The organism is Pseudoalteromonas sp. ND6B, from assembly GCF_000764215.1.
Classification (GTDB): Bacteria; Pseudomonadota; Gammaproteobacteria; order Enterobacterales; family Alteromonadaceae; genus Pseudoalteromonas; species Pseudoalteromonas tetraodonis.
Genome location: NZ_JQFL01000021.1, coordinates 115343 through 173013, shown reverse-complemented (window position 1 = coordinate 173013; position 57671 = coordinate 115343). Strand labels below are relative to the sequence as shown.

45 protein-coding genes and 2 pseudogenes (2 of these 47 running past the window's edge) are annotated in these 57671 nt (G+C 40.5%); 17 read left to right on the top strand and 30 right to left on the bottom strand.

The window, feature by feature from the left end; all coding sequences use genetic code 11:
* On the bottom strand, positions 1-1309 hold the 5' portion of the coding sequence (locus ND6B_RS12990) for a phospholipase effector Tle1 domain-containing protein (protein WP_016899129.1). Its footprint begins 191 nt before the window's first position; 1309 of the gene's 1500 nt are visible here — the first part of the coding sequence; it begins with the start codon at positions 1307-1309; its stop codon lies off the left edge, out of view.
* Positions 1310-1403: 94 nt separating this feature from the next.
* Positions 1404-2708: an NAD(P)/FAD-dependent oxidoreductase gene (locus ND6B_RS12995; RefSeq protein WP_033103021.1), complete on the bottom strand. Its 1305-nt coding sequence runs from the start codon at positions 2706-2708 to the stop codon at positions 1404-1406.
* A gap of 234 nt (positions 2709-2942) precedes the next feature.
* Here ND6B_RS12995 and ND6B_RS13000 point away from each other — a divergent pair, with 234 nt between their 5' ends.
* The 4 genes from ND6B_RS13000 to ND6B_RS13015 all read left to right on the top strand — a co-directional run bounded on the left by ND6B_RS13000 (position 2943) and on the right by ND6B_RS13015 (position 6935).
* Complete coding sequence (locus tag ND6B_RS13000; protein WP_028834291.1) at positions 2943-4883, top strand: RecQ family ATP-dependent DNA helicase; 1941 nt, start codon at positions 2943-2945, stop codon at positions 4881-4883.
* A 107-nt stretch (positions 4884-4990) separates the two neighbouring features.
* Complete coding sequence (locus ND6B_RS13005) at positions 4991-6064, top strand: porin (RefSeq protein ID WP_013462897.1); 1074 nt, start codon at positions 4991-4993, stop codon at positions 6062-6064.
* 11 nt (positions 6065-6075) lie between these two features.
* Positions 6076-6483: a substrate-binding domain-containing protein gene (locus tag ND6B_RS13010; protein ID WP_013462898.1), complete on the top strand. Its 408-nt coding sequence runs from the start codon at positions 6076-6078 to the stop codon at positions 6481-6483.
* A gap of 149 nt (positions 6484-6632) precedes the next feature.
* A complete protein-coding gene (locus ND6B_RS13015; protein ID WP_013462899.1) occupies positions 6633-6935 on the top strand; it encodes a YkgJ family cysteine cluster protein in 303 nt (100 codons plus the stop codon).
* A 32-nt stretch (positions 6936-6967) separates the two neighbouring features.
* Here the strand turns inward: ND6B_RS13015 and ND6B_RS13020 are convergent, their stop codons facing one another.
* Genes ND6B_RS13020 through ND6B_RS13030 form a run of 3 tightly spaced genes read right to left on the bottom strand, consistent with a single transcriptional unit; the run spans position 6968 to position 10454 of the window.
* Complete coding sequence (locus ND6B_RS13020) at positions 6968-8332, bottom strand: TrkH family potassium uptake protein (RefSeq protein ID WP_033103020.1); 1365 nt, start codon at positions 8330-8332, stop codon at positions 6968-6970.
* Between the two features lie 2 nt (positions 8333-8334).
* The gene (locus ND6B_RS13025) at positions 8335-8988 is read right to left on the bottom strand and encodes a potassium channel family protein (protein ID WP_016899132.1); all 654 of its coding nucleotides are present in this window, start codon (positions 8986-8988) and stop codon (positions 8335-8337) included.
* 11 nt (positions 8989-8999) lie between these two features.
* The gene (locus tag ND6B_RS13030; protein WP_033103019.1) at positions 9000-10454 is read right to left on the bottom strand and encodes a TrkH family potassium uptake protein; all 1455 of its coding nucleotides are present in this window, start codon (positions 10452-10454) and stop codon (positions 9000-9002) included.
* Between the two features lie 205 nt (positions 10455-10659).
* On the opposite strand from ND6B_RS13030, the gene ND6B_RS13035 reads away from it, so the two are divergent.
* The 4 genes from ND6B_RS13035 to ND6B_RS13050 all read left to right on the top strand — a co-directional run bounded on the left by ND6B_RS13035 (position 10660) and on the right by ND6B_RS13050 (position 16560).
* Entirely contained in the window at positions 10660-11985 is a 1326-nt protein-coding gene (locus ND6B_RS13035) for a DUF4118 domain-containing protein (protein WP_033103018.1), read from the top strand.
* Positions 11978-12646, top strand: coding sequence for a response regulator (locus ND6B_RS13040; protein WP_024602614.1), 669 nt, complete (start codon positions 11978-11980; stop codon positions 12644-12646). The genes ND6B_RS13035 and ND6B_RS13040 overlap by 8 nt, the downstream gene beginning before the upstream one ends.
* A gap of 244 nt (positions 12647-12890) precedes the next feature.
* Positions 12891-15005 carry an ATP-binding protein gene (locus ND6B_RS13045; protein ID WP_235420451.1) on the top strand — a complete coding sequence of 705 codons (2115 nt, stop codon included), beginning with the start codon at positions 12891-12893 and terminating at the stop codon, positions 15003-15005.
* Between the two features lie 19 nt (positions 15006-15024).
* The gene (locus ND6B_RS13050; protein ID WP_033103016.1) at positions 15025-16560 is read left to right on the top strand and encodes an HD domain-containing phosphohydrolase; all 1536 of its coding nucleotides are present in this window, start codon (positions 15025-15027) and stop codon (positions 16558-16560) included.
* A gap of 51 nt (positions 16561-16611) precedes the next feature.
* On the opposite strand, the gene ND6B_RS13055 is transcribed toward ND6B_RS13050, so the two are convergent.
* The 4 genes and pseudogenes from ND6B_RS13055 to ND6B_RS13065 form a co-directional block, all read right to left on the bottom strand.
* Positions 16612-17229 carry a glutathione S-transferase family protein gene (locus ND6B_RS13055; protein WP_033103015.1) on the bottom strand — a complete coding sequence of 206 codons (618 nt, stop codon included), beginning with the start codon at positions 17227-17229 and terminating at the stop codon, positions 16612-16614.
* 48 nt (positions 17230-17277) lie between these two features.
* Positions 17278-18306 (bottom strand): NADP-dependent oxidoreductase, encoded by a 1029-nt coding sequence (locus ND6B_RS13060; protein WP_033103014.1) that lies wholly within the window; start codon positions 18304-18306, stop codon positions 17278-17280.
* A gap of 172 nt (positions 18307-18478) precedes the next feature.
* The gene (locus ND6B_RS0119085; RefSeq protein ID WP_013462910.1) at positions 18479-18655 is read right to left on the bottom strand and encodes a GNAT family N-acetyltransferase; all 177 of its coding nucleotides are present in this window, start codon (positions 18653-18655) and stop codon (positions 18479-18481) included.
* 275 nt (positions 18656-18930) lie between these two features.
* A pseudogene (locus ND6B_RS13065) lies at positions 18931-19239 on the bottom strand (GNAT family N-acetyltransferase); the annotation flags it as partial.
* A 153-nt stretch (positions 19240-19392) separates the two neighbouring features.
* Between ND6B_RS13065 and ND6B_RS13070 the strand changes: the two are divergent.
* Positions 19393-20598, top strand: a complete 1206-nt coding sequence (locus tag ND6B_RS13070; protein WP_033103013.1) for an anhydro-N-acetylmuramic acid kinase — start codon at positions 19393-19395, stop codon at positions 20596-20598.
* A 36-nt stretch (positions 20599-20634) separates the two neighbouring features.
* Here ND6B_RS13070 and ND6B_RS13075 read toward each other — a convergent pair whose 3' ends face one another.
* A complete protein-coding gene (locus ND6B_RS13075) occupies positions 20635-21120 on the bottom strand; it encodes a hypothetical protein (protein ID WP_033103012.1) in 486 nt (161 codons plus the stop codon).
* A gap of 429 nt (positions 21121-21549) precedes the next feature.
* Between ND6B_RS13075 and ND6B_RS13080 the strand changes: the two genes are divergently transcribed.
* Positions 21550-23805 carry a bifunctional diguanylate cyclase/phosphodiesterase gene (locus ND6B_RS13080; protein WP_033103011.1) on the top strand — a complete coding sequence of 752 codons (2256 nt, stop codon included), beginning with the start codon at positions 21550-21552 and terminating at the stop codon, positions 23803-23805.
* 1 nt (position 23806) lies between these two features.
* Here the strand turns inward: ND6B_RS13080 and ND6B_RS13085 are convergent, their stop codons facing one another.
* From ND6B_RS13085 to ND6B_RS13100, 4 genes are read right to left on the bottom strand one after another with little or no spacing between them, the layout of a single operon-like run.
* Positions 23807-24814, bottom strand: a complete 1008-nt coding sequence (locus ND6B_RS13085; RefSeq protein ID WP_033103010.1) for an L-threonylcarbamoyladenylate synthase — start codon at positions 24812-24814, stop codon at positions 23807-23809.
* 8 nt (positions 24815-24822) lie between these two features.
* On the bottom strand, positions 24823-25620 hold the full coding sequence (locus ND6B_RS13090; RefSeq protein ID WP_033103009.1) for a DUF6671 family protein: 798 nt from the start codon (positions 25618-25620) through the stop codon (positions 24823-24825).
* A gap of 3 nt (positions 25621-25623) precedes the next feature.
* Positions 25624-28050, bottom strand: coding sequence for a DUF2309 domain-containing protein (locus tag ND6B_RS13095; protein WP_033103008.1), 2427 nt, complete (start codon positions 28048-28050; stop codon positions 25624-25626).
* Positions 28047-29615 carry an NADH-quinone oxidoreductase subunit L gene (locus ND6B_RS13100; protein WP_033103007.1) on the bottom strand — a complete coding sequence of 523 codons (1569 nt, stop codon included), beginning with the start codon at positions 29613-29615 and terminating at the stop codon, positions 28047-28049. The genes ND6B_RS13095 and ND6B_RS13100 overlap by 4 nt, the downstream gene beginning before the upstream one ends.
* Positions 29616-29711: 96 nt before the next feature.
* On the opposite strand from ND6B_RS13100, the gene ND6B_RS13105 reads away from it, so the two are divergent.
* From ND6B_RS13105 to ND6B_RS13115, 3 genes are all read left to right on the top strand, one after another.
* Entirely contained in the window at positions 29712-30590 is an 879-nt protein-coding gene (locus ND6B_RS13105) for a LysR family transcriptional regulator (protein ID WP_033103006.1), read from the top strand.
* 121 nt (positions 30591-30711) lie between these two features.
* Entirely contained in the window at positions 30712-32667 is a 1956-nt protein-coding gene (locus tag ND6B_RS13110; protein ID WP_033103005.1) for a hypothetical protein, read from the top strand.
* Between the two features lie 61 nt (positions 32668-32728).
* The gene (locus ND6B_RS13115; protein WP_033103041.1) at positions 32729-33187 is read left to right on the top strand and encodes a TlpA family protein disulfide reductase; all 459 of its coding nucleotides are present in this window, start codon (positions 32729-32731) and stop codon (positions 33185-33187) included.
* Between the two features lie 26 nt (positions 33188-33213).
* Here ND6B_RS13115 and ND6B_RS13120 read toward each other — a convergent pair whose 3' ends face one another.
* A complete protein-coding gene (locus tag ND6B_RS13120; protein ID WP_033103004.1) occupies positions 33214-34524 on the bottom strand; it encodes a DASH family cryptochrome in 1311 nt (436 codons plus the stop codon).
* Positions 34525-34655: 131 nt separating this feature from the next.
* Positions 34656-36383 carry a DUF885 domain-containing protein gene (locus tag ND6B_RS13125; RefSeq protein WP_033103003.1) on the bottom strand — a complete coding sequence of 576 codons (1728 nt, stop codon included), beginning with the start codon at positions 36381-36383 and terminating at the stop codon, positions 34656-34658.
* 518 nt (positions 36384-36901) lie between these two features.
* Between ND6B_RS13125 and ND6B_RS13130 the strand changes: the two genes are divergently transcribed.
* Positions 36902-38542, top strand: coding sequence for a hypothetical protein (locus ND6B_RS13130; RefSeq protein WP_051686688.1), 1641 nt, complete (start codon positions 36902-36904; stop codon positions 38540-38542).
* A 124-nt stretch (positions 38543-38666) separates the two neighbouring features.
* Here ND6B_RS13130 and der read toward each other — a convergent pair whose 3' ends face one another.
* The 9 genes and pseudogenes from der to ndk form a co-directional block, all read right to left on the bottom strand.
* Positions 38667-40136, bottom strand: coding sequence for a ribosome biogenesis GTPase Der (gene der / locus ND6B_RS13135; protein WP_010389444.1), 1470 nt, complete (start codon positions 40134-40136; stop codon positions 38667-38669).
* A gap of 93 nt (positions 40137-40229) precedes the next feature.
* A complete protein-coding gene (bamB, locus tag ND6B_RS13140; RefSeq protein WP_028834271.1) occupies positions 40230-41408 on the bottom strand; it encodes an outer membrane protein assembly factor BamB in 1179 nt (392 codons plus the stop codon).
* 10 nt (positions 41409-41418) lie between these two features.
* Positions 41419-42039 carry a YfgM family protein gene (locus ND6B_RS13145; protein ID WP_028834270.1) on the bottom strand — a complete coding sequence of 207 codons (621 nt, stop codon included), beginning with the start codon at positions 42037-42039 and terminating at the stop codon, positions 41419-41421.
* 45 nt (positions 42040-42084) lie between these two features.
* Positions 42085-43365: a histidine--tRNA ligase gene (hisS, locus tag ND6B_RS13150; RefSeq protein ID WP_033103002.1), complete on the bottom strand. Its 1281-nt coding sequence runs from the start codon at positions 43363-43365 to the stop codon at positions 42085-42087.
* 186 nt (positions 43366-43551) lie between these two features.
* On the bottom strand, positions 43552-44670 hold the full coding sequence (ispG, locus tag ND6B_RS13155; protein WP_013462930.1) for a flavodoxin-dependent (E)-4-hydroxy-3-methylbut-2-enyl-diphosphate synthase: 1119 nt from the start codon (positions 44668-44670) through the stop codon (positions 43552-43554).
* A gap of 5 nt (positions 44671-44675) precedes the next feature.
* On the bottom strand, positions 44676-45545 hold the full coding sequence (locus tag ND6B_RS13160) for a RodZ domain-containing protein (protein WP_013462931.1): 870 nt from the start codon (positions 45543-45545) through the stop codon (positions 44676-44678).
* 386 nt (positions 45546-45931) lie between these two features.
* A pseudogene (gene pilW, locus ND6B_RS13165) lies at positions 45932-46837 on the bottom strand (type IV pilus biogenesis/stability protein PilW); the annotation flags it as partial.
* 110 nt (positions 46838-46947) lie between these two features.
* Complete coding sequence (locus tag ND6B_RS13170; RefSeq protein WP_010389431.1) at positions 46948-48078, bottom strand: bifunctional tRNA (adenosine(37)-C2)-methyltransferase TrmG/ribosomal RNA large subunit methyltransferase RlmN; 1131 nt, start codon at positions 48076-48078, stop codon at positions 46948-46950.
* 183 nt (positions 48079-48261) lie between these two features.
* Positions 48262-48693, bottom strand: coding sequence for a nucleoside-diphosphate kinase (ndk, locus tag ND6B_RS13175; RefSeq protein ID WP_008111339.1), 432 nt, complete (start codon positions 48691-48693; stop codon positions 48262-48264).
* Between the two features lie 270 nt (positions 48694-48963).
* Between ndk and ND6B_RS13180 the strand changes: the two genes are divergently transcribed.
* The 3 genes from ND6B_RS13180 (at position 48964) to ND6B_RS13190 (ending at position 52093) form a co-directional block, all read left to right on the top strand.
* A complete protein-coding gene (locus ND6B_RS13180; RefSeq protein ID WP_033103001.1) occupies positions 48964-50289 on the top strand; it encodes a methyl-accepting chemotaxis protein in 1326 nt (441 codons plus the stop codon).
* A gap of 155 nt (positions 50290-50444) precedes the next feature.
* Positions 50445-51833, top strand: a complete 1389-nt coding sequence (gene trhP / locus ND6B_RS13185; protein WP_028834267.1) for a prephenate-dependent tRNA uridine(34) hydroxylase TrhP — start codon at positions 50445-50447, stop codon at positions 51831-51833.
* Positions 51834-51847: 14 nt separating this feature from the next.
* Positions 51848-52093 carry a YfhL family 4Fe-4S dicluster ferredoxin gene (locus ND6B_RS13190; RefSeq protein WP_028834266.1) on the top strand — a complete coding sequence of 82 codons (246 nt, stop codon included), beginning with the start codon at positions 51848-51850 and terminating at the stop codon, positions 52091-52093.
* A gap of 51 nt (positions 52094-52144) precedes the next feature.
* Here ND6B_RS13190 and nagB read toward each other — a convergent pair whose 3' ends face one another.
* The 5 genes from nagB to ND6B_RS13215 all read right to left on the bottom strand — a co-directional run.
* Positions 52145-52951, bottom strand: a complete 807-nt coding sequence (nagB, locus tag ND6B_RS13195) for a glucosamine-6-phosphate deaminase (protein ID WP_028834265.1) — start codon at positions 52949-52951, stop codon at positions 52145-52147.
* A gap of 1 nt (position 52952) precedes the next feature.
* On the bottom strand, positions 52953-53825 hold the full coding sequence (locus ND6B_RS13200; RefSeq protein WP_033103000.1) for an ROK family protein: 873 nt from the start codon (positions 53823-53825) through the stop codon (positions 52953-52955).
* 2 nt (positions 53826-53827) lie between these two features.
* Positions 53828-54529 carry an N-acetylmannosamine-6-phosphate 2-epimerase gene (locus ND6B_RS13205; protein WP_033103039.1) on the bottom strand — a complete coding sequence of 234 codons (702 nt, stop codon included), beginning with the start codon at positions 54527-54529 and terminating at the stop codon, positions 53828-53830.
* Between the two features lie 21 nt (positions 54530-54550).
* On the bottom strand, positions 54551-56989 hold the full coding sequence (locus ND6B_RS13210) for a sodium:solute symporter (RefSeq protein WP_235420450.1): 2439 nt from the start codon (positions 56987-56989) through the stop codon (positions 54551-54553).
* A 133-nt stretch (positions 56990-57122) separates the two neighbouring features.
* Positions 57123-57671, bottom strand: the 3' portion of a protein-coding gene (locus ND6B_RS13215) for a transcriptional regulator NanR (RefSeq protein WP_008108685.1). The gene runs 156 nt beyond the window's last position; the window shows 549 of its 705 coding nt (coding positions 157-705); its start codon lies beyond the right edge, outside the window — the gene reads right to left on this strand; the stop codon is at positions 57123-57125.

The window sequence follows — 57671 nt, the reverse complement described above, 5'->3', positions numbered from 1 at the left end:
AACGTCTAAATGGCTCAAGTAATGCCATGGGGATTTCTTTAACGCCGAGTTGCACGTTATCGCGATGCCACCCAGAAGGAGAGCACTTTATACCATCGTCATACCAATATTGATTAGGATAAGGTGTAAAACGGTAGGTCGCACCTTGGGCAAGCATTAAGCCGGTGGCGTTGTAGGCTTCACTGGCATATACCATCACATCTTGGCTTTGGTTTATGCTAAGTAAACTCATATTTTGGTTGGCTAGCATTATATGGGCACTGAGTCCCATAAAGTTTAACGTGCTGTCGTCGCTGTAAATCATTTTATAATGTAAGTTTTTTAACGATTCGGGGCGATAGCTGGTTAGTTTATTAATTCGCTGTGCAACACTGTGATGTATTAATGGGGCGACGTGGCTGATTTCATCGTCAATTAATACACAGCACTGCCTATCAACAAGTTTAAAAAATGGGTTTAGCCAAAAGTAATTTTGCTGATGACTTAACGCCAGTGGATCGGGAATAACAGTCACATCGTCTTGGGCAACCAAGTTACTCTCAGGTAAAAGGTTTTCGTAATCGATGTCATGACTGGTTAGCAATGAAACTGACAGCGGCTGAGCAATAAGCCACTCAAGTGCATAACGCAAGCAAATATCGGCAAGTCCATCGCGATAGTAGCCGCCTCCCACATCGGAATGGGCTCCTGCGAACCACAGCTCGGTAATGTTAGCTTGCTGGTTCATTAACGTCGGTTCAAAGGCGCGACGTTTTTCATCAAGCGCTACACAGTGCAGCGCCTCAGAGACATTACTGGCAATGGTGTGATTTTCAAAAATAACATGCTCTGCACCCCAAGTGGCTTTACTCACTTTTGACATGCCAATTGAAGCCACTGTATCAAACACACATAAATACACCTTTTCATGTATGAGTGGCTCTAAGCACTTTGCAAATCGCCGCGCTAATGCAGCGCCTCTGCTAAAGCCGGTGAGTAGTAGGGTATCGCCGCTTTGGTAATGCTGTTTAAAATCATTAATAGCTTGATTTAAAATGCTGGCTACATCGTCTGAACGTGGGGCGAGTGCTTGATTTAAAATTCGTTTTAAACGACTGCCTTTAGTGCCTATGCCTTGGTAATAAAAACTTAACTGTTTGGAAAATGGGGTGGTGGGAGAATCATCAAGTTTACCACCGAGCAATAAGTGTAGTTTTAAAATATTAGAAATACTGGCGTCTTCTTTAAAATGCTCTGTACTAAATTGATCTGCGTCTCGGGGTTCACTGCCGGTACCATCAAAATTAAAAATAAGCGTTTTATCCGACATAGCCTGTTTCCTTAAAATTTTTGTGTACTTTATATAGCTAATATTAAAAATTAAAGACAGTGGTAATTTAAATTACCACTGTCTTTAATTTTGGCTAGTGCAGCTTCATTTTAGGACGCACAACACGCAGCACTTTTTCGCTGATCCACAAAGCAAAGGTTTTGGCACTGCCATGAATAGCGCGCTGATGCATTCTATATAATGAAATATACATAAAGCGGGCAATTTTACCTTCAATAAAAAAGCTATTACTGGTTAGGTTACCCATTAAGCTGCCTACTGTGCTGTAGCGCGATAAATTAACCAGTGAGCCATGGTCGTTATACTCGAATTTTTTAAGGGGCTGCTCACGTAATGTGGCGATTAAGTTTTTTTCAACGCATTGTGCCATTTGATGTGCCGATTGTGCGCGTGGCGGCACTTGCGTACCATCATCTTGCGTAAACGCGCAGCAATCACCGAGCACATATATTTGTGGGTCAAGGTTGCTTTGTAAGTACTCGTTTACTTTTATTTGGTTATTACGAGTCAGCTCAAAAATACCCAGCTCTTTAATAAAGTCAGGTGCTTTTACGCCCGCCGCCCACACCATAATATCCGCATTTATTTGCTCATCATCATTGGTGATAAAGCCATGTTCGGTTGCTTGTTTAACTTGGGTATTTTCCCGAACGGTGACGCCTAATCTTAATAACTCACGCTTGGCCGAACTGGCAATTCGCTCAGACAGCGCCGGAAGAATCCTGGGGCCCGCTTCAATCAGATGAATATGTAAACGCTTAGCCGACATATTGGTTAAACCGTATATTTTTAGTAAATCAGAAACATGATACAGCTCAGCCGAGAGCTCAACCCCAGTTGCTCCACCGCCAACAATGGCGATGTTTAATGCGTGTAATGGGTCATCGTCTTGATGAAGGCGAGTAAAGTTATCCAGCAGCGCGTGTTGAAAGCGCTCTGCTTGTTGATTTGAATCTAGGTAAAAACAATGCTCTTTAATGCCTGGCGTATTAAAGTCGTTACTCACACTGCCAATAGCAATAACTAAATGATCATAGTGAACGGTGCGTTTAGGTAAAATTTGATGCCCTAACTCGTCATATAGAGGGCTTAAGGTAATGGTTTTATTGTTGTTATCGAGGTTGCAAAAGGTACCAAGTTGAAAGTTATAGTGATGTTTGGCAGCATGCGCGGAGTAAACAACCCCATCTAAATCGGCATCAATAGAGCCAGTTGCAACCTCGTGCAATAACGGTTTCCATATATGAGTGCGATTTTTATCGATGAGTAATATATTTGCGTGTTGTCTCTTTCCTAGTTTGTGACCTAACTGAGTTGCTAGCTCCAGCCCACCAGCGCCACCGCCGATGATGACGATTTTTGGTATGGTTATATCCATGACTATGCCCTTAAAAATAATATACCGAAGCAATTTATGTACGTTGATTTTTAAAATGACTTGGGTATCAAAAAATTATTTTGGCAAAGCACGTTTTTATGGGGCTATAGTGTGCGCCTAATTAAAGGATATGTCAGCAATAAATCACGTCATTTGATGTATACTGATATGCAAATATTTCATCTACTGCGCATTTACAGCATTTATGGGCACCGACATAAAAAGGACGCTTTTATGAGTACCTCGCTAGTTCAGTCTCTTGAGCAACATTTTGGTTTTAATCAGTTTAGAGCAGGGCAACAACAAACCATAGAGCAGCTGCTAAATGGCCAATCATCATTGGCAATATTTCCTACAGGATCGGGTAAGTCGTTGTGCTATCAACTCACCGCGTTACATTTACCGCATTTAACGCTGGTGGTATCGCCATTATTGGCCTTGATGAAAGATCAAATTAGCTTTTTAAATAGCAAAGGAATCTATGCCGCCAGCCTCGACTCAAGCCAAGACCAAATGCAAAGTAGCACTGTAATGAACGACGTACGAAGTGGTAAAGTTAAAGTGTTAATGGTGTCGGTTGAGCGCTTTAAAAACGAACGCTTTAGGGAGTTTATAAGCCAAGTGGCGCTTTCTATGCTGGTTGTTGACGAAGCGCATTGTATATCTGAATGGGGGCATAACTTTAGACCCGATTACTTAAAACTACCTCGTTACCGTGAAGAGCTAAATATTCCGTTAGTGCTACTATTAACCGCTACCGCCACTAAAAAAGTAAAACGCGATATGGCCGAGCGCTTTGCTATTGAGCCACAATGTATTGTGCAAACGGGGTTTTATCGCGCTAATTTAGATTTAAATGTGCTGAGTGTTAAAACGGCGGATAAAAACAATGAGCTTACTAAAATTGTCCGTGCGCAAACCGGCCCCGGTATTGTGTATGTCACGCTGCAGCAAAGTGCTGAGCAAGTGGCCAATATGTTAAGCGCGCAGGGCCTGCAAGCAGTGGCGTATCATGCAGGGCTTGAAGACACCCTACGCGGGCAAATTCAAGACGATTTTATGGCAGGCAAAATAAATGTAGTGGTTGCTACCATTGCCTTTGGTATGGGGGTTGATAAATCAGACATACGCTTTGTAATTCACTACGATTTACCTAAATCAATAGAAAACTACAGCCAAGAAATTGGCCGCGCAGGGCGTGACGGCAACCCATCAAATTGTTATACCCTGGCTAATTTAGATGGCTTAAATACAGTAGAAAACTTTATTTACGGCGATACTCCAGAGCTCAGCGGTATTGAATATGTTATTAACGATATTCGCCAAGCTCAACAGCAATGGGAAATGCAAGAATATAGCCTTTCAAGCGAGAGTAATATTCGCCAACTTGCCCTTAAAACCTTGCTGGTACAGCTTGAAATGCAAGGCGCAATAACCCCGCAGTATGCTTATTATGCCGATTTTAAGTATAAATTTTTGGTTGATAAAAATGAGTTACTTAGCCAGTTTGATGAGCAGCGCCAAGCTTTTTTAACACAAATATTTAGTCATACCGACTTTAAAAAAATATGGGGCACACTTAATTTTGACTCCCTAACGCAAGCCGCGCAGGTTGACCGTAAACGTGTGGTAGCCGCGCTTGACTATTTGGCTGAAAAAAACCTTATCACGCTTGAAACCAAACGTATTACTCACGTGTACAAAGTGCATAGCGAGGTGATTAATAATCCTGCACTTGCCCAGCAGTTACACGATTATTTTACCGATAAAGAGCAAGCGGAAATAAAACGGATTGCTGCTTTAGTGCGTTTTTTTGAGCTGCAATCTTGCTTAAGCTATAACTTAGCCCGTTACTTTGATGATGCGAATGCGCCACAGCAGTGTGGACATTGCTCGGTGTGTCGTGGGCATTCAGTTAAGCTTGAATATTCAATTCCCCCTGCAACGATTGATACAGCGCTTATTTATCAAAAGGTCGATGAGTTTTTAGCGCACATGGCAACTAAAGGTGTGCACAATGTGGGTATTGAAACCCAATGCCGGTTTTTAGCGGGAATGAGCGTGCCACTGTTTGCGCGTAATAAAGTACGTCAACTAAGTGGTTTTGCACTGTGCGAGCAACAGCGCTACAGCGAAATTAAAGGGACATTGCTATCAAGGTCGATGGCTAAATAATATTAGAAATCAGTATAAAAATAAAAGAGTGTTAATTTTTTGTTTCTTTTTCTTGCTTTACTATACTCAATTTGGCTATGACAGCCATTATAATAATGAGGTGATCAATGAAACTGCAAAAAATTATACTATTGGGAGCATTTATATCAGCAAGTAGTTATGCTGAAATTAATATTTCGGGTTTTGCAAGTATTAATGCAGGTAAGGTACTGAGCGGTACAGGTGTCCCGCAATATGGCGTTGAACCAACATTTCTTGCGGACTATCCAAATGTTAGTGCATACACTGAAGATTTATCCTTTTCGCCAGAGTCTTTGATTGGATTACAGGTTTCAGGCGATTTGGGTGAAGGTCTTTCTGTAACAGGTCAGCTAGTTGCCAGAGGAGTCAACGACTTTGAGGCAAACTTTGAATGGGCTTATATTTCTTACGATATTAATGATAATTGGACTATTCAAGCAGGTAAGAAGCGTTTACCACTATTTTACTACTCAGACTTTTTCGATGTAGGTTATGCATATGTATGGATGCGAGCCCCTGCAGATAACTATACATGGCAAGTATTTAACTACGAGGGCGTTAATTTACTCTACTCAGGTTCTATAGGTGACTGGGGAGTGTCTGCGAATATTTATACTGGTAAAGAGGACGATGACGATAACAAGCTATTATCAGACTTCTTCTTTCAAGAGCCAACAAGAGAAATTTGGGAAGATATGTTAGGCGGCGTACTGTTACTAAATCGTGACTGGCTCGAACTAAGAGTGACCCACATGCAATACACCAACAAGCGTTTTCGTGCGGGTGAACCGGTTTTGTGGGACGGCAAAGATAGCAGAGATGGTAAATTTTATGGTTTAGCTGCAAATCTTGATTTTGGTGATTTTTTCGTTTTAAGTGAGCTTAACCGCTTAGACTTAGATGGTAATCTCGACACTTATATGATCAGTGCGGGCTATCGTTTTGACTCTATTACACCTTATGTCATGTTTTCAGACTTCGAACAAGAAGGTGAAGGTGATACAGAGCAGCATAATACATTTGCTGTTGGTGTGAGGTGGGACTTTCATCCGTCAGCTGCATTTAAAGTGCAATACGATAGAGTCAAAGATGACTCGTTTGATTTAGCTGTGGCCGGTGATAGTAAAGCTATCACGCTTGGTGTCGATGTTGTATTTTAAGGAGAAGTAAAATGAAAAAATTAATATTAAGTGTAATATTCCTGTTTACGAACTTCGCCTATGCAGATTTTGCTATTATCGTGCATCCTTCAAATGAAAGTAGCTTTGATGAGTCTGTTATCAGCCGAATTTATACAGGAAAAGAAAAGTCATTTAGCAATGGCAATAAGATCATTCCAATATCTCAAGAACCAAGTAGTGCTGCAACCGAGCAATTTAATAGTAAATTACTTAATAAAACGTCTTCTCAGTTAAAAGCATATTGGTCAAAACTAATTTTCACAGGAAAGGGCACACCACCTAAAGAGTTAGAAAATGACAGTGAAGTAATCAAAATGGTCGCAGCTAACCCTGACACCATTGGCTTTGTCTCTTCATCAGCTGTATCGGATAACGTTAAAGTGGTTTTCAATTTTTAATCTTAAATAAGCGTGCTGGTTAATCAGCACGCTTTTTTAGTGATTAGTTAATTACAATATAACGATGTTTAATATCTGACGTTATTTTACTGTCACCCTTGCCTCGCTCGTGTATCCTATAGCTTGTATATCATTTATCAAAAGTCTGTATGCCAAACTCAATCATTGCTGTTGAAAATATCAATACCCAACCAGTCACTTGCGCTAACTGCCAAGCGTGTTGCTGCCAATTAGAAGTGCGTATTGTCACTGATACCGGTGTTCCTTTTCGATATATTGATTACGACAAATGGGGCAGTGAGGTCATGAAGCGCGGCGACGATGGCTGGTGCGAAGCACTTGATAGAAATACCCTCATGTGTACTATTTACGAAAATCGCCCATTAACGTGTCGAGAATTTGAAATGGCATCGGGTGAGTGTATTACTGAGCGGGAGCTAGCGGGTATTTAAAACGCGGGCTGATTAACCCGCGTGAATGTTTGTTAGCCAATAGAGAGTTGCGCGCTTGGGTATCTTAGCTTTTTAGTGCGTGGACTTGCTAAAAAATAGGCGATAGTGAGCGGACCTATTCTGCCCATGAACATTAAAAACATAATAATAAACTCTCCCAGTGGTGATAGCGAGGATGTTAAACCACGTGAAAGCCCTACCGTCCCCAGTGCAGATACCGCTTCAAAAGCAACATCTAAAAAAGGCGCATCTTCGACGACCAGTAAGGTAAAAATAGCTAACCAAGTGACTCCTGCTGAAATAATGGTTAAAGCTAATGCTTTATACACAGATTCTTTGTCTATTTCTCGGCGTAACACAGTGACGCCTTTGTCACGTCTTAGGTAGCTATAGGTTGCTAAAATTAAAACGATAAACGTAACGACTTTAATGCCACTTGCGGTACTTAAAGAGCCGCCACCAATAAACATAAGCATCATAGTTAAAGCGGTGCTGGCATTTTTTAATTCTTCAATAGCAATGGTATTGAATCCCGCAGTACGGGGAGTGACAGCTTGAAACCAAGCAGCTAACCATTTACCTACTTCAGACAGTGGTTGCAGTGTTTTTGGATTATCGTATTCAATCGCGTAAATAAGCAATAATGCAATAACGTTAATAATAACTGTGCTGATCAACATTAATTTACTGTAGGGACTGAGCTTTGCCCAACGCTTTGATTTATATAAATCCATTAATACGGTAAAGCCAAGCCCACCAATAATAAACAAACCGGTAATAGTTAAATTCACAACGGGGTCATCAACATACTGCATTAAGCTGTTAGGACTCAATGCAAACCCTGCATTGTTAAAAGCGCTAATGGTATAAAAAAGAGCATGAAAAAAGCTTTTCTGTAAACCCATTTCAGGTAGCCAATACAGCGTTAAAATAACAACGCCTATGGATTCTACGATTAGTGCAAACAGTAAAACAGACTTAGCGGTATTGACCAACGTAGATGTATCTGTTTGATTAAAAGCAGCTTTGGTGACTGTTTTTTGAATAAAGCCAACTTTATTACCCAGTGCCATTAAAGTTACAACCGCAAAGGTCATTAACCCCAGACCACCCAGTTGAATTAATAACGCAATAACGCCTTGTCCAAAAGGGGTAAACACTGAACCGGTATCCACTACAACCAGTCCAGTTACAGTCACCGCAGAGGTTGCCGTAAACGCACTTTGTATCCATGAAATAGGCTCATAGGTTGCAAAAGACAGTTTTAATGCCAATGCTCCTAGCGTTATTAATATTAAAAAACTGCAACATAAAATAAGAGGCGGAGCCGCATTGATTTTTTTATGCCCACTGACTTTGCGCTCAATAGGCGTTTTGAGAGGGTGCCATAAAACCATGATTATAAGAGCCTTGGAGCTAGATAGTTTAATTCGACTCGGCTACCTGATAGCAGTAAGGTGTCGTGGGTATGTAACTCAAAGTCGTCATCAAGTTTGACAAACGTTTGCTTGGCGCGCTTTACCAATAGAGGGTCTACAGTGCCTTTTATTTCTCTGAGTAGATGCCCTAGTTTTGTTTTATGTAGGTGAGCTTTTATACTTACTTCAACAACGTATAAGCCATTGCCTAATGAAATATAGTCGTTCACTATCGGGTAATTAAGCGCTTGTGCAACGCGCACCCCCATTTCTTCCTCAGGGTGAATAATGCGTGTTACACCTAATTTAGAGATAATAGTGTGATGGGCTTTAGTACTCGCTTTTACCCATATTTGCTCAACAGCTAAGTTTTTTAATGCAAGCGTGCACAGAATGCTCGATTGCATATCTTCCCCAATCGCCACTAAAACAGCCTGACTACTCGCTAAATCAAGCTCTTTAAGTGCGGCTTCATCGGTGGAGTCGCAAACGACGGTTTCAGATAAATGCTCAACATACTTTTCGGCGAGTTTTGGGTTACTATCTACGCCAGTCACTGTGTGTCCTAAATGAATTAACTCAAGACTTGCTGCAATGCCGAAGCGACCTAAACCAATCACTGTAAAATGTGCCATATTATTCCTCGTTATTTTTTCCAAAAGCTATGAGTAAAAAGTGCAAAAACAGTAAAATATTCTAACCGGCCCACGATCATAGCGACCGAGAGTATCCAAATACCGGTATCTGAAACGGGTTGAAAGTTAGCGCCAACTTCACCAAACCCAGGGCCAAGTACATTGACGCAAGCAGCTACCGCAGTAAATGCACTCCAAAAATCAAGACCCGTTGCCATAAGTAACATTGTAAACAGTAAGCTTGTACCAACAGCAAAGGTCATAAATGCCATAATTGCATGGCGTACATCTTCTTTAACGGGCGAACCTTGATATTTAAGTGTAAATATCGCTCTTGGATGAAGTAGCTGTTTAATATTGTTATTAATCATTCTGCTAACAATAATGTTACGAATTATTTTATTTCCGCCAGCGGTTGAACCTGCGCAACCACCAAGATAGCCAGCAATAACCAGCAAAAACCCAGCCTCAGCTGGCCAGTCAGTAAAGCCTGCTGCGCCATAACCGGTGCTGGTAATAAAAGAAATAATATGAAATGTGGAGAAACTAAATGCTTCAAGTACATTTGAGTAGCTGTCTTTAAGCAGCAACATAGTGGTTAAAAGAACTGCTAAAAACACGACGATATAAATAAAATAACGTGTTTCTTCATCGTGATAATAACTAGTAATGGCTCTTTTGTGCGCCACTTTGAAGTGCAAGGCAAAGTTAATCGCACCTGCAAGCATAAAGACATTAGCTATCCACAGCAGTAAATGGCTGCGGTAATACCACATACTGGCATCATGCGTTGAAAACCCCCCAGTTGAAACTGTGGTAAAGGCATGTGCAATCGCATCGTATAAACTCATTCCACCAGCGTAATAGGCTAAAATACAAAGTACCGTGATTGCAAAATAAACACCCCATAAATAATGCGCGGTACTGGCAACGCGCGGAGTTAATTTTTCGTCTTTAATGGGGCCTGGGGTTTCTGCTTTTAGTAATTTCATGCCACCAATATTCAACATAGGTAAAATAGCCACTACAAAAATTACTATGCCTAAACCGCCCATCCATTGTAAAAATTGTCGATACAATAAAAAGCTAGCAGGCATGTTATCGAGCCCTGATAGCACGGTTGCACCAGTGGTAGTTAAGGCGCTAATTGACTCAAATACTGCATCGCTAAAGTTAACGCCAGTGACAACCAAAATGGGAATAGCGCCTAACACACCGGCTATAATCCACGTTACTGTGGCGTAAATGAGTGCATCTCTGAATGTTGCGCCGGTATAATCTGTTTTACGTAAATTGATAAGTAGCACTAAAGCGACTGAGATCATCGTTGCGCCAGAAATAAGAAACGCACTAATAACGCGATCTTTAAAAATAAATAATGAAAGCGCTGCGAATACTAGTTGCACCACTCCCATCCAAATAATAGGAAAGGCGAGTAGTCTTAAGGTGATTTTCCAATTTATCATCAATACGCCTTATCAAATACCTATTGCAGGTAACACGCAATCACTAAAGTTGAGTTGAATATACGGGATCAAATACTAAAGTCAGCGCTGCACTGCAAAGCTTTATAAAGATTTAACGAACGAGATAAAAAACTTTATAAAAACTTTATAGAGGCAATATCGAAAAGGCAGTAACCTAAGTGCTCAAATGTTAGAGGAATAATTAATGAATCAGGTCGAGGCCAAACCAAGGTGGTATAAAGCATTTTTTTTGGCGGTAATAATGCCATTAATTGTGGTTATGGCCATTTTCCCTGTTCGTAACTGGTTTACTACTACCGATATTGTAATGCTTCAGTTATTGTGGGTGACTTGGGTTGCTGTACGGAGTAACCGTCGCCTTGCGATACTGACCACCTTAGTAAGTGTCGCATGTACAGATTGGTTTTTTGTTGCCCCTAATTTTACTTTTCATATTGAAAACATAGAATATTTAGTAACTTTTATTGTTATGCTAATTGTTGGTTTTGTGATCAGTCAATTGGCGGGAGAGCTCAGTACTAAAGTCAGAGATGTGCAATTACACGCAAGTAATAGCCGCACCTTGTATGAACTGGCAAAAGACCTAAATAGCCTAGATACGCTGGACGAACAAAAAAAGTACTTTGTACAGCGGATCGGTAAGCATTTAAATGCATCTTGCACATTTATGCCTGCAGCACCGCGAGGCAACAGTGAATTTATATTACTTAGTGAGGCTAACCCGAGCTGGGGCGGGTTTAATTTTACTAAACGGTTAACGCAAGGGCAAAAAGCCTTTGCTGATACCGCTATTTCGCTGCTTTATCAAGTACATGAAAAAACGTTATTACGCCAGCAGTCGGCTGCTATTTCGGTGCAAGCGGAATTAGAACGCGCTAAAAATGCACTTTTACGTAGTTTGTCACATGATTTACGCACACCATTGGCAACTATTATGGGCGCATCCAGCATGCTTGCAGATGATGAAATTACCCTCAGCGACAGCGTGATAAAAGAGCAAGCGAGTAATATTTATGAGCAAAGTAAAATACTTAATCAGCACTTTGATAAAGTCATGGAGTTAAGCCGAGTTAATAAAATGGGTGAAAACCTATGTTGGCAAACAATAAACTTACAAGCATTACTCAGTGAAGCCAAAGCTCGCAGACAGCAGCAACTCACTCATTTTGTTATAGATACCAATATAGACGCTCAGTCAAAATGCATAGGGGATGTGACTTTATTAGAAATTGCGCTAGCTAATATGCTCGAAAATGCATGGCGTTATGGTGATGGGAAGGTGAGCGTTGAATTTACTCAAAGTAGCAATCAGCAAAAGGTATGTTATCAGTTACTTCTCACTAATAACGTGATCACTAAAGCGCAAACAAGTAGCGATGAAGGCGTTGGGCTGGGCAGTATTATTTGTGATGTAGTGGCTAAATTTCACCAAGGTACATTTACATTAACAATTAACAACGAGACACAGATGGCGTACGCAAAATTGATCTGGGAAAAAGACAATGACTAAAATCTTAATATTGGAAGACTCTCCCCCTTTACAAAGCTTTTTAAAAACCTTGTTGCAAGCCAGTGGTTACGAGCTAAGTATTTGTGATAAAGGCTTAGATGGTTTTGCACGTTTAAGTGAGCAAAGTTATGATCTTGTGTTATTAGACTTAGGCTTGTTAGATATGGATGGTCAAGACTGGCTGATTGAGTTTCGACAATGGAGTGCCTTACCTGTTTTGGTGCTGTCAGCGCGAGATGGCGAAGTTGAAAAGGTAACCGCGCTTGATAATGGAGCAAATGACTATATTACCAAACCGTTTAGCGCGAATGAGTTACTCGCCAGAATTCGGGTGTTATTGCGCACCCAAAGTCAGCCGAGTGTGGCGTTTACCTGTGGGAATATAAAAATAGATCCACAAAAGCACATAGTAACCACCTCGGGGAATGAGATAAAACTGACTAAAAAAGAGTACGCAATATTATTATTGCTGTTTCAAAATAAAGATAAAGTACTCACTCATAATGCAATTTTAAGCCATATTTGGGGAGCGCAGTACATAGATCGTCCTGAATATGTGCGGGTACATGTAGCGCAGCTCAGACAAAAACTAGAAGCTAACCCTGCTAGTCCAAAATACATATTAACTGAACCCGCTGTGGGTTATCGGTTGGTCGATTAAACAATAAGAACTTTACAGTCTGCTCTACAACTCAGCGAGTCTGATAAATTATATAAATAACGCTTTTGTTTCCAAGCGATACTCTATTTAACAACCTTGTCTGTTATATAGCGGGTATTTTAATACCCCGCTTCTGCATTAATTTCTACACAATTGATTTGCCTAGAAAGTTTTTATAGTCTAATTTTTAAGCTTAATACTTCAGATCCTCAGGATGTTGGCTTGCTTGTTTAAGCCTAAAATTATGCGACTACCACTCATACACTCTTTGCAAGGAAAGATGCTGCTGTATTTGGCATTGCCCGTCATGCTCATTATTGCCAGTATTTTGAGTTATTGGTATTCAACTAGCCTTAATCAGGCTGTTATACAAGCAAAACTAAATTTAAGCCAGACGGCAGATACGATTGCCGCGAAGGTAAATGAAGAAACGCAATTAGCGGTACGCACTACAGAGATTATGGCCTTAGCACAGCAAAATGGGTTGTTTGGTGATAGAGAGGCAAGTATTAATTTTGTTCGTGCAGTGCTTAAAATGAACCCTTCATTTGTGGGGGCTTCGTTTGGTTATGAGCCTAATGCCGATAATCAAGATCAAGCCTATATTAATGCCCCACCGTTAAAAGAGGGCGTTTATGTAGACCAAACTGGCCGTTTTTTACCTTATTGGCATCGTGATTTTAATGACTCTGAACGTTTGTTACTTGAGCCCTTGGTCGATATGGAATCAAGTCTTTATTATGAGGGAGTACGTCAACAGTTTTTACGTGATGGTAATACCGAGACGATGATCACTGAGCCCTATGTTTACGAGGGAAGAATGCTGGTTGAACAAAGTTCGCCAATTATTATTAATGGCGAATTTGTCGGTATGGCAAGTGTAGATAGAGCACTTGCTGATATAACGGAATTCTTACAAACCATAAAGCAGCAACTAAAAATTGATGTTTTGTTACTCAGCCAACGTGACAACGTGATTGCCACGACATTAAATCATTCAGGACTAAAAACGAAAGCCATTTTAGACACAGATTATGCAAGTATAGCCAAACAGCTAAAATCACAGGGGCAAGCAAGAGAAATATTATCTGCTAACGATCCTTTTGATTCTGGAATATTCTATTTTGATAAAGCCAAGGTTGCCACTGGGCATTGGACAGTGATAGTGCGTCGCTCTGAAACCGATATTATTGGGCCTATTCAAGCGCAATTTAGCCCATTATTGGCAGCGGCTTTTGCAAGTGTATTACTGGTGTTTTTACTCTTTTGGTATTTTATTAACCGAACAACCAAGCGTATTAATATTGCGATTAAATCTGTTGAACAGCTAGCTAATGGAGATTTATCTATTCATGTTCAAAAGTATATGACTCAAAAGGATGAGCTTGGCACCATGTTTAGAAGCTTTGAGCGTTTAATTAAAGCCAGTAAAGATATTGATCAGGTTTGCTCTGCGATCGCAGCTGGGGATTTTTCTCAAACAGTTTCTAAGCGCAGCCCTTATGACAGTTTAAGTGATTCTATTAATTTAATGTCGAGTAAACGCCATGAGGCAGAGCAGGCTCTACTTGAGCAAACCATAGAGCTTCGTCGCACTCAGCAGGAGCTTGTTGAAGCAGAGAAAATGTCTTCACTTGGAAGTTTAGTCAGTGGTGTGGCACATGAGGTGAATACACCGTTAGGTGTTTGTGTGACAGCGACATCTCATTTGCGAGAAATGTTAATCGAAACTAAAAACAAAGTGGCTTCTGGCACCTTAAGTAAAACAGAGTTTAGTGAGTTTATTAGTGAAGTTGATTTAAGCTGTGACATTTTGCTAAAAAACATGCAACGTGCCGCTGATTTAATAAGCAGTTTTAAACGTGTAGCGGTTGATCAAACAACCGAAGAATTACGTAATTTGTATGTAAGTAGTTATTTTAATGAGGTGCTAAAAAGCCTCTATCATACCCTTAAAGCAACACCGGTTGATATTACCATTAGTGCAACGGAGCCTGAGCCAGAAGTGTATTCTGATCCCGGTGCCTTAGCGCAAATTTTCACTAATTTAGTAATGAATTCAATTATTCACGGTTTTCAAAATGGTAGAAAAAAAGGGCAGATAAGTGTTCATATTGAGTACTCAGACTCTGTCTGTATTCATTATCAAGACAGTGGTCAAGGCATGACAGATGAAGTTCAGAAAAAAGTGTTTGACCCGTTTTACACTACAAATAGAGCGGGTGGCGGCAGTGGCTTGGGGATGAATATTGTTTATAACCTCGTAGTTCACCGCCTGAAAGGGCAAATTGCAGTAAAGCAAAAAGAATCCACAGGCGTTTATTTTTTCATTCAATTTCCGGTAACGCCACCGAATTAATTAATAGCAGGGTGTGTTTATGGAGTGGTTACAAGATGATGTAGTGTCAGATAAAGCGGTTGCCAACAGCAATGCTAAGCCATGGAAAATCTTAATTGTTGATGACGATGACTCTGTGCATCAGGTAACTCAACTTGCAATGAAGCGCTTTGAATTTGAGCAACGCCCTGTTGAACTACACAGTGTTTACAGTGCATCTGAGGCGAAAGAGAAACTACAAAGCTCAGAACGTTACGCATTAATTTTACTAGATGTCGTAATGGAAACAGAACATGCAGGATTAGATCTTGCGCGATTTATTCGCCAAGACTTACAAAATGGTTATAGTCGAATTATTTTGCGAACAGGTCAGCCTGGGGTTGCGCCTGAGCGCAGTGTTATTCGCGATTATGATATTGATGGCTATAAAGCGAAGAGCCAACTGCAAAGCCAAGATCTTGAATTGATTTTTTATACCTCTTTACGAGCCTACCGCGATATTTGTATGCTACAAACTCACCGCTATAATTTAAAAAGACTAATAAAAGCTATCTCTACCATTACTCAAATTGGTGACTTGGTAGAGTTTACCTCTGTTGTCATGGAAGAGTTAAAACTTGTACTGAATATGAGCTCGGCCAATTTATATATTGATGCGCCTAAAGTATTTGGTATTTGTCAGTTAGATGAAAAGTTGCAAATGATTGAAGGGGAAGTCTCAGGTATACATCTGTTCACGGGAAGTGGTATTGATAGTATTCCGAAAAAGCATCAAGAGTACTTTTTAAGGGCGAAACAAACCAAGCAAAATTTTATTGCAGAAGATCATTATGTTTATTTTCATCATTCACAAAAAGGTCTAGATTCAATACTCGCATTTCAATCATTGCAACCGGTTAAAAAAGAAGCGCAACAGCTTGTTGACTTGTTTTTGGGCAATGTTGTTCTCACATTTGAAAGTTTATTATTAGCTAATTCAATTGAAGAAACCCAGCAGCTGGCTATCTCACTGATGGGAGGTGCCATGGAGTCGCGCTCCAAGGAAACGGGATCTCACGTAATTAGGGTTGGCTTATATGCAAAATTACTCGCGCAGCTGCATAATCAAAATCAAGCGTACTGCGATAAAATTAGCCTAGCTGCGCAATTACATGATGTAGGAAAGGTAGGTGTACCAGATCTCATTTTAAACAAGCCGGCAAAATTAGATGCTGACGAGTGGGAAATTATGAAACAGCATACCACTAAGGGCTGGGAAATTCTCAAAGGGACAGCTAATCCTGTTATTGATATGGCTGCAAACATTGCGATTGATCATCACGAGCGTTGGGATGGAGCCGGTTATCCGCACGCAAAAAAACAGCAAGAAATCAGTTTAGAAGGACGAATTACTGCGATTGCTGATGTGTTTGATGCGTTATGTTGTCGCCGTTGTTATAAAGAGCCTTGGAGTATGGATGACGCAAAAGCGGAAATAATTAAAGGTGCAGGTAATCATTTTGATCCAAACTTAGTTGCACTTTTTGAAGCACATTTTAATGATTTTAAACAAATTTATCTTGATAGACCTGAGTAGAAAAGCGGGTATCGCTTTGACTGTGAAACCACAATCAAAGCGAAAGGTAAGTTAGTCGTACTTGGCTTCTAACTCGTTAGCGGTATGAAATTTTTCATGAGATTGTAATTGCTCATCGTATTTAACCAGGTTTTTAAAGTGCTCTAACTGGCCTGCATTTTTAACGATTTCAACAATAAACGACATCATAAAATCGGCACCGGTTAGGGTCTCGCCCACTAAATAACGCTTGCCTTCAAGACGGCTGTTAAAATAGCCAATCACTTTAGCGGTTTCTGCATCAGCATAGCCCTCTAAAAACTGGGTTTTAGCACCATCTTTTTGCACAAACATTTTGAGTAAAAGCGGTAAAATTGCTGAGCTTTCTGCAAAATGTAGCCATTGCTGGTAGTCAACGTAATCAGGGGTGCCTGCTTTTGGGGCAAATTTACCTTTGCCATATTTAGTGATCAGGTAATCTGTGATAGCGCCAGACTCGGCAATCACTAAGCCATCATCTTCTATAACTGGCGATTTACCCAGCGGATGCACATTTTTAAGCTCATCAGGGGCTAAAAAAGTCTCAGTGTTACGTTGGTAAGCAACAATTTCGTAATCGACCTCAAGCTCTTCTAGTAACCAAATAATACGTTTAGAGCGAGATTTATTTAAATGGTGTAGTTTAATCATTTTCTTCCTTATTGAGCTGTGTTGAATTACAACACAGCCTGAATGTTATTATAGTGGGCTGTTAATCTTTACTACGGTTTTACCAAAGTTCTTCCCACTGATCATGTCGTTAAATGCACTGATGGTGTTTTCAATGCCTTCTACCAGATGTTCGCGGTATTGAATTTTTCCGTCTCGTAGCCATTTTTGCATGTCTTGTGCAAATTCGTCATAGCGGTGGCCATAATCATCAAAAATAATAAAGCCTTGCATTTTGATGCGCTTAGTTAGTAATTGTCCCATTAACATGCCCATTCGGTCTGGGCCCTCAGGCAAACTGGTCGCATTATATTGCGATACCAAACCACAGATAGGAACGCGCGCTGAGGTATTAAGCAAAGGTAATACGGCGTCAAACACTTTTCCGCCCACATTTTCATAATAAACATCAATGCCTTGGTCACATGCTTTTTCTAATTGCTCGGCAAAGTCATCGGCTTTGTGATCAATACAGGCATCAAAGCCTAGCTTTTCAACGGCATGAGCACATTTTTCGCTGCCACCGGCAACTCCAACCACTTTACAGCCTTTAATTTTAGCAATTTGGCCAACCGTTGCACCAACAGGTCCCGTTGCTGCTGCAACGACCACGGTTTCACCTGCTTTAGGGGCGCCAATATCGAGTAAACCCATGTAGGCGGTAAAGCCAGGCATACCCATAATACCCAATGCGTATGAAGGGTTTGTTGGTTCTTTACCTAATGACATTAAGCCTTCGCCATTTGAGATGGCGTAAGTTTGCCAACCTGTGTACGCTAATACCCATTCGCCTTCGCTAAATTTATCGTTTTTAGATGTTTCTACTTGGCACACCGTTGCACCAACCATTACATCACCAATTTCGACAGGGTCGGCATACGATTTAGCATCGCTCATACGGCCACGCATGTAGGGGTCTAATGATAAGTAAATTGTACGCAACAGTACTTCGCCCTCTTTTAACGATGGAAGCTCTTTGCTTTTAAATTCAAAGTTGTCATTGGTAGGGGCGCCATGTGGGCGCGAGGCTAAAGTAAATTGACGGCTAGTTGTAGACATAAAAATCTCCAAAATAAAGTGAAAAAACCACCTATTACCGAATGTTTAAGCTTTAAAACAATACACGGCTCAACAATAATGCGCGGATAGGCAGATAAAATTTGTACCTTGATACACGAGCTTTGGGCGAGAGGGGGTTAATTCAACCTTTGCAAACATTTAATTAGAATAATTACTCTGTTTTTAGCATGCTAAATATATGGCTATCAAAATAGTGACCATTTTTATAAATTGCTTGTTTTAAAATAGCCTCGGTATTAAAGCCACTTTTAAGCAGCGCCTTTATTGAGCCCGCATTACCAGCAAATACAGCCGCATAAATACGGTTTAAATTAGTACTTTTAAACACTTCTTTAGGGTCTATTGACCTTTGCGGATTACAATTTGTTCAAACTAGGGGCGGTTTAATCGCGGCGCGAGGTTTGTAACCTAGTGGGCTAAGTCAAAACCGAGCAACAAAGAGTAAATAGCCCCTAGGCAGAACCCGAAGGGCAGCGCCTGTTTAGCATTAATGCTGTGTTATCGCCTATTTATGTGGAATAACCACACCTCATAGGCTCTGCCTTGCCTAAATACCAAACAGACTGTTGCAAATTTAACCTTGAAAGGTCAACAGACCCTAATAATCAACCCAATGGCTTGGGTGATAATACCTTGCCCCCAATATTGCTGACTAAGCCAATAGCCTATTTCGCCACTGCGGCTATACTCAAATTCACCAGGAGTAATACCAATACACCCAACGCACAGGCCATCAACTTCGATGGCTTTAATGATGCCACATTTTGCTCCCTCGTTTACCCACCAATTCGCATCTGCCTGCGTATACGGAAATGGAATTTTAGAGGATAAATAGCGTGCTACTTGCTTATCGTTCAAAATGGTTACTATTTGAAAGGTATCGTGTTGCTTGAACTCACGTAAAATCATCATATGGTAAATAAGTTTATTATTATCAACCAATAACCTAGCAAGCTTTAGGCGTTTAAACAATGAAACTATCTTTTTAAAATTAAAGTGTATACAGCTATAACTTTGCTTTAAACTCTTTTAAAATATAATAAAAAGTACCTACACAGAGTCACTATGCACCCACACATTGCCGTCCTTTATAATAGCGCTAAAAAGCCCAGTCGTTTAATTATTGGCCTAATGAGTGGCACCTCTTTAGATGGTTTAGATGTGGCGCTATGTAAAATAACCGGAGCGGGTTTGCATACCCAAATAGAGGTATTAAAATTCACCACGGTTGAGTACAACGACGAGTATAAAACTAAAATAAAACAGGTGTTTGCTAAGCGCGAATGCGATTTAGAAGTGCTGACTTTGTTACATCCGTGGGTAGGTAAACTCCATGGTGCTATGGTTAATCAGTGTTTAGCACTGTGGCAAGTAAATCCAGCCGATATTGATGTAATAGCCAGTCACGGGCAAACTATTTATCACTGCCCGCAATCCCAACATAACCACCACGATTTTAAAAATGGCACGCTACAAATTGGCGACAGCGATCAAATAGCGGTTACTACAGGCATTACCACGATAGGTGACTTTAGGCAAAAGCATATTGCTGCTGGTGGTGAAGGCGCACCATTAGCTGTGTATGGAGATTATTTGTTTTTTGCCAGCCCAAATGAAAATCGTATTTTACTCAACATGGGGGGCATTGCTAATTTAACATTTTTACCTAAAAACGGCGATACTGGAGCGGTCTTTAGCTCTGACATTGGCCCTGGCAATACTATTATGGATGCTTATGTACAGCATTATTTTAAAGGGCTCCATTATGATGAGGGAGCTAAACTTGCCAAAGCTGGTAAAGTGAATACAAAGCTTCTTGCTGCGCTTACAGATAACGCGTTTTTTAAATTACCTCTGCCTAAAACAACCGGACCTGAGGTGTTTAATTTAGCTTATTTACGGGCGGCACAAATGCATTCAACGACACAAAGACTAAACCACGAAGATGTTTTAGCGACTTTAAATGCCCTTTCTGCCACTACGATTGCTAAGGCATTAAATGACTGTGCTCAACATACCCAAGACTGTGTAGTGTATGCCAGTGGTGGAGGTATTCATAATCCATTATTAATGGAGCAATTACTGATGCATTGCCCAAACATTAAGGCGTTTAAAAACACCGAGAGTTTAGGCGTAAATCCTGATGCCAAAGAGGCCGTGCTGTTTGCTATTTTGGCAAATGAATGTTTGGCAGGGCAACGTCAAAGCTTAAATAATAACAACCAAGGGATTTTAGATATCACTATGGGTAAAGTGAGCTTTGCTGATTGAGTAATAAAAAACCAGTGGAAAAGTGTGCGCCAATAACTAAAAAAGCGAAAGCAAAGCTGTTCCCATATTAGCGAAATACTGACGTACCCGATGCGGCTTAGGCGGCGCTATATAAGTTGCAGGTGCAGTATAACCACTACCAAATTGGTTAATATGCATATCAAACTGCAAACTATTTTTTAACGTGCCGTGCTTACCATGCAAAATCATTTGCATCACAAAATCATGACTATGTGCTATTTGACTCAAAGTCAGGTTGACTCGCCCTTGTTCTAAATCAGATAAATTGAGTGTTTTTTCTGTGTAGTATTGAGCCGCTCGTGCATTTGGCTCAGTTGCGCTTAGTGAAATAATATCACTTTCATGAGCAGCCTCAGGTAAAACGCATTGCAGTGTGATTTGATGCTGACTGTTAGCATCCTGCGATAGCGTTTCAAATTCCATGCTGTGGCTCATTGCCGCAGACATAGGATCTTCAAATGACGGAAGTGCAAAAGTAAGTTGCACTATAGATTCGCTCATGAGGGGCTTCAAATGCTATTTTTGATTAATAATACAGCTATTATTACCGATCATTATTGCAAAATTATGACTAAACAAAGCGACTTCATACATGGGCTGGTTTAAATTACATTTTACAACTAAAGCTATTGTTTTAAATCAATATTATATTTAATAAATAAACTACAATGGTCGCTTAATAATATCGTTTATTAAATGCAAGGATACAACGAGGCCTTAGCTTAGCAATAACAATAATGCTTTTATCGAGCTTGCCGGTTGTTAATTAATGTTACTTTTATTGTTAATTAAAGGTGTTTATTTGTGTGTATTTTATTAATTTTGCAATAAAATTGCTTGAAAAAAAACCAAGCTAGCCATAAAGTGCATTTAAGAGCCCAAATACATAACACACTACCAAACAGGTTGTGGCGGGGTTGTGAGAATTAGATGGCACTAATAAAAAATAATTTATGGAAACTCTTCTGTTTTTTGCTGTTGGGTGGCTTAATTTTATTAAGCGTGCTTTTGGTTTACGAGTGGAAAAACATCAAAAAAGATTACCGCACGAGCTCCCAAAATCGTGTGGAATTTTCTGCGCAAGCACTTAAAAGCACCCTTAGAAATAAAGAGCTGATGCTAGATTTAATTGGTAGAGATATTCTCTCTAATAATAATTTACATGAAAAAACGTCGACAATTAAACTTCTTGATAATATTTTGCTAGCAAATCCCGTGTTATTAGGCTTTGGACTGTTTAATCCGCAAGGCGAGATTATTTATTACAGCTCAAACTTAAACGCTTCAACCATGATCAACCTGAAAGAAAATAAAAATACACGCCAAAGCTTTGCGCAAACCCTCGTATCAGACAAAATGGTATTAGGACAGACTTACTTTAATGAATCTTTACAAGAGTGGGTTATCCCAATAAGAAAAGCATTACGCGATAAGAGCGGCACAGTAATCGCGGTTATGACGGCAGGTATGGCGGTGTCGAGAGGGACTAAGTACTTAAATATTTTGCAAAGTAATCGTGATGATTACATCATGCTAGCAAGAGAAATAGATGGCTTTATTCAATACAGCTCGATTAGAGATGCAGATATAGCAAGTTATATAAAAACCCAGACTAAAGAGGCATTGGGGTTATCGGGTAATGCTTTGATAGAGCAAACAGGTAAAACAAAGCAAACACTTAAATCTTCCGAGGAAGTGTTTAGCATAGAAACGACGGTAAAAGGCAAACCGTATATCACCTCAGCAAAATTTGATAACCGTTATCAGTTGTGGACTCTGTCACAAATGGCGATGCAACCAATAAAAAATCTGTATTATTGGAAAGTTGGCTTGTATGTCCTAGTTTATGTGTTTATTTGTATGGTGCTATTTTTTGGTTTTAGGCTTATTGCACGTGCTGAAAAAAAGCGTATTGATGAGCTATTCCATCTTTCAAGACATGATGATTTGACCAAACTCCCAAATCGAAAAGCGTTACGAGATAGCTTTGAAGAGAAAAAAGAAACATCGTTTAGCTTAGCAATCATTAACATTACCAACTTGCGTTCTATGAATAATCGCTTTGGCATGGAGTTTGGCGATAAAGCGATAAAAACCTTTGCTGGCTTTTTAAAAACAACATTTTTATCACCCTATTTAGTATTTAGAAATAGTGGGAATGAATTTTGTATTATTGCACCTCACACTTTTGATGAGCAAAACAGACGTGCATTCGAGCATATTTTAGAGTCAGCAATCCAGCAATATGAAACCAACAATAGTGAACGATTACTTAATATAAGTGTGGGCATAGCCTGTTATCCAGAGCATGGTATAACAAAGAGTAAGCTCGTACGAAGTGCGCATTTAGCTAACCAGTGGGCAAAAGATACCGGCCAATGGCTGTGTCATTATCATGCTGATATTAAACAAGCTTACTTACGTCGTTTAAAAGTAGAAGAGCGGCTTAATATGGCGTTAAACGAGCAGTCATTGTCTATGGCGTATCAGTGCCAAGTAAATGAACAGGGTAAAATCCATGCTATGGAGGCGCTCATTCGTTGGCAAGATGGTGAGCTTGGTATGGTATCACCCGCTGAGTTTATTGCTATTGCAGAGCAAAGTGATTTAATTTTTAAAATTGGTGACTTTGTTTTAGCGCGATCTATTGGTGAGTTTGCAAAAATGCAGCAACACAGCGATACCCCTCTTGAATTGGCAATAAACATTTCAGTAATGCAATTTCAAAGTAGTGTATTTATTCCTACATTATTACACAGTTTAGAGACGCACAATGTTACTGCGCAAAGTATCATTTTAGAAATAACAGAATCCCTCTTTATGGATAATCTTGAACATGTGATTGATACGATTAAGAGCTTAAAGTCACGTGGAATACGCTTTTCAATGGATGATTTTGGCACAGGCTATTCATCACTGAGTCTTTTGAGACGCTTACCGATAGATGAACTGAAAATAGATAAGAGCTTTGTTGATGATATTTTGGTGGACTCTAAATCAAATAGTATGGTGCAAAGTATTATTGCAATTGCCAACAGCCATAACTTAAGTGTTATAGCTGAAGGCGTGGAAGAACAGGCACAGTTTGATATGTTAGTTGATATTGGCTGTAAACGTTTTCAGGGGTATTACTTTTATAAACCAGTGGCAGCAGCAACGGTTATTGAATACCTAACGGTTAATTAACTTATCCTGCAAATACTGTGGTGGCACGGCTAAGGCGGTCATTCACAGCTCCCCACTCACTGCTTACTGGCGGCTTTTCGATATAAATATTCATCGGTGTTGTCTCATCGATATAATGCAGCGTTTTATACATGTTTTTAGCATACTCAACAGGGCAAGCACTTAGCTTAGTAATGTACTGAGGCGAAATGTGATTAGCTAATAACTGTTGCTCTGCCTTGGTTGAATAGATTAAATAATGTGTTTGCAAATGCGGTGTTTTACTCAAAACACTTGGAAAATCTGCGCTATTAATAAGTGTTGCAGGAGCATGTGGCTGGTAATGCGCTTTTACATTGCCAGGCACTGCCTCATTGTGTGAAAGCGGTGTAGTGACATTCAGTCCGGTTTTTTGCAAAATATCTGCAGCGGATATAGGTCCTGGGCGTAAAATGCGAAGCTGCTCAGTGGTGGCATCAACAATCGTTGATTCAATACCCACATCACATTGACCGCCCTCTAATACCGCGCTAATTCGGCCATTTAAATCGCGCATAACATGGGCTGTATTTATTGGGCTTAGTTGTTTGTAGCGATTAGCTGAGGGAGCTGCAAGCCCAGTATTTAATTGTTTTAAAACGGCTAAAAATTGCGGATGTGCTGGTACGCGTAAACCAATGCTATTCAAGCCACCTGTTACAGGGCTATTTAAATTATCTTTTGCATTTAAAATAAGTGTGAGCGGGCCTGGCCAAAAGGCTTCAGCAAGTGTAATCGCTGCCTTATTTACATTTTTTGTCCAGTGGTGCACATGTGATAGTTCAGGAATATGCACAATTAACGGGTGGTTTGTCGGGCGTCCTTTCGCGGCAAATATTTTTGCTACAGCATCACTATTGCTCGCATCGGCAGCAAGGCCGTACACAGTTTCTGTGGGTAAGGCAACGCATTCGCCCGCTTTTAATAGTGCCACGGCTTGGTTAATACGCTCTTCAGTATTCAATAATTGAGTGGGTTGTAATGATGTCATAATAACTCTTAAGGATTACAAAACTGGCAATATGTTGCATCAGCAACGCGTTTTTTATTCGTTTCAATGTGGCTAAAGCCGCAACTATCACACACTGAAGTAGTTGATTTCATTTGTTCTGTTGGCATATTACATAGCTCACAGGGCAAGCCTTTTGTAACTTGTTTAGCAACAAAGTTAGGGTTTTGGCACTGTGGGCATGTTGATGATAATCGCCTTGCAAGATCTTCTGCAGCTCGGCTAATAATTACTTGGCGTTGCGGGCTATACATGGCCCTCAGATCAGGCGTGATTGTACCTGTGCTTGGCGTTTTTTCTGTATACAAAGCAATAAGCGCTTCTATGCTAAGCCCTTTATGAAGCGTTTGGGTGTCGTCAAGTATCCAATGCTGATTTTCATAGCGCTGACATGCAGTAGTGATTGATTCAGCACTGGTTTCACTGCTAATGCTTAAGCTGCTGGGCGAAAATGGCCCACCAGCGTATCCATAAATAGCATTGTTATTGTGTTTATCATAAAAACAAATAACTTCTTCGTCCCAGTTCATTAAACCCGGGTATGGCCCACCCCCAAAACTGCCTTCACTGCCAAGCCCAAATTGCTCGCCTGTGAGTTCACATGCGCGCTGAGCTTTTGTCAGTGCCGCTGTGTTGGCACTGCCATGACGTTGTACTTCGTGACTAAACATCCCAAGTGTATCGGTATCAAATAAATCAGTAGTGAATACCTCAAAACCAAGTGGCTCCAAAGCGGGAGCTACTAAAGGCGTCTTTTTATGTTTAGTAGCAATGACTATCTTTGGCATAGCTTATATTGGCTCATTAGAGGCTGAAATAGTTGAGAAATGTCCATTTTCGAACTGCTCTAGGGTATTATCATCGCCCCAGCGAATGAGAGTGAGCCAATGGTTATCAATCAGCTCCTTCACCATGACATGTTTGTTATAAATTGCCGCGATTGCCGATTGCGGCGCAGCAATATATACATTAAGGCGAATTGGTTCGTGCATCCATTTTTCCCCATTGTGCAGTGACTGCATGGCTAAGCCAATACGAAGGTCACCGCCATTACCTTCAAATAATCCAATATTACCGCCGACTGCATTGTGGAGTATTTTATTACCACTGCCGTATTTATGGTTGTCGGTAACCGAGGCATTATATTGACTATTGATCCAATGGGTTACTATCATGGGTGCGGTCATAATCAGTTCTAATACCGCAAATTCGTTATCCTTTTCCCATTCATAATCATGTAAAAAACAACGTCCTTGTAAGTTAACACTGCGAGTCCATGCTCGTGGTGCAACAATAAAGGCGGCGTTATTAGCAAGCCCCCATTCTGGGCGTACTTGCGACCAATCACGGGCACGCTGATGATAAGCATGGTTAATTTCATCCGCGGTTTTATTAACTAACTGCGGGTCGATATTTACTAAGCGTTCTTGCTGAGCGGTTTGCGTGGCAACGGTTAGCCATTTTTTTAGATTGTCATTAAGCTCGGTATCGTAAGCGGTGATGACATCCGTGGTTGTGTTATGAATAGCGGCAATAAATTGCGTGCTCTGTGCCAGTGTTAGCCCTCGCTCTTTAAGCGCTTGGCGCACTTGGGTATCGTTTAGTAAGTTAGCCAGCACGCGTACATTAACTTCGCCACTTTGCCCGCCACAGGCTCCACATTCTAGGCCAGCGCTGTGCAAGTTATTAGTTGTATGACTGGCGTGACCTACCAACATAACATGCGGCGCAAACTCTTTTATTCCTAAGGTGTTAAGCACTTTTTGAGCTAAGTCGGTTTTGTCTTTTAGGGTCAGTTGTTGCTGATTTTGTGTTAATTGCCAGTCGGTGGTTGCGCACTTTTTAGCTTTACCTTTAGATAAAAAGGTATTTTTTATTAATTTAAATGCATACAGCCAGCCTGCTGATTCAACCATAGAAAACGATGAGGGGGCTGATTTTGACCAACTTTGCCATGTAGCACTATTTTGACGAGATGCTTCAAGCGCCGCGTCTTTGTGTGTTTGTGTGGCATGTATGGCTGGTTTGAGTAGCCCTGGTAGTTGAGGACGAGTAATTGCACTACCATTTTCTTGATATTCTAGTGGCAAGCCAAAAAAACCGGCAAAGCCGAAGGTTTCTATATTTTTACTTTGCGATTCAAGCGCGCGGCGAATAACCTCTGAGCGTACATCAATACAAAACACTGCTTGTAATTGAGCGTTGTTCACTGGCGTTTTAGTGGCGTTTTGTAGCGCATGATTAAGCGGGTATTGATAGCTCAGCTCCAGTGCTTTTGCCCACACCCATAATGGCTTTTGTGCCAATTTGTGTGCATGCAGGCGCTCAATTACGAGTGACTTTTCTTGCTGCCACTGACTTTGTAGTTGTTTAAATGAAGCACTATCATGATCTGCCAGATACTGCCAAATAACCAAGTCCCATGCCATTCGCATGGCCAGTAGCTGTTTCATATCATCTTTGGGTTTAGCGTAAAGTTGGCCTTGGAATCGTAAATACGCCAACCACGATGCCCAACCATTAATATCTAAAAGCAGCGAATGAGCATATAACTCTAACGAGTCGTTATCTATATTAAGGGTTGAGAGTGTTAGTGCAATCAGTTCATCAGCGCAAGTGGGCAGTCGCTTAAAGTAGCCATTTAAATGCTTTTCATCCATTACAATACTAATGCCTTTATCCGCTTGAATAACGGTTAACCAATGGCGATATAAAGGTGATTGTGATGATGTGTCATCACCATGAAGCATAGGGCCAAGCTGCTGATAATGCGCGGCACAAAACTGGCTCAATTGATGGGTGATTTCATCATGCCAAGCCATTTTATGTTTATTGCGCTGCTGGTCGAGTAAATCTGCAATGTTGTGCCAATCCACTAAAGGAACATCAATGTGAAGGGTTTTTATGAGTTGCTCATGCGTAAAGTCACTGTTAAGTAACTTGGCTGCATCGGCTAAGTGGTTATCAGTAATAATGCCGTTGTCGTACTTGTGCTGATAAAAGTCTTTAGGCATTAGCATATTGGCATTACATAAGGTATCAATGCGTGCGCTTACATCTTCAATAGGAAGGTGGCGCATTTCCCAAAATGGGTTAACGGCAATCATCTGATCTAAAGGCCAGTTTGGTGCTATGTAACCGCATACTTTATTAAGTATGTTGTTTTCAGTGTCACTTAACGATAATGCCGTGTGATTTGAATGCGTTTGATTGCTCATTTTGATTCCTCAACGGTGATTCCAGCTGCATGATTTTTTAAATCGGTGTGGCCATTATTAGGTAAATTTATCGGCCATATTTTTAGGGTTAACCGCGTAAACCACTCATCTAAATACAAACCTGCAAATAATAGGGTGGAAAGTGATTTAACCTGTGGTCGCCAAGACTGGTAGCGTAAAAAGTAGCTGGCAATCATTAACGTTAAAATAAGGGCTATTACCCAGCTATCGGCGAGGCTAAATGCAGCTTCGCGCCACTGCTCAAGCTCTAGTGCTAAAGTAAATATATTTTTAGCAACCACATAACTAATAACAACTAATAGTGCGACTAGCAGTTTTTTACTGTGAGTTTGCACGCTAGAAGCGCCATGTTGGTTGGCCAGTAAAATAGTTAAAGCCGATGCTAAAAGTAGCCACACACTGACCGCGCCTTGATAGCCACTAATGGTCCATGCAGCGCTAACTAGGGTAATCGACACCAATGCCCCCGTTAACCAAGCAAAGCACGTGGGTGATTGTTTTGGAATGTGGCGGCGAATCAGATCTTCGTTTACACCGTTGCCTGAGTTTAAAAATGCAAAGGCTTTATAGGTTGAATGAGTAACAAGGTGAAGCAGAGCCAGTTCAAATAATCCCAGCGCACATTCTATGAGCATTAATCCCATTTGCGCACTGGTAGACCAAGCAAGCCTTACTTTAACGCTTATTCGGGTAGTCATTATCAAAGCGCTGATCACCGTAGTTAAACCAGCAATAATTAAAATTAACCACTGTGCAGCCGCAGCTTGAATAAACAAAGGCGCAAATAAAATTAATAAAAAGCCACCTAAATTTATCACCCCAGCATGCAATAAGGCACTGACGGGTGTAGGCACCTCAACCACTTTGATTAGCCAGCCATGCATAGGCAACTGAGCACATTTGATTAAAGCTGCAAAAGCGATTAAAAAGGCCGCGAGTTGTTCAGCCAAAGATAGCGGTAGTGTGGTGGTGTGATAAAAAGTAGTGATATCGCTAATGTATAGGCTATTGTGAGTAACCGATAAAATAATAAATGCGACGAGTAATAAGGATTCGGCTACGCGTGCCACAATAAACTTTTTATGAGCGGCGAGTACCGCACGAGGGCGCTCAGGATAAAACATTAATAGCTTGTGCAGTGCTAAACTAATTGCCACCCAGCCTAGCCAAAATAGCGCTAAGTGATTGCTCATAACTACAATCAGCACTGCGGTTACGGTTAATAGCAGCCAGCGCCAAAAATAGTTTACACGTGGCTCACCTTGCATATAGTGTTTGCAAAACCGAATCAATATTAGCGTTATGAACAGGATTAGTCCTAGCATAATAGCGCGGGTCACTGAGAGAGATAAAAAACTCAGTAAATCAAAGGCATAAATACGATAAAGTGCAACGGCACTGATAAATGCAACACTATTAAATAGCATCACTTTAAACAGTACATTGCCATTTGAGGCACAAGGTTGTCGGCCAATTAGCCACGCCGCTAAAAATGTGCTTAATGGCATCATTAGTAATAACAACGAAATAATATACTCGCTCATTCAGTGCTCCTTATTTAGTTATTGGAGTATGACAAACTAGATAACTAAATAAAAATAGATATAATGCATATAAACGTTCTATAAAAGAGAACTATAATGAGCCGTTTGAACTACCATCACTTGTATTATTTTTGGTCTGTTGCCCGAATTGGTAACTTAACCCAAGCCGCTAAAGAGCTGCATTTATCGCAGTCAGCGCTCTCCACTCAAATTAAACAGCTAGAGCACACCATTAATATTGAGTTATTTGAACGCAAAGGACGTACCTTGGCATTAACCGATATGGGAAAGCGGGTGCAAATGTACGCTAACGATATATTCACTAAGGGCGAAGAACTGTCGTCTTTTATTCATAAAGGGATGATTTCCCAAACTCAGCATTTATCAATCGGGGTGCTTAATACGCTCTCTCGTAACTTTATCGAGGAATTTATTAACCCTTTAATGAGTAACGACGAAGTACGCTTTTCGCTTACTGCAGGGCGTATGGATGGGCTGTTAAATGGCTTGGCAGAACACGAACTGGATTTAGTTTTAACTAATAAACCCATCGGGCTTGAGCATTACGATCAGCTTTGGCAGAGTCAGTTGGTATCTCGCCAGCCATTAGCCATAGTGGGTCCAGCTGATAAAAAAATACGTGGCCAATTTCCTACCGGTTATACAGATGCACAATGGGTGCTACCCAGTAAAACCTCAGCTATTAGAGACTCATTTAATGCTTTGTGTGCTCGTTGGCAGTATCAGCCAAAAATAAAAGCAGAGGCTGATGATATGGCTATGCTGCGATTACTTGCCCGTGACAGTGGTGCGTTATCGGTATTACCATCAGTTGTAGTAAAGGATGAAATAGAACAAGGCTTACTGGTTGAATATCAGCGTTTACCCGATGCATTTGAGCACTTTTATGCCATTACCGCACAGCGCAAATTTGTACCTGATATACTAAAGTCGTTGCTTGCCAAAACCTGTTAATTACTTTTAAGCTACGTTTTTTATTAGCAAATATTTTATGCTTGAATAATAAAAAAAGAATTAAAGCTTTTAATTCGATGGCCGATACTGTACTTAATTGTACTGAAGATTAAGGATAATCATGGTTAATAAACTACAAGGCAATTATGCTAACTTAAATGCGTTGCTTGCCCAATCAGTCAATAATTCAAACCACAGCAATGTGTCCACAGGCTTACAATCGAGAGCTCACTTAGCGCCAAGCACGGCAATAATCACCGATGAAATGCTCAGTCAGTTTAGTGACGAACAAGTCGATGAAATACTTAATCAGCAATTATCCTCGTTACTCACGATTTCCAGCGCACCCAGTGGCTCAAATTATAAACTGTCCAGTGAAGAGGTTGCGCTGCGAACGGTAATAAGCTCTCAGCAAGAGGGCTTAATAAAAAACGAACGTAGTGATCAGTTAATTGAGCGTTTAAACAGCTCGGTAAAAAATATCCAAGGTGCTTATGCCAACACTAGCGATATTTTATCAAACTTGGGGCAACTGGGATTTAATCAAAAAACATTTTTAGCATCTAGCCAACAGCGTGTTGAACGCTCACTTAATCCTTTCATGGAAAGCTTTAATCGCGAGCGATTTGAAGACGATGATAACTATGGGTTTAAGCTTTCGGTAAAAACCAAAGAAGGTGATGTTATCAATATCGCCTTTCATTCTGCGCAAGGTTATGATGAGGAAACAGGCGAAACCACTGACGAATTTAGTGTAAGTTATAAAGTAGATGGCGACCTATCAGAGGCTGAACATCAAGCATTAACGCAAGTACTTTCTGGTGTAGGCGAAATGGCAGATGAATTTTTTAAAGCTAAACAAAGCGCTTACAGTCGTTATGTACCCGCAAACCAAACTGATTTAGATTTAAGCTTTTTAAGCAATTTTGATAATAAACAGCTTTCGGGTTTTGATTTGTATTTTTCAACTTCAGAGGGAAATACTGCCGATGCTGATGGAGCGCTACTTGGAAAAGACAATGAGCTTAATTTAAGCTATACCCTTGATGAGGATTCTGAGCAGCAAATACTCGAGTTTGAATCGGTAAATGGTCAGAACAACATTGATTTTTCGCTTGATATGTCAACCATTGGCTCGCAAGACAAAAGCCAAATGCAGCAATACATAAAAGCGCTCGATAAAAGTTTAGAAGATAGCCAGCTCAATAGCTCAGAGAAAAGTACGCGTTCGGCGTTTGGTCACAAAAGTGATGAAGTGATGAAACAAGGGCTCGCTGTTTTTAAAAGTGCGTTTAGTAGTATGTCATCAGCCGCTGAGCGCTATAGTCAAATAGAGTCAGTAGCTACACAGCAGTTTACTAACGGACGCGAGCTAGTAGCTGATTTGGTTGACAATATGATCACCCGTGATCCACGTTATCAAGGACTAGGAAGCAGTAATAAAAATTCCTTAGGCGATGGTATATCTAAGTTAGCTGATTTTGATGCAAAATTCTCTTTTGCAATGGATCAGGGGGATTACATCGCGACAAGCACCACAAAGCTGAGTCAAAATACAGAATACCAAAAGTCAGCAGGATTAACTGGGGTTACTCAAGATAAAGCGGCGAGCACGCGTTTTAATTATGAAGAAGGTAACCGCTCTGACATCCCCCCTGATTATTATGATAAACAAGAAAATTACACTATTGGTACCGCTGTAAAAAATAACGAATTGGTTGCCCTTGATCAGGCCCATGAGGTGGATGTAGATAAAAAAGTGTATCAGTTTAATCCTGAAATATCTCAATACGAACTAAAAAAGGAATTAAAAGAAACCACCACCAGTGAGAGCAATATTCGTGTTATTAACGATATTTGGCTCGAGAAAAATGAAGATAGTCATCGTATGGATGAAAGAAAACGACTCAGTGGTGTGGGGGCGTCGAACGAGTTTAGAACAACATCGAGTTATTCACATACGCAATTAGTAACATTAATCGGTGACTTAGATAAATTAGAACAAAACAAAGAAGCCAAACGTGAGTACTTAGCGGTTTTATCGCAAGTGAATGATTTTATGGATAAAAGTAAGTAAGTGTATTCACTTAAGCTCGATTATGGGTATAGTAACTAAAACACTATTTAAGTATAAGATTATGTTTAAACAATTAATTTTACTCTTTATTTTGACTCTACCACTGGCAGCGAATGCAACGTTCAAACCAGACTCAGACGCTGTTACTGCTAAGCGTTTATTAAGCGAGCACGATAAATTTGCTAAGCAATACCAAACATTCTCGCCTACACCGCAAGACGTTGCATTGATGCAAAAATTAGCAGGTAAAGAGTTGTTAGTGCTTTTAGGTAGCTGGTGTCATGACAGTGCTCGCGAAGTACCTCGATTAATAAAGTTACTTGATGAGTCTAAGGTTGAACTTTCGAAAATAACCTTTGTTACTGTAGGTTATGACAAACGTGATGAGGCAGGTATTGCGCTAGCGCATGACTTACAATATACCCCCACTTTTATTATTAAGCATAACGGGGTTGAAGTTAACCGCGTAGTAGAAAAACCCAGCGGCACTCTCGCCCAAGATTTGACCTTGGGCTTATAGCCAGTATTATGTTCGAGGTTTTCTTATTACACAGGCCAGTCGGCGGCGTCTAAGTCATCTAACTGTGCATCACAGTGCTCATTCCCTTGCCATTTGGCAATATATTCACCGTGTGGGTCGTATTGCTGGGTTTGTTTTGCCAAATTAAAGTGTCGCCCACCGCGCGGATCGACCCCAACCCCAGCAATATATTGCCAGTTGCCCCAATTAGCGGCTACATCGTAATCAATAAGTTGTTGTTCAAAGTAAGCAGCGCCATAGCGCCAGTCTAGTTGTAGTTCGTTGACCAAACAGCTGGCTGCAATTTGTCGTGAACGGTTAGTGATAAAGCCCGTTGCGTTAAGCTCTTTCATAATAGCGTTAACTAGCGGAAATGGGGTACTGCCTTGGCACCATTTTGCAAAACGGTTCGGGCTAAAAGTGGTAAGTGGCGAGCTTTGTTTTTTACCTTTAAAAGTAAATAACTGATGCTTCACATTAATTGCATGCCACTTAAAATACTCACGCCAGAGCAATTCAAACTTGATCCAGTATGTTGATTCATTTTCCCCATGCTGCGCTTCATAGGCATCTACTGCACAAAAAATTTGCTTGGCACTAATACAACCAAAAGCCAGCCAGCTACTAAATTTAGTCGAGTTATCAAAGCCATCCAGCTTATTACGGGTGATTTTATAGCTGCTTGGTAAAGCTGATGAAAAGTACTGTAGACAATGCGCAAGGCCGGCTTTGTGTCCACCTTGGAGTAAAGGGTTTCCTGTTGGCGGCTCTGATATAGGCTGTTTAGCACATAAAATAATAGGCGGTGGAAGTCTTTTTGCTGAGAACGGCACTGCGGATAAACTGATACCAGTGGCTTCAATCTTTTTTCTAAAAGGGGTAAAGCCGGTTGGTAAATCAGCAAGTTCAAAGGGCAGTTGTTGCTGTTGATATAAGGTATCTTGCATCACAGATTTAAATACCACAGTAGCGCATTTCGATTTAAGCGCGGTAATTTGGCGTTGCTCATAAACGCCTATTTGCTCGCTATAAACTACTTCATCAATGCCAAGCTCATTAATACGCTGTGTTAATACCCTTACCGGATCGCCTTCTAAAATATGCAAGGTTTGGCCAAGCCCTAAAACAGACTCCTGTAGCTCGTATAGGCTTTGTATTAGAAAGCGTTGTTTATGTACACCATAGGGTTTTTGTTGATAGTTATTGCTTTTAAACCAAGCAGGATTGATCACAAATACGATATCAAGTTCACATTGTTGTTGTGATAAATCATTGAGTATGGGGTTGTCATCAATGCGCAAATCATTTTGCAGCCAATACAGAATACGTTTTTTCATACTTAAGCTCTGGTTTTTAAAATCATTAACTTTACGAAGCAAAAGTGGGTAGGGATTAGTTTTGAGGTGTTTAATAGGGCTTTAAAAAGAGGCGGCAACAATACCGCCTCTCAATTTGTTCTAGCTTTATTTTAAATAGCTGATTTTTGCTGTGCTATCCAGTCATTAATTACATCTTCTAGTACCGCCATAGGGAGTGAACCTTGTCCAATAACGGTATCGTGGAAGCTGCGTATATCAAATTGTGCGCCTAGCTGTTTTTCTGCTTTGGCACGTAGTTCGCGTATTTTAATTTCGCCCATTTTGTATGAAAGCGCTTGGCCTGGCCAAGAAATATAGCGGTCTATTTGATCTTCCACTGCGCTTTGTGGCAAAGCGGTATGATCAGCCAAATAATCAATCGCCTTTTGGCGGCTCCAGCCAAAGGCATGAATACCGGTATCAACCACTAAGCGCACTGCGCGCCACATTTCGTAGCCTAAACGGCCAAAGTCACTGTATGGGCTTTGGTAAAAGCCCGCTTCTTTACCTAAACGCTCTGTATAAAGTGCCCAGCCTTCGCCAAAAGCAGAGTGGCTCAGTGTGCGTCTAAATTCAGGAACGTCTAACTCCATCGCAATGGCGTTTTGTAAATGATGCCCAGGTATGGCTTCGTGTAGGCTAAGTGCTTCTAAATTATATAAAGGCTGCAGTTTTGGAGTTGAGGCTAAAAAGTAAGTCCCCGGTGAACGATTATCTGGCGGTGGCATATAAAATGCGCCACGACTCGCTGAGCCTTTAATAGTAAAAGTATTGCGCGGTAAGTGGCCAAAGTAAGTAGGGAGTTTGCCATACATTTTTTGGGTTATAAAGGCGGTTTTTTCGAGCAAGTCTTGGGGATCGGTTGCGTAAAATTGCTCATCGGTTGCCAAAAATTCTAAAAACTCGCTATAGCTGCCATCAAAGCCAACTTTATCAATAATACTTTGCATTTGCGCTTTGATGCGTGCCACTTCTTTAAGGCCAAGCTCATGGATTTGCTTGGGGGTCGCATTTGTTGTGGTGTAATAATTTACTGTATATTTGTAATAATCAAGGCCCCCTTTGATGCTTGCAATACCGGGCTGCGCTCTACAATGTGGCATATATTCGTTTTCAAAAAAGTCATAAAATTGCTCATAAGCAGGCACGACTTTTGAGGCAATTAACGCTTTAGCTTTATTTTGGTAAGTTTCTTTTTGCGCTGCGCTAAATGTATTAGGGATGCGAGTAAATGGCTCATATAAGGCGCTATTCTCAGGTTGTTTAACTATATGGGCGCTAATACTTTGGCCATAATTTTTAAACGTTTCGCAGTAGTGGGTAAAACCAGTTTGAATGCCTTGCTTCATTAAATTAATGTTTTGCTGATTAAAGCGCGGGTAATCACCAAGGCTCACTAAAAAGGCATCGTAATCCTCGGCGGTTAAAAAGGCCATGTTAGCCGGCGCTTCTGCAAAGTAAGTATGCCAGCCACTTAAAAAATTAACCGGAAAGTATTTATCTTGGTAAAGGTAGCTTTGCTGCTCGGTTTCTCGCTCATATTTAAACAAGCGGTAGTTCATTAACTGCTCGCTATTGAGCGTTTTAGGATCAATGCTGGCTAAGTTTTTTAGTACGCTGTTGTTGTAAGCTTGGCGCTTCGCAATGGCTTGCTCGCTCCAATCGGGTAGGGTACCGTTGGGCTTCCAACCATCAGGATCGGTTCTAAAAAATATTTTCTCAGCTTTGGCGTTTTGCCAATGTGCATCAATAATTTGAGTTAAGTCCGTATTGTCATCCGCAACGCTAGGCAATGAAATAAGGGATAGATAAATAGCTAAAATACTTTTTTTTGACATTCTCTTCTCATCTTTAGCGAGTTAATTTTAACTGCTGATTTGTATGTTTATGTTGATTCAGTTTTTTCGCTCTATAAGCGTCTGTTTATCTTGCAAAGTTAAATTGGCAGACGCTGACCCGCCAGTTTTGCCTAGGGGCAATTTACACTTTGTTGCTCACACGAATGTAAGTACGGGGCGTGAGCAGGACGCGGAAGCTTTGCTCGATTTATACTTGCCCACTAGATTACAAACCTCATGGCGCGATTAAGTCGCCCTTGTATTGAACACATTTCAATCCTGAGAGGTCAACATACCCTAATCAACAGTGTTAACTTTAGAGTATTATAATTAACCTCACTTTTATAGCTGGATCAAGAGATTATATTTTGAGTTAACGCAGTACAGTAAGTAGTAGGGTTAACTAAGATTTAAATTAATGTTAAGAGTTTCTTAAGTTTTACCTTCTAGGATAAGTGCAAGGATAAAATACGGTGCTCGGCTATCCGGCTTGATCACCTTAAAAAGCACGGGTGTTTATGAAAAGACTAACGTTAGCCAGCTGTCTACTTTTTTGTTTTTGTGCATCTGCACAAAATAATAATGCGCTCGATTTAGGTGTTGTTTGTGAAATAAAAAAAGTGAAACAACCTCTTTCTAGTAATGAGCCTGATGCAGAGCTTAAAAAAATTACTATACAAAATAATTCAATTTTTGATCCTGATAATCCTGAGACGACGGTTTTTCATCGTTTTATAAATTGGTTACATATAGATACGCGAAAAAAAGTTATTGCCGAGCAGCTTACTTTTAAAGAAGGTGATCGCATAAATGAAACTGACATAAAAGAGGCTGAGCGGGTTTTACGCGGTAAAAAGTATATTAGAGATGCAAAAATTTTTACCGATTTAGACTGTGATCCGCAAGATGGTCAAGCGATCACGGTGCAAACTTGGGATACCTGGAGTTTATTACCCACTGTTAATTTTGGTCGTAGTAGCGGGAATAATAAGTTTAGTTTGGGCTTTAAGGAGGAAAACTTTTTAGGCTATGGTGTTCGTGCTTCAGTAAAATATAAAACAGATCATGAACGCACAGGTTATCACAGTGTGATTGAAATGCCTGTGCCTTGGCAACCACATGCTACTTTAACGTTACAGGCGGATGATTATGATGATGGCCAAATTTTTAATTTTGATTATCACCAGCCTTTTTATCAGCGTAATGGTGACTCATTAAGGCGCTATTACGCAAAAACTCAGCAACAAAACACTTCAATTTATCAAAATGGCATTACTCACTCAGTATTTCGGACAGACGAAACGCAAGGCCAGCTCGCCCTCGGCGGTGTATGGAGTCAAAATAAGTATGATACGTTACATTGGTTAGCTGGTATCGACTATCAAGACACTCGTTACGAGCAAGTTGATAACGATACATTACCCAAAAACTTAAATGATTACACTATTGCCACACCGTGGCTAGCTATGCATTGGGTTCAAGATAACTATGCTGTATTGCATGATATTGATTTAATTAATCACAGTGAAGATATTAATTTGGGCTGGGAATTTAATGCTAAATTTGGCCTCGATGCTATACAAGCAGGTGAAGGGTTTATTTTTCAAAGTAGTATAAATAAGGCGTGGTTTACTAAATCTTCAACTTTATTTAGGTTTAGTAGTGGGATCAATACAACAATAGGCACTGAACTTGAGGATCGGATCTCAGTGTATTCAAAAGGTCAGCTTAATCATCATTGGTCTAGGTTATTTACATTTTATGGCCATATAAATGCGCAATGGCAAAATACTGAATTTGCAGAGCAACCGTTAGCGGTGGGCGGAGAAGAGGGAATGCGTGGCTTTTCAGAAAGCTACCAGCATGGTACTCAGAGCATCCAAGCCACAGCTGAAATTCGTATGTACCCTGATATAAACTTGTATCAACTTGTTGATTTAGGGTTTGTAGGTTTTGTTGATGTAGGGCGTGCCTATGGTGAGGTGCAAAATCCCAACGTGTCAGACAGTATACTCTCTAGTGTAGGTTTAGGTATTCGTCTTTATGCGTCTCGCTCAAGCAACGATAATGTGATCCACATAGATTTAAGCAAACCTATTGGCAGCTACGAAGCCGTTGATTCATGGCAACTTGGTTTATCGGTGGGTACTACATTTTAAATAGTAACAGCAATTTAAAAAATGATTATTTAGCCATTTAAATAAGTTATTAATTTAATTAAACTTATAAAAAACGGCGTCCTATAAAGTACGCCGTTTTTTTCAATTGACTAAATTAAAGCCATTACGATTTATTGCGGTTTTCTTTACTAAACGCGCGAATTTTACGTTTTTGCGACAACGTTACTTTATTAGTACGCCCTGCAAATGGGTTATCGCCTTCTCTAAATTCAATTTTGATTGGGGTGCCCATAATCTTAAGTGCTTTACGGTAGTAGTTCATTAGGTAGCGTTTGTAGCTATCAGGTAAATCATGAACTTGGTTACCATGAATGACGATACGCGGTGGGTTATAACCTCCAGCATGCGCATATTTAAGCTTAACACGACGACCGCGAACAAGCGGTGGCTGGTGATCTGCTTGTGCCATATCCATGATACGACGTAACATAGCGGTGCTTATACGTTTAGTTGCCGACTCATACGCTTCGTCAACTGATTCAAATAAATGACCAACACCCGTACCATGTAGCGCAGAGATAAAGTGCAAGCGGGCAAAATCAATAAAGCCTAAGCGACGATCAAGCTCAGTTTTAATACGATCTTTAACGTAGTTATCTAGGCCATCCCACTTGTTCACGGCAATAACCAATGAGCGCCCTGAGTTAAGGGCAAAGCCTAATAAGCTTAAATCTTGATCTGAAATACCATCGCGGGCATCAACCACTAATAGCACAACGTTACAATCTTCGATTGCTTGTAGTGTTTTAATGACTGAGAACTTCTCAACCACGTCACTTACTTTTTTGCGTTTACGCACACCGGCTGTATCGATAAGAATATATTCTTTATCATTACGGGTCATCGGAATATAGATAGAGTCGCGCGTTGTACCTGGCATATCGTATACAATAACGCGATCTTCACCCAGTATACGGTTAGTAAGGGTTGACTTACCAACGTTAGGACGACCAATAATAGCCAGCTTTACCGGCTTGTCGGCAAACGCTTGGTGATCGGTGTCATCTTCTTCACCTTCTTGATATAAGTCGATAAGTTCTTCATCGTCATCGGCTACATCTTCATCAAGTGCGGCAAGTTCAGCAATAACTGGCTGAAGTGTTTGCTCAAGCAGTAAAGTAATACCACGACCATGAGCGGCAGCGATATGATGAACTTCACCAAGTGAAAGTTGATAAAACTCAGCACAGTTCGAGTCAGCATCAATGCCGTCTGTTTTATTGGCTACCACAAAGCACTTTTTCTCTTGCTTACGTAGGTGGTTAGCAATAGCTTGGTCAGCCACTGTCATACCCACGCGGGCATCAACTAAAAATAAAACAATATCCGCTTCTTCAATGGCTAGTAATGACTGATCAGCCATTTCGGTTTCGATACCTTCTTCTGAGCCATCAATACCACCCGTATCTACCACGATAAATTCAAAGCCGTCGTAATTTGCTTGGCCATATTTTCTATCACGCGTTAAGCCAGGAAAGTCGGCAACGAGTGCATCACGAGTACGTGTTAAACGGTTAAATAATGTGGATTTGCCCACATTGGGTCGCCCTACAAGAGCGATCACGGGAAGCATAAACTACCTCTTTAAAAAACAACAAAAGGCTTCGCAGTGCGAAGCCTTACAAAAAATAATTAACTATTAGTGCCTTACACTAATAGTAGACAGTTAGTTCGGTATTTTTACCGCGCTAACTTCACCATCACGGGTGTATAAAATCAACTTATCGTCAGCAACAACAGGCTCAACAAAAAAACCTGAGCTGTCAAAGTCTTCACGAGATACTAGCTCGCCAGTGTCTTTATTTAACCAATGCAAATTGCCTTCTTGGTCACCTAACGCTAAATAATTACCGGCAACCGCTGGGCCTGTTAAGTACCAGCCACGAAGAGCGGGTTGGCTCCAACGTTCAATGCCTGAATCTTTATCAAGTGCATAAACAACGCCGTTACTATCAACAACGTAAATTGTTTGCAAATCCATGGCAATTTCACGGTAGCTGCTGTATTCACGTTTCCATACAACATTACCAGAACGAATATCAACTGCTGATAAGTTCCCATTGTATGCAATCGCATAAGCAAACGGGCCACTAATAAGTGGTTGTGTATCAACATCAACTAAACGCTCAAACTCTGATGCGCCTTTTGCTACTGCAATTTCTGCGCTCCACGCTGAGTAGCCGCTCTCAGAAATTAAAACACTGAGCTTACCTGTTTCAAGGCCAACCAACACACCACCATTAGCGACGGTTGGTGAACTTTGACCGCGTAAGGTAAGTGCTGGCACTTCTTGCTCAAAACTCCAGCGCTCTTCACCCGTATCAGGATGCAGGGCCAGTAACTTACCTGATGCTAAATTAACAAACACTAAACCATCGCCTGCAGCAGGTTTAGACAGTGATTCGCCGGGCACTTTTTTACGCCATACCTCTTTACCTGTCTCACGATCAAGGGCAATGACATAGCCATGTTCTGAACCTAAATAGATTTTACCATAAGCTTGTAATATTCCGCCTGATAATTTTGCACTATCGTTATCGCTCCAAGGCCAAAACGATAAATCATGACGAACATCGGTTTCCCAAAGCGTATCACCATTGGCAAGTGATAACGCTTCTACTTGGCCTTCGCGACTCGCTACATAGACAGTATCTTTATAAACAGCTGGTGATAGGCGTGAGAAGTAATGCTCTACACCGCTACCTATTGATTCTTGCCAAACAACTTCTGTTTCAAACTGATTGGCTATTTCAGGAAGTACCAGTTCTTCTTCATCATCACTTGATGAACAGCCCATAAGTGTTGCCATACAAAGGGCGAGCGTTGCTGTTGTTATTTTTCTCATGCCTAAAACCTTATGCCGCTGGGCTAGTTACTGCTAGGTCATCTAACTTAATTTGTAATAGAGGATTGCTGGTTAATCCACCGGCATCAACCGCAGCTTGGTAGGCTACGCGTGCTTGTTCTTTATTGCCTTGCTGAGTGTAAATATCGCCTTTTAACTCAGCAACATTTGCATTAAATGCCTCTGGCAATGGTGAATTTAATGTAGTTAATGCATCATCGTATTGTTGTTGAGCAATTTGCACACGCGCTAAACGAGTAGTGGCAATGGCTTTTAGCTGCGCGTTATCGACATTTGATACAATCCAGCTTAGCTTTTCATTCGCTACATCTAATTTTTGTGCATCTACCGCTTCTTTTGCAGCAACAAATGCCGCTAAAGTTGCGTACTGAGTGTCTTTATTTTCACTGATGAAGGCATCAGCAGAGGCTAATACGTCATCACTTTCAACAAGCTTAGTGTAAGCATCAGATGCTTGCTCTGCTGTTGTTATTTGGTTTTGGTTGTAGGCCTTCCAACCGTACAAACCACCTAAGCCAACAATTACACCTAAAGCAAGTGATAGGCCGTTTTCACGAAAAAAGCGTTTAATCGCTTCTGCTTGTTGTTCTTCAGTTGAATAAATTTCCATGCTTACCTCTATTAAAGCGCTTTACTCGCTGCGCTTTATGTAATTTTAACTATTAATTAGTTCTGCAAGTAGCGCTTTAGCTTGTTCTAGTTCTAATGTGACTTGTTCTTTACGCTCACGTAAATACTTTATGGTCACAACGCCTTGCTCTAATTCATCTTCACCGATAATAACCGCGACTAATGCATCGCTTTTATCAGCACGTTTTAATTGTTTTTTAAAGTTACCACCGCCAGCATGCACCATAACGCGTAATCCAGGTACGTCACGACGTAACGTAGATGCAATAATAGGCGCTTGAATGCTGGCTTTGTCGCCCATGGCTGCTAAATATACATCAGCACTACGGCGTATGTCACCTACACATTCAAGTGCTTGAAGCAATAAAACTAGGCGCTCTAATCCCATCGCAAAACCAACTGCTGGGGTTGATTTACCGCCTAATTGCTCAACTAAGCCATCATAACGACCACCGGCACATACTGTACCCTGTGCACCTAAGCTATCGGTTACCCATTCAAATACAGTACGGTTGTAATAATCTAAGCCACGAACTAGCTTTTCATTAACCGTGTATTTGACGCCTGCGGCATCTAATCGTTCACATAAATTTTCAAAATGTTCTTTTGATTCAGTATCTAAATGTTCAGATAATTTTGGCGCATCCACTAATATTGCCTGTATATCTGGGTTTTTAGTATCCAAAACGCGCAGCGGGTTAGAGTACATACGACGCTTAGAGTCTTCATCTAGTACATCGGTATGTTGTTCTAAGAAGGCAATTAAGGCATCACGGTACTGCGCGCGAGCTTCATTTGAGCCTAATGAGTTAAGCTCTAAGCGTACATGATCGCTTATGCCAAATGCTTCCCAAAGTTGCGCCGTGAGTAATATAACTTCAGCGTCTATATCGGCGCTGGCAATACCAAAGGTTTCTAAACCAAATTGGTGAAATTGACGGTAACGACCTTTTTGTGGGCGTTCATGGCGAAACATAGGGCCCATGTACCAAAGGCGTTGTTCTTGATTGTATAACAGGCCATTTTCGTTACCTGCACGTACACACACCGCGGTACCCTCAGGGCGCAGAGTTAAATTATCACCGTTACGATCGGCAAAGGTGTACATTTCTTTTTCTACAATATCGGTTACTTCACCAATAGAGCGTTTAAATAGGTCGGTTGATTCTACAATTGGAAAACGAATTTCTTGATAACCAAACGATGATACGGTCTCGCGTAAAATGTGCTCTACTTTCTGCCAAACTTGCGTATCGCCTGGCAGGCAATCGTTCATACCGCGAACTGCCTGAATTTGTTTTGCCACTGATAAATCCTAAATCTGTTTATGTGCAGTCTTAGACTGCAACCACGTAAAACTAAAAAAATCGACCGCGCATTATAACCCTAACTACAAGGTAATTGCGAGTATAGCGGTGTGTATGTAATTTGTACTGCGCTGTGAATGCCGCTACTAAAAAAGTCAATTGAATGCATATTGCTGGCGTTTAAATCACTCTACGATTTTTATATCGATTGGTGTTTGTTGCTGCTTTTGCTCGATAAAATCGCGCACATAGCCTTCGAGCTGATCAACAATATTATTGTTATCAATACGGGCTTTTTGGCGTTCGCCATTTATGTATAAGCCTGAGCGACGGTTTGCACCGGCAAGGCCAATATCACTGACTAGCGCTTCGCCTGGGCCGTTAACAACACAGCCAATTACAGACACTGAAACCGGTTCAATAATGTCTTCTAAACGTTCTTCAAGTTGGTTCATGGTGCTCACCACATCAAACTCTTGGCGTGAACAGCTTGGGCAAGCAATAAAGTTAATCCCGCGCGAGCGAATACGCAGTGATTTTAATATATCAAAGCCAACTTTTATTTCTTGTACTGGGTCTGCAGCGAGAGATACGCGCAGCGTATCACCAATGCCTTCTGCTAATAACATCCCTAAACCAACGGCCGATTTAACAGAGCCAGAGCGCATGCCGCCAGCTTCAGTTATTCCTAAATGCAGTGGTTGGTCGATTTCTTTAGCGAGCAAGCGATACGCGCCTACCGCTAAAAATACGTCTGATGCTTTTACTGAAATTTTAAATTGATCAAAGTCTAAGCGGCGTAATATATCTACGTGGCGCATAGCCGATTCTAATAGGGCTTCTGGAGTGGGTTCGCCGTATTTTTCTTGTAGATCGCGCTCAAGTGAACCGCCATTTACCCCTATTCGAATAGGAATATTATGCTCACGCGCTGAATCAACTACCGCTCTAATACGCTCTTCACTGCCAATGTTGCCTGGGTTGATACGCAAACAATCAACACCGTATTTTGCTACTTTTAATGCAATGCGATAGTCAAAGTGGATATCGGCGACAAGGGGTATCGACACTTGCTCTTTAATACTTTTAAATGCCTCAGCGGCATCCATGGTCGGTACTGACACGCGAACAATATCTGCACCGGCATCTTGAATAGCTTGAATTTGGGCTACAGTGGCATCAACGTCCATCGTATCTGTGTTGGTCATCGACTGCACGGCAATAGGTGCACCATCACCAATAGGAACATTACCCACATTTATGCGTGTGGATTTTCTGCGTTTTATAGGAGATTCTGAAAACATAGCGACTACTCTGCTAAGGGTAATTTAAATTTAGCTAAACGGTTTTTAGGAAAGGCCGAAATATCAACTGGCTCACCATTTAGGGTAATACGAACAACATCATGCTTGCCTAATACCACTGAAAAAGGCGCTACTCCGGTTAGGGTCATTTCGTAGCCTGCTTTTTTTACACCAAAAGCAATTTTTTCATCATTGGCATCGTGAATTTCTACCCAGCTCTCATCGTTAAACATCATAAAAATGGTGCTTAAATCACTGTTTTTTGGCTCACTGGTGCTCTGTGCATTATTAACTGGCGCAGCTTGAATTGTTTGTTGTTCATTTTGTAATGCAGAATCTACTTCTTCTGTAGATTCAATGTCATTTAATAGTGCCTCGTCGGCGGCTTCAGCTAACAGCTTGGTGTTTTCTTGTTGTTGAGTTATGAGCGAGTTATTAGCATTAATAGTTTTAGTTTGTTCATCAATAGGCATTGCATTTTGCCACCACCACACTGCAGAAGAACCAATAACGATAGCTAAAATTAAGTAACTTACGGTCATAAGTCGGCTGTCATGGGCTTCTTTTTCTGTGCGCCTTGAAAAGCTTTGCATATCGACCGGTTTATCTGATGTGCTAAAAGCCGGCAGCATCGCTAAGATAGCTGTGCTATCAATGTTTAGTGTGCGGCAGTAGTTTTTTATATAGCCTTTAACGAACGTTTTTGCACCGAGTAAATGATACTCGTCGCTTTCAATATGCTCAACTTGTGATTCTGTTAGCTTTAATAGCGAGGCGATTTCAGCAATGCTGATATTTGCATTTTCTCTATGCGATTTTAGTATTTGTCCTACAGAGGGTTCGTCGCTCTGCGGTTGTGTATTATCTTCATTCATAATATGTATGAGTCTGGATCCACGAGTAAAAGTTAATGTTTTGGCTTAATAACCAGAGTAAGACTTTGTTTTTATTTTTTAGTGTTCGTTTATTCTTGCTACTAGAATGCACGCTTTTAAAGGGTATCATCAGCTGCGGTTTTATAAAAACGTTAGTATCGCCCTTTTAAAATTTTTGCTGTTTTTATTTTTAAAGCCCTTTAATGCACCTAACATATAGCAGTTTAGCATTGAATTACACTGAAATGCTAAATTGGTTTACAGTAAAACGAGCGATATCAAGCGATACACTCGTTTTTACTCTTATTTATACTAATTTAAAAAGGTATTTGTGTCTCTGTTGTATTTTATGCAGCTTACTTTACTGAATCATCAGAGTTTACAGCAGATGTTGGGCTTTTTTTACGAATAATTTTTATTTTTGGCTCCACAATAATTTGATTGTTATTACTGCTTTCTTGCAATTCATCAAGTTGTGCTTGACGGTACTTTTCTCGCAGCACTTCAAACTCTGTTTGCCTTAATTGGTTGTCACGAATGGCGTTAGCTTGAACACTATTTGGGTACGTTTGCAAAATGGTAGCTGCAATTTTTTCAGCATCTTCTATTCTACCCATGCGTTGTTTAACCAAGTAGCTGAGTAACAATGCTCGCGAAGAAACCTGTGCAGTATCGTCATAACGTTTTATTAAAGTACTGGCTTTATATAAGTCACTTTTGGCGTAATACAAAGCCGCTAAGCTTATTAATGTAGAGGCGCGTTGCGAGCTGTGGTTTAGCGCTTGTTGAAAGTAGCTTTCTGCATTGGTAAAGTCATTAAATTCAATGGCGCATAAGGCTAAATTTTCATAGCTTTGTGCTACACGAATATAGCTAGGAATTTCAATCGCTTTTAAAAATTGATCGGTCGCGCGATCATACTCATCAATACTACATAAAAACGTACCGTAGTTATTTAGGGTGTTCGGATCGTCAGGCTTAATCGCCAACGCTTTTTGATAGGCTTTGTCGGCTAATGCATTTTCGCCAACTTGTTGGTAGTAATAGGCTAAAGAATAATGAACTTCGGGAAGATTTGGTGCATATTCGCTCGCACGCTCAAGGTTGTATTTTGCTTGGGAATTATTACCGGTGTTTAAATATTGTAATGCCAAAGCAATGCGGGTACGTGCTGCGCCTGCGTTGTTTATTTTATTTTCGACGACGGGTTTGTCACTGCCGTTGTAACTATTTTCAGTCACACAACCGCTTAAAAGTAGTGTTGATAGTGCTAAAGCAAGTAAAGATCGCATTACCTTGTCTCTTTATTTATTTCCATAGCCTCTATCTTACCTCAAAGCCTTTGTGTTGCATCATTTATTTAAAAATAAACAATTTATCACAAAGGCACAGAGTTACTTAGTTAGGCTTGGTGAATATTTACTGCAATTGCATTGTCATCACGCATTTTCTTTTTAGCCATACGTTTTGTTCTATCAACCACATCGCCAGCTAACTGACCACAGGCAGCGTCAATGTCGTCCCCTCGTGTACGACGAACAATACAGGTAATCCCCGCAGCTTGTAATACCTTTGAAAAACGGTCAATTCGGCTGTTGCTTGAACGCGTATACTCATTACCTGGGAATGGGTTAAACGGAATGAGGTTTACCTTAGATGGCGTACCTTTTAGCGTTTTAACCAGTTCATGTGCTTGGTCGGTACTGTCGTTTACGCCATTAAGCATAACGTATTCAATGGTGACATCTTTATTGGCTTTTGAACCGTCAATGTAACGACGACAGGCCGCTAAAAATTCTTCAATTGGGTATTTTTTATTGATCGGTACTAAAATATCACGCAGTGCGTTATCAGGAGCGTGAAGTGAAATAGCCAGTGCTACGTCGATTTTTTCTTTCAATAAATCAAGGGCAGGTACTACACCCGAGGTACTTAATGTAACGCGGCGCTTAGATAAACCAAAGCCCCAGTCGTCCATCATCAGCTCCATCGCTGGTACGACGTTTTTAACATTCAGTAGCGGCTCGCCCATTCCCATCATAACGACGTTAGTGACAGGGCGTTTTTCACTGTTTCCATCAAGGCCAATGTCTTTGGCTACACGCCATACTTGGCCGATAATTTCAGATACTTTTAAGTTACGGTTAAAGCCTTGTTGTGCCGTTGAGCAAAAAGTACATTCCAGGGCACAGCCCACTTGAGATGATACACATAACGTGGCGCGATCTTTTTCTGGGATCCATACGGCTTCAACTTCTTGGCCGCCTTCTAGTACTAATGCATATTTAATAGTACCGTCGCTGGCTTGCTGGCGAACTGAAATTTCAGGTGCAACAATTTCGCATTCATTTTTAAGCTTTTCTTTTAGCTTTTTGTTTACGTTGCTCATTTCGTCGAAATTATCTACGCCAAAATGATAAATCCATTTCATCACCTGATCGCCACGAAATGGCTTTTCACCGAATGATACAAATAACTCTCGCATTGCATCTCGGTTTAAATCTAATAAGTTAATCTTTTTTTGCTCGGTCATGTAACAACCTCAATCGGTGGCGGTGATGGTAAAAATTTACAAGGGCGAATTGTACACAATTCATCCACTATAATCATTAAGTAAAACATCATAAATAAACGGTTAATACTTTACGTAATGACTAAAAAAGGGCTCGAAAGCCCTTTTCATACTTTGCATCACAGGGTTAGCTGTGAACTCGAATTAACGAGTACGTGGGCAAAGTTCTTCGTCAGCGAAGAAGTACGCGATTTCGCGAGCAGCAGATTCAACAGCGTCAGAACCGTGAACCGCATTTTCGTCGATGCTATCAGCGTAGTCTGCACGTAAAGTACCCGCTAGTGCTTCAGCTGGGTTAGTAGCACCCATGATTTCACGGTTTTTAAGAACAGCGTTTTCGCCTTCAAGAACGGTAACCATTACTGGGCCAGAAGTCATGAAAGATACTAAAGCACCAAAGAAAGGACGCTCGCTGTGCTCAGCGTAGAAACCTTCAGCTTTCTCTTGTGAAAGGTGAACCATTTTAGCTGCAACGATTTTAAGACCTGCAGTTTCGAAACGGTTGTAGATTGCGCCGATGTGGTTTTTAGCAACTGCATCAGGTTTTACGATTGAAAAAGTACGCTCTAAAGCCATCTTTGTGCTCCAATAATTTAAATAAAAGGTTGAATATTAACGGGCGCGAATTATACGCGTTTTAGTCAAAAAAACCTAATTTATTCTACCTTGCTTGCTTTTTTTAATTTGCTAACCCCGATTTATGAACTAAAAACAATGTTTTTACGTTTACTATGTGTTTATAAACATGAGCTATACTTTTGTTTAAGTGGTGAGACTTTTTATTCATAGTACACTTTTTATAGACTCAATATGCATGCCGATACATTTAAACACTAAGGTAACAATATGTTTTTTAACCAATCTTTAAAAAATCAAATCGCTGATTTACAAAGTAAGCTCTCTGTAAGGGAGCAGGTTAAGCAAAGCTTAGACAGTGAAATGCTGGTGTTAGAGCTTGATAAGCAAGGTGCTATTTTAAGACAAAATAAAAATTTTGAGCGAGAGTTTAACTACTCAAATAACAAAATAATTAATAAAAATATTTTAGACTTCATACCTGAAAATGCTAGAAATAACGCGGATTTTCATGCCTTTCAAAAAGCGCTAAGTAAAGTAGAACATTTTGCCGGCGCTATCCAAGTATCCCACCCAAACGGACAACGAGATTGGTTACGCTGCATTTTACATCCTATAAAAAACGAGCAAGGTCAGCTTGAGTATTTAACCCTGCATTGCACTGTGCTTACACAAATAATTGAGAGTTCAAGAGAAAACGAAGATTTAATCAAAGCATTGCATCGTTCAACAGCGGTTATTGAGTTTGATACTCAAGGTATGGTGTTACGTGTTAATGACAACTTTTTAAAAAGTATGAGTTATTCAAAGCAAGACGTGGTGGGCAAGCATCATGGTATGTTTTGTGACGAACAAGAAGCGAGTAGTAAAGAGTATCAGGCCTTCTGGCAACGTTTGCGTAATGGTGAGTTTATTGCGAGTAGGTTCAAACGTATTGATAAACACGGCCATGTAGTTTGGTTAGAGGCTTCATATAATCCGATTTTTAATGAAGCAAATGAGCTCTATAAAGTAGTTAAATTTGCCACAGTGATCACTGACCAAGTAGAAAGAGAACTGGCTACAGAGCAAGCGGCGAGTATTGCGCATGGCACTTCTATCGAAACTGATAATAACGCGGATAAAGGTGCTGAAGTGGTACAAAAAACAGTTCAGGTTATGAACGAACTGTCGGTGCAAATGGAGCAAGCTGCTCAAGAAATTTCAGCATTAGATAAACAGTCGCAACTCATTGCGAGCATAGTGCAGAGCATTAGCAGTATTGCTGATCAAACTAATTTATTGGCACTTAACGCGGCTATTGAGGCCGCGCGTGCAGGCGAGCAAGGCCGTGGATTTGCGGTGGTGGCTGATGAAGTGCGTTTACTTGCCTCCAGAACCAGTAAAGCTACCGAAGAAATAGTGGATGTTGTACAGCAAAACCAAAATTTAACTCAATCAACCGTTGCAGTAATTGAGCAAGGTAAAAATAAAGCGCAACAAGGTCTAGCGCTCTCCAAAGAATCTGGTGATGTAATGAGTGATATTAAAAAAGGCGCGCAACAAGTTGTTGATGCCGTTAGTCAATTCTCGAACCAATTAAGCAGTAAAAAATAACTTAAATTTACAGCTCTTTATTTATTAGCGCAGAAGAGAAATTTTGATGATCTTGATCAAGGTTTCTCTTTTGCCATCTCATTATACTTGCGCGCTTTATTTCCCTTAATTATTCATGCAACCGGCTTGAACCCGGTTCGATGTATGGAGCGCACATGTCAGCTGTTTCTTCTTCAACCTTATTTGTACCTGAATTACTTTGCCCCGCAGGCAGCTTAAAAAACATGCGTTATGCCTTTGCCTATGGTGCCGACGCGGTTTATGCCGGCCAACCGCGTTACAGTTTAAGAGTGCGCAATAACGAATTTGATTTAGATACATTACAAATAGGGATTAACGAAGCACATGCGCTGAATAAAAAGTTTTATGTAGTGTCGAATATTGCCCCGCATAACGCAAAAGTTAAGTCGTATTTACGTGATATAGAGCCGGTGATTGCTATGAAACCGGATGCATTGATCATGTCAGATCCTGGGTTAATTATGCTAGTACGTGAAAAATGGCCTGATATGCCAATTCATTTGTCGGTTCAAGCCAATGCAGTGAACTACGCAAGCGTACAGTTTTGGGCAAAACAAGGTATTGAGCGGGTAATTTTGTCTCGCGAGCTATCGCTTGAAGAAATCAGCGAAATTCGTGCTCTGTGCCCAGAAACAGAACTAGAAGTATTTGTGCATGGCGCACTGTGTATGGCTTATTCAGGGCGTTGTTTACTCTCAGGCTATATTAATAAACGCGATCCCAACCAAGGCACCTGCACCAATGCATGTCGTTGGGAGTATGATGTTAAACCTGGTACAGAAAACGAAACCGGTGAAATGGTACATAAAATTGACCCTAAAACGGTTATACCTACGTTAGGTGAAGGCGCACCAAGTAACGATGTATTTATGCTAGAAGAGCAAGGTCGCCCGGGTGAATATATGCCTGCATTTGAAGACGAGCACGGCACTTATATCATGAACTCAAAAGACTTACGCGCCGTGCAATACGTAGAGCAGCTAACAAAAATGGGGGTGCATAGTCTAAAAATAGAAGGGCGTACTAAGTCATTTTATTATGTTGCGCGTACCGCACAAGTATACCGTAAAGCGATTGACGATGCGGTTGCAGGTAAACCATTCGATGCTGATTTATTTAAAACTCTTGAGAACCTTGCACACCGCGGTTATACCGAAGGTTTTTTAAAACGCCACGCCCATCAAGATTATCAAAATTACGAATACGGTCACTCTGTATCTACCAAGCAGCAATTTGTGGGTGAGGTATTAGGGCGTAATGCTAATGGTTTGGTTGAAATAGATGTAAAAAATAAGTTTTGTGTTGGTCATTCATTAGAGCTAATGACGCCGAAAGGCAATATTAGTTTTCCCCTAGAAAGTATGGAAAATAAAAAAGGCGAAAGCATTACTGATGCTAAAGGCTCAGGCCATATCGTAAAAATTCCACTGCCTGACACTATCGATTTAGAGCACGCTATACTGATGCGCAACTTGGATGAAAACCAAGACACCCGCAATCCGTTTAAGCATGCTGTTTTATAATAGAGAGTTTAATCATGGCTTTATTAATAAACAGCAAATGCATTAACTGTGATATGTGCGATCCAGAGTGCCCAAATGAAGCCATTTATATGGGCGCTAAAATTTATCAAATAGATCCTGCAAAATGCACCGAATGTGTGGGTCATTACGACAAGCCAACGTGCGTGAGCGTATGCCCCATTGATTGTATAAAGCCCGATCCTAATCATCGTGAGAGCTTAGATGAACTGGCGGAAAAGTATGTGAGATTGATGGGTTAAGGGCATCGTTTGGTGTATTAAGTTATGGACAGTACATCAAACTTTCTTAGTTTATAAGTTGAGAAAATAGCCATAAGAGTCGTTAATCCTCTGATTTTGTTGACTCACCCACGTAAAGTATTCTTTATTCTCTAGCAAGCTGGCAGCCTCATTATCGACGATTATTATGGCATTTTGGTGCATTTGTAATATAGATGCTGGGCAGCTGGCTGATAATGGACCGTTTACCATATCTTGTATTGCTTGTGCTTTATTTTTACCGGTGGCAATTAATAACACGTATTTTGCTTCCATGATGGTCGCAATTCCCATGGTCATTGCCATATGTGGTTGCGGTTCTTGGGGTGTAAAAAGTCGGCTGTTATCTTGTATTGTTTGTTTTGCTAAAGATTTAATTCGAGTACGCGAAGCAAAGCTGGATGAAGGTTCGTTAAAGCCAATATGCCCATTGCCACCAATACCGAGTAATTGCAGGTCAATTCCGCCCAGCTCTGTGATTTTTTTTTCAAACACCGTCCCTTGTTGTCTTGGATCTTGATGACGATTACAGGTGGGTAAAAAGGTGTTTTTTGGGTCGATATCTATATGATTAAACAACTGTTCATTCATAAAGTAACGGTAGCTATTGATGCTATTTTCATCAATGTCGTAATACTCGTCTAAATTAAAGGTGCTGACTTGGCTAAAATAAACCTCTTTGTTTTTATGCTTTACTATTAGCTGTTTATATAAATCAACAGGCGTACTACCAGTTGCAAGTCCTAGATTGGCATTAGGTTTAGTATTGATTAACTTTTTAATAAGCTCAGCGGCATTGTTGGCAACAGCGGCTTTATCATCAAATATAAGTACTTGCATTTTAGTTCTCGCTTAATTGTTTTTTAGCATAGTGATGAACACCAATAACATCGGCATTGGCTCCCGATTTAGGTGCTAATAAATTGACTTGATAAATCTCGGGTGCGTGTTGAATTTTTGCAGCCACCTTGTTAAAAAATAATGGTGCTAAGCCGACACTGCCCCCAATAACAACGTTGTTATTACCAAAAGTAGCTTTCATATTAAATATAAGTTCGGCCACGGCTGCAGCGGCATTGTTAATAATAGGCATAATATCTGGGTGCTCAGCGTAGTCTGTAAATACATCTTTTGCGCTGAGCGTTTTGCCTAATGCTTGGCTTGCATATTTGGCAATAGCAGTACCAGAGGCAATCGCTTCCACACAGTTCTCTCGGCCACAATGGCAAGCGTAGTGTCGATTTGATAGGGGTTTAACTGTGGTGTGACCCAAATGGGCGCAAAACCCATCGGCGCAGGTTATTATATCGTTGTTAAAAACAATACCTGCCCCAACACCTGTTGAGACGGTGATATAAATAAAGTTTTTATTATTCAGTTGCTCATTTAATACGTACTCTGCCCAAGCAGCTGCAGAGGCATCATTAATAATGGTGACAGGCAGACCCGTTAAACTGCGAAACTGAGCCTGTAATGGTAATTGTCGACGCACTGATAAAAAATTAACAGCATCAGGACTCACTTGGCCAGTACAGGCAATATTGATTGAGCGTGCTTGTACCACCCAATGTTTAATTTGTGCATATACATAGGGTGCTAAATCATCAATATTTGTATGAATGATAGAGTCTACTTTTATAGCGTCGACAATTTGGTCATTATCAATAAGGGCACATGCTATTTTGGTGCCGCCAATATCAATTGCAATATCCATGTTTAAGCATCGCCCTGAGCATTGTTGATACTGTTTACAAACCAACTGGTGATATGTTCTACACGGGTAATTGCTGAGCCAACAGTCACACACAGTGCACCCAGGGCTATAGCGTTTGCTGCACGTTCTGGTGAGTTATATCGCCCTTCAGCAATAACATTCACACCCGCACTGACCAACTCAGTGACGAGCTGATAGTCTGGCTCATCGGGTGTTTGTGCTAAATTTAAATACCCCGAGAGGGTGCTTCCAATAAAGGTGCAGCCAGCCTCATGCAGCAGTTTACCGTCAGTAAAATCGGCGCAGTCAGCCATCGCAATACAGCCTTGGTTATGAATTTCAGCTAATAACGTTAATCTATCCACTGGTCGCGGTCTGTCTGTACCGTCAAAAGCAATAATGGTGGCGCCAGCTTGCGCAAGTGCAATTACATCTTCAACATAAGGTGTAATTCGAATTTCAGTATCATCAAGATCACGCTTTACAATACCAACAATCGGAACATGTACTACTTTTGCCACCGCACGTACATTCTCTACCCCTTCTATTCTCAATGCTTTTGCACCTCCTGAAAGTGTTGCTAATGCCATAGCAACAATATGTTCAGGTTTATCCATTGGGCCATTATCTACAGGCTGACATGATGCAATTAAGCTATTTTTTAACTGATTAATTAACTCGTTTTCTAATGCGTAATTTTTCATAACTTTCACTCTTGATATTGCTTAGTCTTTCATCGTAAACAAGGTTAATCGGGTTAAATCTTTATTGTGGGCAGGAAATAGTAAGCTAACAAAGTAGCCAACAATTAAGCAGGTTAGAATGCCAATCGTCCCGTACAAGTAGCCGTTAGCCCAGCCATATTTCCAGGCTGAAATCATTAAGCTCACTCCGCTAATAATGCCAACAATAGCGCCAATCGAATTTGCCTTTTTGGTCAATGCACCGAGTATAAAAATACCGCCAAGTGCCCCCATAAACATACCGATAACTTTAAAGTAAGCTTCCATTAGTGAACGGATTTCAGGGTCAATAAATATAAGCCCGACAAGCGTGCCTAAAACCCCCGATACAAATGTTAAAATTCTCGCTAGGCTCATATAAGCTTTCTCGCTTTTAACGAAGTTAAATGGCCTAACAAAGTCAGTAAGTATTGTGGTTGCAATTGAGTTCATACTAGTTGAAACCGTTGATTGCGCAGCTGCAAAAATACCGGCAATAATTAACCCTGCTACCCCAATAGGGAGCTCATTAGAAATAAAAGTAGGGAAAATTTGGTCTATTTGAATACTCGGATCGAGTTTTTCAGGATTAAGTTGATAGAACGCATACAAGCCCGTACCTATACAGAAAAATAATAAGGCGCCAGGGGCAGCAAGAATAGCATTGGCCCAAATAGATTTTGCAGCAGCAGCTGGATCTTTAGTAACCATGTATCTTTGAACAACGGCTTGATCGGCCGTATAACTTGATAAGTTTTGCCCAATGCCACCCAGAATTATTACCCAAATAGATAAAGTGGTAATACTTTCAAAGCTAAAGTCGGTGTTTACAATGGTAAACTTGTCATCTGCAAAGCCTATTTGAATAAAGCTTGTAAAACCATCATCTAACCCAGCAATAATAACAAAAAAACAGACTACAGCCCCAATAAGTAGTACTACTGTTTGAATCGTATCGGTCCAAATAACCGCTTCTACGCCACCTAAAGTGCAATACAATAAGCACAATACGCCCATAATTAACACGCTCTCAGTTGCACTAATTGGTGTCACTGCTGATAAAGCCAGCGCAGTAAGTGCCATTACAATACCCATTCGACCAATATGAAATAATGTGAATAAACCACTGGCAAAAAGGCGTACTGACATATTGAATCGTTTTGATAAAAATTCGTAGGCGCTAGTGGCATCTAGTTGTCTAAAAAATGGAATAGCAACATAAATGGCTATTGGAGCAACGGCAATAATCATCCAAATGCCAATCAGAAGTATCCAGTTTGTTTGATACACAATGGCGGGCAGTGCTATATAGGTTAATGAGCTTAACATGGTGGCATAGATTGAGCAGGCTGCTGCCCACCAAGGAATAGATTGTCCCCCTCTAAAGTAGTCATCGGTATTTTTGTTTTTAAACATAAAATACAAACCAACCATGACAACAGATAGTAAATAAACTACCAATACCAGCATGTTTTGCCAGCCAAATTCACGAGCTGTATTGTTAATTTTGCCTTCGACAAGTGTTGTTTTAGCAGTATTTGTATCGGTGACTAGAGCATAAGTATGCGCTCTATTAGCCACTATGTTATGAAATGTATAATTTGAGCTTTCATAGCTTGACCAGGCTTTTGTGATGGTATTAAACGATTTAGCGTGACCATTTTTTGTAATAATTAATAAATGAGACTGGCCTAAAGCGGAAGCATAAATTAACGAGTTCGTCTCAACAAGTTGGCTAGCTGTACGATTAACGATGGGCGCCCAAGTATTGGTGTCAGGGTTAAATATATGCATAAATAGCGCTGAGTTAGCGTCATAACTTTTAGATGAATAGTTTTCAGAAATGGCATAAATTCGGTCTTTATTTCCATCATTTTGTATTGCTAACTTTAATTGACGAGTCCTACTTGATGTAAATATATCACTGCTGAGCTGAGTCCAATTACGCTGTTCGCCATCAACTGCAATCTTAAAAAAATACCATTGTTGATCGAAGCCAGCTAAATATAAATTGCCTTCGTATATTTGTGCACTGATCTGCTTGAGTGGACGCGGTAAGTTAGTAAACTGAGAGGACACTAATTTTTTAGATGACTCATTCCAATGCAACACATTTACCAAGGTCGATTGAATCGAATCTAACTTCCCCCCTAAAATAAACGTTTTCTTGCCATATTGCAGAGTTATTGCTGCAGCTCTATTACCCTCAGTCGGACTAAGGGGGAGCAGTGAGATAACATTATTGTTTGTCAGATCGAGTTTAATCAGTTTGTTGTAATGACTATTTGAAATAAATACCGAGTCATTATTTGCGAAGTAAACTGTATTTTTATTTACTGTTAAGTGTTCAGCTCCCCCCTTTATGGGGTCCCAGTTTAACTGTGTTTGCGCAAATGAATGGCTTGATGCTAGAAGCAATAAAAATGTAATTATTTTTCTCATAGTGCAACTGTATACCTGTTTGTAGTGTATACCTGTTATACCACTAGGTTTGGCATAAATCCATTGTTTTAACATTTAAGATACAAAAAAAGGCTAAAATTAGCCTTTTTTTAATTTATAAAGTGTACTTATATCAGCCATAATAATTATCAAAAACATAGTCTATGTGAGCTGAAAGTTGCGCATCTGCGCCCTCGACATCACCATTTTTTATACACTCAAAAATAGCCACGTGATCATCATAACTTTTTTTATTTAATTCCGCGGTATTAATGCGATCTGGACGCGAGTCAATTAGCCAATCCATTAAGGCTTGGTGAACAGCTAAAAAGATGGGGTTACCAGGTATAGAGGCTATCACACGGTGAAAATAAATATCGGTCCGTCTAAATTGACTATCATTTTCGATAGACTTTCCATTTAACTCTAGCGCTTCTTCGAGTTCTTTAATTTGGCTCGGTGTTGCTGATGCTGCTGCATGCCTTACTAAGCTTGACTCAAAAAAACGTCTTAACTGATCAAAATACTTTAAACCATTTGGTTGAGCCAAAAAGTCTTTAGACATCCCTGATAGTTCAGCAATTATTGTATCTGCGGATGGGCGGGTAACCCGGGTTCTTTCGCCACTACTTATTTTTACAAGACCTTTGCGTGCAAGTGCTGCGAGTGCATCCCTAATTGA

Excerpts from the sequence above, each read along its gene's own strand:
- ND6B_RS13120 (WP_033103004.1), bottom strand. The coding sequence starts at position 34,524 with ATGAAAAAACGTATTCTGTATTGGCTGCAAAATGATTTGCGCATTGAT.
- ND6B_RS13080 (WP_033103011.1), top strand. The coding sequence starts at position 21,550 with ATGGCACTAATAAAAAATAATTTATGGAAACTCTTCTGTTTTTTGCTG.
- ND6B_RS13115 (WP_033103041.1), top strand. The coding sequence starts at position 32,729 with ATGTTTAAACAATTAATTTTACTCTTTATTTTGACTCTACCACTGGCA.
- ND6B_RS13040 (WP_024602614.1), top strand. The coding sequence starts at position 11,978 with ATGACTAAAATCTTAATATTGGAAGACTCTCCCCCTTTACAAAGCTTT.
- ND6B_RS13020 (WP_033103020.1), bottom strand. The coding sequence starts at position 8,332 with ATGGTTTTATGGCACCCTCTCAAAACGCCTATTGAGCGCAAAGTCAGT.
- ND6B_RS13010 (WP_013462898.1), top strand. The coding sequence starts at position 6,076 with ATGAAAAAATTAATATTAAGTGTAATATTCCTGTTTACGAACTTCGCC.
- ND6B_RS13105 (WP_033103006.1), top strand. The coding sequence starts at position 29,712 with ATGAGCCGTTTGAACTACCATCACTTGTATTATTTTTGGTCTGTTGCC.
- ND6B_RS13200 (WP_033103000.1), bottom strand. The coding sequence starts at position 53,825 with ATGGATATTGCAATTGATATTGGCGGCACCAAAATAGCATGTGCCCTT.
- trhP (WP_028834267.1), top strand. The coding sequence starts at position 50,445 with ATGTCAGCTGTTTCTTCTTCAACCTTATTTGTACCTGAATTACTTTGC.
- ND6B_RS13000 (WP_028834291.1), top strand. The coding sequence starts at position 2,943 with ATGAGTACCTCGCTAGTTCAGTCTCTTGAGCAACATTTTGGTTTTAAT.
- ND6B_RS13170 (WP_010389431.1), bottom strand. The coding sequence starts at position 48,078 with ATGACCGAGCAAAAAAAGATTAACTTATTAGATTTAAACCGAGATGCA.
- ND6B_RS13030 (WP_033103019.1), bottom strand. The coding sequence starts at position 10,454 with ATGATAAATTGGAAAATCACCTTAAGACTACTCGCCTTTCCTATTATT.
- ispG (WP_013462930.1), bottom strand. The coding sequence starts at position 44,670 with ATGTTTTCAGAATCTCCTATAAAACGCAGAAAATCCACACGCATAAAT.
- ND6B_RS13130 (WP_051686688.1), top strand. The coding sequence starts at position 36,902 with ATGAAAAGACTAACGTTAGCCAGCTGTCTACTTTTTTGTTTTTGTGCA.
- ND6B_RS13180 (WP_033103001.1), top strand. The coding sequence starts at position 48,964 with ATGTTTTTTAACCAATCTTTAAAAAATCAAATCGCTGATTTACAAAGT.
- bamB (WP_028834271.1), bottom strand. The coding sequence starts at position 41,408 with ATGAGAAAAATAACAACAGCAACGCTCGCCCTTTGTATGGCAACACTT.
- der (WP_010389444.1), bottom strand. The coding sequence starts at position 40,136 with ATGCTTCCCGTGATCGCTCTTGTAGGGCGACCCAATGTGGGCAAATCC.
- ND6B_RS13015 (WP_013462899.1), top strand. The coding sequence starts at position 6,633 with ATGCCAAACTCAATCATTGCTGTTGAAAATATCAATACCCAACCAGTC.
- ND6B_RS13190 (WP_028834266.1), top strand. The coding sequence starts at position 51,848 with ATGGCTTTATTAATAAACAGCAAATGCATTAACTGTGATATGTGCGAT.
- ND6B_RS13205 (WP_033103039.1), bottom strand. The coding sequence starts at position 54,529 with ATGAAAAATTACGCATTAGAAAACGAGTTAATTAATCAGTTAAAAAAT.
- ND6B_RS13050 (WP_033103016.1), top strand. The coding sequence starts at position 15,025 with ATGGAGTGGTTACAAGATGATGTAGTGTCAGATAAAGCGGTTGCCAAC.
- ND6B_RS13145 (WP_028834270.1), bottom strand. The coding sequence starts at position 42,039 with ATGGAAATTTATTCAACTGAAGAACAACAAGCAGAAGCGATTAAACGC.
- ND6B_RS13005 (WP_013462897.1), top strand. The coding sequence starts at position 4,991 with ATGAAACTGCAAAAAATTATACTATTGGGAGCATTTATATCAGCAAGT.
- ND6B_RS13090 (WP_033103009.1), bottom strand. The coding sequence starts at position 25,620 with ATGCCAAAGATAGTCATTGCTACTAAACATAAAAAGACGCCTTTAGTA.
- nagB (WP_028834265.1), bottom strand. The coding sequence starts at position 52,951 with ATGCAAGTACTTATATTTGATGATAAAGCCGCTGTTGCCAACAATGCC.
- ND6B_RS13045 (WP_235420451.1), top strand. The coding sequence starts at position 12,891 with ATGCGACTACCACTCATACACTCTTTGCAAGGAAAGATGCTGCTGTAT.
- ND6B_RS13100 (WP_033103007.1), bottom strand. The coding sequence starts at position 29,615 with ATGAGCGAGTATATTATTTCGTTGTTATTACTAATGATGCCATTAAGC.
- ND6B_RS13160 (WP_013462931.1), bottom strand. The coding sequence starts at position 45,545 with ATGAATGAAGATAATACACAACCGCAGAGCGACGAACCCTCTGTAGGA.
- ND6B_RS13075 (WP_033103012.1), bottom strand. The coding sequence starts at position 21,120 with ATGAGCGAATCTATAGTGCAACTTACTTTTGCACTTCCGTCATTTGAA.
- ND6B_RS13055 (WP_033103015.1), bottom strand. The coding sequence starts at position 17,229 with ATGATTAAACTACACCATTTAAATAAATCTCGCTCTAAACGTATTATT.
- ND6B_RS13025 (WP_016899132.1), bottom strand. The coding sequence starts at position 8,988 with ATGGCACATTTTACAGTGATTGGTTTAGGTCGCTTCGGCATTGCAGCA.
- ND6B_RS13085 (WP_033103010.1), bottom strand. The coding sequence starts at position 24,814 with ATGACATCATTACAACCCACTCAATTATTGAATACTGAAGAGCGTATT.
- ND6B_RS13125 (WP_033103003.1), bottom strand. The coding sequence starts at position 36,383 with ATGTCAAAAAAAAGTATTTTAGCTATTTATCTATCCCTTATTTCATTG.
- ND6B_RS12995 (WP_033103021.1), bottom strand. The coding sequence starts at position 2,708 with ATGGATATAACCATACCAAAAATCGTCATCATCGGCGGTGGCGCTGGT.
- ND6B_RS13095 (WP_033103008.1), bottom strand. The coding sequence starts at position 28,050 with ATGAGCAATCAAACGCATTCAAATCACACGGCATTATCGTTAAGTGAC.
- ND6B_RS13070 (WP_033103013.1), top strand. The coding sequence starts at position 19,393 with ATGCACCCACACATTGCCGTCCTTTATAATAGCGCTAAAAAGCCCAGT.
- ND6B_RS13110 (WP_033103005.1), top strand. The coding sequence starts at position 30,712 with ATGGTTAATAAACTACAAGGCAATTATGCTAACTTAAATGCGTTGCTT.
- ND6B_RS13060 (WP_033103014.1), bottom strand. The coding sequence starts at position 18,306 with ATGTCTACAACTAGCCGTCAATTTACTTTAGCCTCGCGCCCACATGGC.
- ndk (WP_008111339.1), bottom strand. The coding sequence starts at position 48,693 with ATGGCTTTAGAGCGTACTTTTTCAATCGTAAAACCTGATGCAGTTGCT.
- ND6B_RS13035 (WP_033103018.1), top strand. The coding sequence starts at position 10,660 with ATGAATCAGGTCGAGGCCAAACCAAGGTGGTATAAAGCATTTTTTTTG.
- ND6B_RS13210 (WP_235420450.1), bottom strand. The coding sequence starts at position 56,989 with ATGAGAAAAATAATTACATTTTTATTGCTTCTAGCATCAAGCCATTCA.